General features: G+C 59.8%; 46 protein-coding genes and 1 pseudogene (2 of these 47 only partly in view). 21 read left to right on the top strand and 26 right to left on the bottom strand.

The annotated features are described in order from the left end of the window. Nucleotides 1–702: the 3' portion of a YebC/PmpR family DNA-binding transcriptional regulator gene (locus AC1RDQ_RS02440; protein WP_056854673.1), read on the top strand. It extends 3 nt beyond the left edge of the window; only the last 702 of its 705 coding nucleotides appear in the window; the start codon falls outside the window, past its left edge; its stop codon occupies nucleotides 700–702. A 132-nt stretch (nucleotides 703–834) separates the two neighbouring features. Here the strand turns inward: AC1RDQ_RS02440 and AC1RDQ_RS02435 are convergent, their stop codons facing one another. The 4 genes from AC1RDQ_RS02435 to AC1RDQ_RS02420 form a co-directional block, all read right to left on the bottom strand. After that, entirely contained in the window at nucleotides 835–2,148 is a 1,314-nt protein-coding gene (locus AC1RDQ_RS02435; RefSeq protein ID WP_492586166.1) for a leucine-rich repeat-containing protein kinase family protein, read from the bottom strand. 125 nt (nucleotides 2,149–2,273) lie between these two features. Next, nucleotides 2,274–3,398 carry a cell division protein ZapE gene (gene zapE, locus AC1RDQ_RS02430; RefSeq protein WP_492586164.1) on the bottom strand — a complete coding sequence of 375 codons (1,125 nt, stop codon included), beginning with the start codon at nucleotides 3,396–3,398 and terminating at the stop codon, nucleotides 2,274–2,276. 164 nt (nucleotides 3,399–3,562) lie between these two features. Further along, nucleotides 3,563–4,315 carry an anti-sigma factor family protein gene (locus AC1RDQ_RS02425; protein ID WP_492586162.1) on the bottom strand — a complete coding sequence of 251 codons (753 nt, stop codon included), beginning with the start codon at nucleotides 4,313–4,315 and terminating at the stop codon, nucleotides 3,563–3,565. Further along, entirely contained in the window at nucleotides 4,312–4,818 is a 507-nt protein-coding gene (locus AC1RDQ_RS02420) for a sigma-70 family RNA polymerase sigma factor (RefSeq protein WP_057714118.1), read from the bottom strand. Before AC1RDQ_RS02420 ends, AC1RDQ_RS02425 begins: the two co-directional genes overlap by 4 nt. A 158-nt stretch (nucleotides 4,819–4,976) precedes the next feature. On the opposite strand from AC1RDQ_RS02420, the gene AC1RDQ_RS02415 reads away from it, so the two are divergent. Then, nucleotides 4,977–6,062, top strand: a complete 1,086-nt coding sequence (locus AC1RDQ_RS02415) for a catalase family peroxidase (protein ID WP_492586160.1) — start codon at nucleotides 4,977–4,979, stop codon at nucleotides 6,060–6,062. Next, nucleotides 6,059–6,604, top strand: a complete 546-nt coding sequence (locus AC1RDQ_RS02410; RefSeq protein ID WP_492586158.1) for a cytochrome b — start codon at nucleotides 6,059–6,061, stop codon at nucleotides 6,602–6,604. Before AC1RDQ_RS02415 ends, AC1RDQ_RS02410 begins: the two co-directional genes overlap by 4 nt. A gap of 62 nt (nucleotides 6,605–6,666) precedes the next feature. Here AC1RDQ_RS02410 and AC1RDQ_RS02405 read toward each other — a convergent pair whose 3' ends face one another. Next, complete coding sequence (locus tag AC1RDQ_RS02405; protein WP_492586156.1) at nucleotides 6,667–7,818, bottom strand: M14 family metallopeptidase; 1,152 nt, start codon at nucleotides 7,816–7,818, stop codon at nucleotides 6,667–6,669. A gap of 486 nt (nucleotides 7,819–8,304) precedes the next feature. Beyond that, on the bottom strand, nucleotides 8,305–8,646 hold the full coding sequence (locus AC1RDQ_RS02400; protein WP_223504161.1) for a DUF6124 family protein: 342 nt from the start codon (nucleotides 8,644–8,646) through the stop codon (nucleotides 8,305–8,307). 129 nt (nucleotides 8,647–8,775) lie between these two features. On the opposite strand from AC1RDQ_RS02400, the gene AC1RDQ_RS02395 reads away from it, so the two are divergent. After that, complete coding sequence (locus AC1RDQ_RS02395) at nucleotides 8,776–9,423, top strand: LexA family protein (RefSeq protein ID WP_340314102.1); 648 nt, start codon at nucleotides 8,776–8,778, stop codon at nucleotides 9,421–9,423. A 38-nt stretch (nucleotides 9,424–9,461) separates the two neighbouring features. Here AC1RDQ_RS02395 and AC1RDQ_RS02390 read toward each other — a convergent pair whose 3' ends face one another. The 4 genes from AC1RDQ_RS02390 to AC1RDQ_RS02375 form a co-directional block, all read right to left on the bottom strand. Continuing rightward, on the bottom strand, nucleotides 9,462–11,417 hold the full coding sequence (locus AC1RDQ_RS02390; RefSeq protein WP_492586154.1) for an acetyl/propionyl/methylcrotonyl-CoA carboxylase subunit alpha: 1,956 nt from the start codon (nucleotides 11,415–11,417) through the stop codon (nucleotides 9,462–9,464). Continuing rightward, nucleotides 11,417–12,229 carry a gamma-carboxygeranoyl-CoA hydratase gene (locus tag AC1RDQ_RS02385; RefSeq protein WP_090456658.1) on the bottom strand — a complete coding sequence of 271 codons (813 nt, stop codon included), beginning with the start codon at nucleotides 12,227–12,229 and terminating at the stop codon, nucleotides 11,417–11,419. Before AC1RDQ_RS02385 ends, AC1RDQ_RS02390 begins: the two co-directional genes overlap by 1 nt. A gap of 130 nt (nucleotides 12,230–12,359) precedes the next feature. Next, the gene (locus AC1RDQ_RS02380; protein ID WP_090456656.1) at nucleotides 12,360–13,967 is read right to left on the bottom strand and encodes a carboxyl transferase domain-containing protein; all 1,608 of its coding nucleotides are present in this window, start codon (nucleotides 13,965–13,967) and stop codon (nucleotides 12,360–12,362) included. A 12-nt stretch (nucleotides 13,968–13,979) separates the two neighbouring features. After that, nucleotides 13,980–15,143 carry an isovaleryl-CoA dehydrogenase gene (locus AC1RDQ_RS02375; RefSeq protein WP_340314095.1) on the bottom strand — a complete coding sequence of 388 codons (1,164 nt, stop codon included), beginning with the start codon at nucleotides 15,141–15,143 and terminating at the stop codon, nucleotides 13,980–13,982. Between the two features lie 248 nt (nucleotides 15,144–15,391). Here AC1RDQ_RS02375 and AC1RDQ_RS02370 point away from each other — a divergent pair, with 248 nt between their 5' ends. Further along, nucleotides 15,392–17,089 carry an AMP-binding protein gene (locus AC1RDQ_RS02370; RefSeq protein ID WP_492586152.1) on the top strand — a complete coding sequence of 566 codons (1,698 nt, stop codon included), beginning with the start codon at nucleotides 15,392–15,394 and terminating at the stop codon, nucleotides 17,087–17,089. A 682-nt stretch (nucleotides 17,090–17,771) separates the two neighbouring features. On the opposite strand, the gene AC1RDQ_RS02365 is transcribed toward AC1RDQ_RS02370, so the two are convergent. From AC1RDQ_RS02365 to AC1RDQ_RS02355, 3 genes are all read right to left on the bottom strand, one after another. Continuing rightward, entirely contained in the window at nucleotides 17,772–18,671 is a 900-nt protein-coding gene (locus AC1RDQ_RS02365; RefSeq protein WP_492586150.1) for a hydroxymethylglutaryl-CoA lyase, read from the bottom strand. A 146-nt stretch (nucleotides 18,672–18,817) separates the two neighbouring features. Next, nucleotides 18,818–19,219, bottom strand: coding sequence for a MerR family transcriptional regulator (locus AC1RDQ_RS02360; RefSeq protein ID WP_057714129.1), 402 nt, complete (start codon nucleotides 19,217–19,219; stop codon nucleotides 18,818–18,820). A 205-nt stretch (nucleotides 19,220–19,424) separates the two neighbouring features. Further along, entirely contained in the window at nucleotides 19,425–20,354 is a 930-nt protein-coding gene (locus tag AC1RDQ_RS02355; protein ID WP_090456650.1) for a LysR family transcriptional regulator, read from the bottom strand. Between the two features lie 165 nt (nucleotides 20,355–20,519). On the opposite strand from AC1RDQ_RS02355, the gene AC1RDQ_RS02350 reads away from it, so the two are divergent. Continuing rightward, a complete protein-coding gene (locus AC1RDQ_RS02350; RefSeq protein WP_057714131.1) occupies nucleotides 20,520–21,749 on the top strand; it encodes an acyl-CoA dehydrogenase in 1,230 nt (409 codons plus the stop codon). Between the two features lie 195 nt (nucleotides 21,750–21,944). On the opposite strand, the gene AC1RDQ_RS02345 is transcribed toward AC1RDQ_RS02350, so the two are convergent. Both AC1RDQ_RS02345 and xthA read right to left on the bottom strand, forming a co-directional pair. Continuing rightward, a complete protein-coding gene (locus AC1RDQ_RS02345; RefSeq protein ID WP_492586148.1) occupies nucleotides 21,945–23,285 on the bottom strand; it encodes a phosphate ABC transporter substrate-binding/OmpA family protein in 1,341 nt (446 codons plus the stop codon). Nucleotides 23,286–23,483: 198 nt separating this feature from the next. Further along, entirely contained in the window at nucleotides 23,484–24,296 is an 813-nt protein-coding gene (gene xthA / locus AC1RDQ_RS02340) for an exodeoxyribonuclease III (RefSeq protein ID WP_057714133.1), read from the bottom strand. A gap of 257 nt (nucleotides 24,297–24,553) precedes the next feature. On the opposite strand from xthA, the gene AC1RDQ_RS02335 reads away from it, so the two are divergent. From AC1RDQ_RS02335 to AC1RDQ_RS02305, 7 genes are all read left to right on the top strand, one after another. Then, nucleotides 24,554–25,204 (top strand): GNAT family N-acetyltransferase, encoded by a 651-nt coding sequence (locus tag AC1RDQ_RS02335; protein WP_492586146.1) that lies wholly within the window; start codon nucleotides 24,554–24,556, stop codon nucleotides 25,202–25,204. A gap of 78 nt (nucleotides 25,205–25,282) precedes the next feature. Beyond that, nucleotides 25,283–27,010 carry an autotransporter assembly complex protein TamA gene (locus AC1RDQ_RS02330; RefSeq protein ID WP_492586144.1) on the top strand — a complete coding sequence of 576 codons (1,728 nt, stop codon included), beginning with the start codon at nucleotides 25,283–25,285 and terminating at the stop codon, nucleotides 27,008–27,010. Beyond that, nucleotides 27,007–30,678: a translocation/assembly module TamB domain-containing protein gene (locus tag AC1RDQ_RS02325; RefSeq protein WP_492586142.1), complete on the top strand. Its 3,672-nt coding sequence runs from the start codon at nucleotides 27,007–27,009 to the stop codon at nucleotides 30,676–30,678. Before AC1RDQ_RS02330 ends, AC1RDQ_RS02325 begins: the two co-directional genes overlap by 4 nt. Before the next feature lie 237 nt (nucleotides 30,679–30,915). Further along, on the top strand, nucleotides 30,916–31,389 hold the full coding sequence (locus AC1RDQ_RS02320; protein ID WP_090456640.1) for a MarR family winged helix-turn-helix transcriptional regulator: 474 nt from the start codon (nucleotides 30,916–30,918) through the stop codon (nucleotides 31,387–31,389). Then, the gene (locus AC1RDQ_RS02315; RefSeq protein ID WP_492586140.1) at nucleotides 31,386–32,855 is read left to right on the top strand and encodes an efflux transporter outer membrane subunit; all 1,470 of its coding nucleotides are present in this window, start codon (nucleotides 31,386–31,388) and stop codon (nucleotides 32,853–32,855) included. The genes AC1RDQ_RS02320 and AC1RDQ_RS02315 overlap by 4 nt, the downstream gene beginning before the upstream one ends. Nucleotides 32,856–32,870: 15 nt before the next feature. After that, complete coding sequence (locus AC1RDQ_RS02310; protein WP_492586138.1) at nucleotides 32,871–34,073, top strand: HlyD family secretion protein; 1,203 nt, start codon at nucleotides 32,871–32,873, stop codon at nucleotides 34,071–34,073. Between the two features lie 203 nt (nucleotides 34,074–34,276). Beyond that, on the top strand, nucleotides 34,277–35,809 hold the full coding sequence (locus AC1RDQ_RS02305) for a DHA2 family efflux MFS transporter permease subunit (RefSeq protein ID WP_492586136.1): 1,533 nt from the start codon (nucleotides 34,277–34,279) through the stop codon (nucleotides 35,807–35,809). Nucleotides 35,810–35,934: 125 nt separating this feature from the next. Here the strand turns inward: AC1RDQ_RS02305 and lpxH are convergent, their stop codons facing one another. Then, nucleotides 35,935–36,687, bottom strand: a complete 753-nt coding sequence (gene lpxH / locus AC1RDQ_RS02300; RefSeq protein WP_492586134.1) for a UDP-2,3-diacylglucosamine diphosphatase — start codon at nucleotides 36,685–36,687, stop codon at nucleotides 35,935–35,937. Continuing rightward, complete coding sequence (locus AC1RDQ_RS02295) at nucleotides 36,684–37,187, bottom strand: peptidylprolyl isomerase (protein WP_008053603.1); 504 nt, start codon at nucleotides 37,185–37,187, stop codon at nucleotides 36,684–36,686. The genes lpxH and AC1RDQ_RS02295 overlap by 4 nt, the downstream gene beginning before the upstream one ends. A gap of 250 nt (nucleotides 37,188–37,437) precedes the next feature. On the opposite strand from AC1RDQ_RS02295, the gene AC1RDQ_RS02290 reads away from it, so the two are divergent. Together AC1RDQ_RS02290 and cysS are read left to right on the top strand one after the other, a co-directional pair. Beyond that, nucleotides 37,438–39,135, top strand: coding sequence for a glutamine--tRNA ligase/YqeY domain fusion protein (locus AC1RDQ_RS02290; RefSeq protein WP_150812606.1), 1,698 nt, complete (start codon nucleotides 37,438–37,440; stop codon nucleotides 39,133–39,135). Between the two features lie 20 nt (nucleotides 39,136–39,155). Beyond that, nucleotides 39,156–40,538 carry a cysteine--tRNA ligase gene (cysS, locus tag AC1RDQ_RS02285; protein WP_492586132.1) on the top strand — a complete coding sequence of 461 codons (1,383 nt, stop codon included), beginning with the start codon at nucleotides 39,156–39,158 and terminating at the stop codon, nucleotides 40,536–40,538. 214 nt (nucleotides 40,539–40,752) lie between these two features. Here cysS and AC1RDQ_RS02280 read toward each other — a convergent pair whose 3' ends face one another. Next, nucleotides 40,753–42,591, bottom strand: coding sequence for a sigma-54-dependent Fis family transcriptional regulator (locus AC1RDQ_RS02280; protein WP_492586130.1), 1,839 nt, complete (start codon nucleotides 42,589–42,591; stop codon nucleotides 40,753–40,755). Nucleotides 42,592–42,967: 376 nt separating this feature from the next. Here AC1RDQ_RS02280 and AC1RDQ_RS02275 point away from each other — a divergent pair, with 376 nt between their 5' ends. Genes AC1RDQ_RS02275 through AC1RDQ_RS02250 form a run of 6 tightly spaced genes read left to right on the top strand, consistent with a single transcriptional unit; the run spans nucleotide 42,968 to nucleotide 48,921 of the window. Next, nucleotides 42,968–44,062: an ABC transporter ATP-binding protein gene (locus tag AC1RDQ_RS02275; RefSeq protein WP_218496194.1), complete on the top strand. Its 1,095-nt coding sequence runs from the start codon at nucleotides 42,968–42,970 to the stop codon at nucleotides 44,060–44,062. Then, nucleotides 44,062–45,177 carry an ABC transporter ATP-binding protein gene (locus tag AC1RDQ_RS02270; RefSeq protein ID WP_492586128.1) on the top strand — a complete coding sequence of 372 codons (1,116 nt, stop codon included), beginning with the start codon at nucleotides 44,062–44,064 and terminating at the stop codon, nucleotides 45,175–45,177. The genes AC1RDQ_RS02275 and AC1RDQ_RS02270 overlap by 1 nt, the downstream gene beginning before the upstream one ends. Then, nucleotides 45,174–46,040, top strand: a complete 867-nt coding sequence (locus AC1RDQ_RS02265; protein ID WP_008046507.1) for a carbohydrate ABC transporter permease — start codon at nucleotides 45,174–45,176, stop codon at nucleotides 46,038–46,040. Before AC1RDQ_RS02270 ends, AC1RDQ_RS02265 begins: the two co-directional genes overlap by 4 nt. Before the next feature lie 7 nt (nucleotides 46,041–46,047). Beyond that, entirely contained in the window at nucleotides 46,048–46,848 is an 801-nt protein-coding gene (locus tag AC1RDQ_RS02260; RefSeq protein ID WP_008046506.1) for a carbohydrate ABC transporter permease, read from the top strand. Nucleotides 46,849–46,858: 10 nt separating this feature from the next. Beyond that, nucleotides 46,859–47,131, top strand: a complete 273-nt coding sequence (locus tag AC1RDQ_RS02255; RefSeq protein ID WP_492586127.1) for a DUF2160 domain-containing protein — start codon at nucleotides 46,859–46,861, stop codon at nucleotides 47,129–47,131. Between the two features lie 47 nt (nucleotides 47,132–47,178). Further along, nucleotides 47,179–48,921 carry an ABC transporter substrate-binding protein gene (locus AC1RDQ_RS02250; RefSeq protein WP_492586125.1) on the top strand — a complete coding sequence of 581 codons (1,743 nt, stop codon included), beginning with the start codon at nucleotides 47,179–47,181 and terminating at the stop codon, nucleotides 48,919–48,921. A gap of 175 nt (nucleotides 48,922–49,096) precedes the next feature. On the opposite strand, the gene AC1RDQ_RS02245 is transcribed toward AC1RDQ_RS02250, so the two are convergent. The 8 genes and pseudogenes from AC1RDQ_RS02245 to nuoL form a co-directional block, all read right to left on the bottom strand. Further along, nucleotides 49,097–50,131, bottom strand: a complete 1,035-nt coding sequence (locus AC1RDQ_RS02245) for a 2Fe-2S iron-sulfur cluster-binding protein (RefSeq protein WP_492586123.1) — start codon at nucleotides 50,129–50,131, stop codon at nucleotides 49,097–49,099. Nucleotides 50,132–50,199: 68 nt separating this feature from the next. Then, a complete protein-coding gene (locus AC1RDQ_RS02240) occupies nucleotides 50,200–51,111 on the bottom strand; it encodes a diiron oxygenase (protein ID WP_057714149.1) in 912 nt (303 codons plus the stop codon). A 43-nt stretch (nucleotides 51,112–51,154) separates the two neighbouring features. Continuing rightward, entirely contained in the window at nucleotides 51,155–51,853 is a 699-nt protein-coding gene (locus tag AC1RDQ_RS02235) for a glutamine amidotransferase (RefSeq protein WP_492586121.1), read from the bottom strand. Nucleotides 51,854–52,299: 446 nt separating this feature from the next. Beyond that, nucleotides 52,300–52,416, bottom strand: a pseudogene (locus tag AC1RDQ_RS02230) (PIN domain nuclease); the annotation flags it as partial. Continuing rightward, nucleotides 52,413–52,583, bottom strand: a complete 171-nt coding sequence (locus AC1RDQ_RS02225) for a hypothetical protein (protein WP_492586119.1) — start codon at nucleotides 52,581–52,583, stop codon at nucleotides 52,413–52,415. The gene AC1RDQ_RS02225 and the pseudogene AC1RDQ_RS02230, both read right to left, overlap by 4 nt. A gap of 213 nt (nucleotides 52,584–52,796) precedes the next feature. Then, entirely contained in the window at nucleotides 52,797–54,260 is a 1,464-nt protein-coding gene (gene nuoN / locus AC1RDQ_RS02220; RefSeq protein WP_090456625.1) for an NADH-quinone oxidoreductase subunit NuoN, read from the bottom strand. A gap of 7 nt (nucleotides 54,261–54,267) precedes the next feature. Further along, nucleotides 54,268–55,800 (bottom strand): NADH-quinone oxidoreductase subunit M, encoded by a 1,533-nt coding sequence (nuoM, locus tag AC1RDQ_RS02215; RefSeq protein ID WP_492586117.1) that lies wholly within the window; start codon nucleotides 55,798–55,800, stop codon nucleotides 54,268–54,270. 39 nt (nucleotides 55,801–55,839) lie between these two features. Then, nucleotides 55,840–57,671, bottom strand: partial view of an NADH-quinone oxidoreductase subunit L gene (gene nuoL / locus AC1RDQ_RS02210; protein WP_057714154.1) — the 3' portion only. Its footprint extends 22 nt past the window's final position; the window shows 1,832 of its 1,854 coding nt (coding positions 23–1,854); its start codon lies off the right edge, out of view; it ends in the stop codon at nucleotides 55,840–55,842.

The following is a 57,671-nucleotide window of genomic DNA, read 5'->3' as shown; positions in this document are numbered from 1 at the left end:
GGCGCACAGTGGAAGGTTAAACACAAAGAAGCGGCAGCCAATGCCAAGGGCAAGATCTTCGGTAAACTGGTGAAAGAAATCACCATTGCCGCGCGCAACGGCGCTGATACTGCTACCAACGCGCACTTGCGCCTGGTGGTTGAACAGGCCAAGAAAGCTTCGATGCCCAAGGAAACACTGGATCGTGCCATCAAGAAGGGCGCGGGCCTGCTGGGCGAAACCGTGCAATACCATCGCGTGACCTATGAAGGGTTCGCCCCGCATCAGGTGCCGTTGATCGTTGAGTGCGTGACCGACAACATCAATCGCACCGTCGCCGAGATCCGCGTGGCGTTCCGCAAGGGTCAGCTGGGGGCTTCCGGTTCGGTGGCCTGGGACTTCAACCACGTCGGCATGATCGAAGCGTCGCCGGACACCCCGGACGCCGATCCGGAAATGGCCGCCATCGAAGCCGGTGCACAGGATTTCGAGCCGGGTGAAGAGGGTGCAACCCTGTTCCTGACCGAACCGACCGACCTCGACGCGGTGCAGAAAGCCCTGCCGGAACAAGGCTTCACTGTGCTGTCGGCCAAACTGGGCTACCAGCCGAAAAACCCGGTCAGCGGCCTGAGCGATGAGCAGATGGCGGAAGTCGAAGCGTTCCTCGAAGGCCTCGATAACCACGACGACGTGCAGGACATGTTTGTCGGGTTGGCGGGTTAAGTCTTTGTGTCAATGACGGTCATGTTGTTTGACAGACCGTCATCGTCGGATCGCCGCCCGGAGCAAGCTCGCTCCCACAGGTTTAGCGCTACCCTGTGGGAGCGAGCTTGCTCGCGATTGACCGCGCAGCGGTCACAGACTTTCCAATTGCCGCACGATTTCGCTGAACCCCGGCCGTACCAGCACTTGCGGCTGGCAGCAACGCTGTTGCAGATCTTCCAGTATCCCACGCTGTTCGGCGCTCAACCCCGAACTAACCCGCTCCAGCAGTTCGCCCAGCAACACCCCGAACGCCCGCACCTCGATCCGCTGCAAGGCGCGGCTTTCCAGGCTGTCGGAAATCCCGTGGAACGACGCCGCGCCAAAATCCCCCAGCAAGCAATCGCCCTGTTCATTCCACAGAATATTGTGCCCGTAGAGATCGCCATGGGTGATGCCGTGGTTGTGCAAGTGTTCGGCCACCGAGGCAATGCCCGAGGCAATGCGCAGCGCCACCGCCGCACTGAAACGCAAGCCTTCGGCATAAATGTCGCGGCTGCACGACGCCAGGCTCGGCAGGCTGGCGAGGTTGCGAAAACTCGGCGGGACCAACTGCATGACCAGCCCGGCGGTTTGTTGCGGGTGATCGACAATCCGCCCTTCGACGCGAATCAGATTCCGGTGCAGACCCGCGGTGATGCAGGCGTTCATCTCGTGCAGCGGCGAGCCATCGCTGGTCATTTCACCCTTGTAGAGCTTCACCGCAACTGGCATGGCCGGTTGGTCGGTTGGTTGCCAGACAGCTTGATGAATCACTCCGGACGCCCCTTCGCCGAGTTTTTTCTCCAGGTGCAATGCCGACCAGTCAATGCGCGGTGTGGCATCGAGGGCGGCGGCATCGGCTTCGGTTTCCAGCGGATTACCGGCGTAGGCCAGCCAGGTCAGGCTTGGCAGCGTCAGCAGCCATTGTGGCAAGTCAGTGAACTGGTTGGCGGCGATGCGGATCAGCTCCAGCCGATGACAATTGTGCATCGACTCCGGCAACGCCTGCAGGCGGTTACCGGCAAGCATCAGCTTTTGCAGGTATGGCCGCTCTCCCAACGCGCTCGGCAGCGTCTCGATGCAATTGTCGGTCAGGATCAGCCAGCGCAGCAGCGGTGGCAGTGCCGCTGCGGGCACGTGGGCGATACGGTTGGCCTTGAAGCCGATCATCGTCAGTGCAGCGCATTGGCCAACACAGGCCGGCAATTCGGTGAAACGGTTATCGGAGCAGAACAGCACGCGTAAACGGGTCAGGCGATGCAAGTCCTCTGGTAGCGCGCTCAGAGCATTGCCGCTGAGGTTGAGCACTTCCAGCGAATCCGCCAGATCGAAGATCTCCCGGGGAAACTCGGTCAGGCCTTCGGCCAGATCCAGCCGCGTGATGCCCGACAACTCGCCGGCGCGCAATTGAGCAAGGGTATGCATGAACAGATTCGCCATTAACCTAGAGGAGGGCGCGGGGCCCTGGAAATGGGCGACATGATAGCGGGAAAGATGTGGGGCCGGGCTTGCTCGCGAAGAGGCCCCTCAATACAACAAAAAGATATCGATCAGACTGGTTCGCTGACTTCGACCAGTTGTCCCAATCGGCTGCGCGTGCGCGCCAGATCAATGGCATCGCCACCCAGGCTTTCGCGCAATGAGTGCTGCCCGAGCAACGTCAACTGCTTGTCCTGGTCGTACAGCACGTCGATGAGATTGATAAAACGCTGCTGGGCGGCAATCGTGCAATCGCCCAGCAGTGGCAGTTCATCGATGATCCAGCGGTCGAACTGGCGGCACAGCTCCAGATAATCCATCACCGCCGTGGGCTGATCGCACAAATCGGTGAAGGTAAAACCGATGCCGCGCCCTTCGCAGAAACGTGCTCGCAAATGCCGGGTACCTACCGGCAACGAAACAGGCGGGGCATTGTGCCTGGGCAGGTTCAGCGATTGTCGTTGCGCCACGCTCGCCGGCCAGACGTAGTGACCTTGAGTGAACAACTGATGCGCATGGGTTCGGGCCTGGCTGCGGTAGTCGTGGGGCCCGCCGACCTCCATCACCTGCATGCGCGTATTGATCAAGTCGATCACCGGTTTGAAGCGGGCGTGGTAAAGCGGATTGGGTAACAGGCCTTCGGGCGGATAATTGGAGGTGACCAGCAACAGGATGCCGCGCTGGAACAGTGCCTTGAACAACCGGGTGATGAGCATCGCATCGCCGATGTCGTGCACATGGAACTCATCGAAACACAGCACACGGCAATCGCTGAGCAGTTCATCGAGGGTGATCGCCAGGGCGTCGGCCTGATCGCGGTGCTCGAACATGCCCTGGTGCAGTTGGGCGAAAAACTGATGGAAATGCAGACGTTGTTTTTGCGCGAGGGGAATGGCCCGGAAAAACCCGTCGAGCAGCCAGCTTTTGCCGCGCCCCACGGCACCATGCAGGTAAAGGCCGGGAAGGGGTTTCGCCGCAGTGCCCATCAGCATGCAGGCATGCCGGGCCATGCAGTCGATCACCCGCTGTTGGCTGTGACTGAGGGTGTAGCCCTGGGCATGGGCCTGATGGCGAAAGTAGTCGTGGATGACCTGGCCTGCCGTGGCGCTGCCGGCAGCCGGTGCCTTGCCGAGAAGGCGACGCAACGATTGCCAGCGCGATTTGATTCGCGAACGGCTGGGCGGTCGAACGGCCACTGGGATATCACCTCTGGTGTACGGGCAGGCTCTTTGTGCTGCGCCGCCATAGTGTAATCAGAGCAGGGAATCTGCTTCCAGCAGTGTCGGCATATTCCGGGCCACCGTCACTGGGTTCTAAAGGAACACCGCAAACTCCCACAAAAAAAGCAGCTGGATGGCGATCAGAATTGAGTGGTCTGTTTGAGCATTCGCGCCGCCGGTGTATCTGCCGGGCTGACCATCGCATAGTTGTAGCCACTTCCCGACCAGTACTCGGCCTGCAACTCGCCATCACTGCGACTGCCCCTGGGCAGCAGGAAGTTTTTCGGCCCTGGCGGGCGCACGTAGAAACTGATTTTCTGCCCGCTCTGGTTCTCGTAGACCACCATCGCCGCCGGGCCTTGCTCGGTGCTCAGCAGGCGCCCGCTGACCGGTTTGAAACCGGCATCCGAAAGGTCGGGCAGGCGATTGGCCTGTGTGAAGTAGCGGTCGAGCCAGCCTTGCATGTCACCGTCGTCGCCGACTTTGAAATCCGCCGGCAGGAGGCCTTGCTGGGCAATCAGGCGATACGCCTGCAGCGCATCGGTCATTGGAAGCTGGGGACTCGCCAGTGTCATCTCCCGCGCTTGCCAGCCGCTGAAACCGCCGACGCTGACGGCGATGAACAACATCGCGGCACTGGCCAGGTGTCGACGGGATTGGCGTTTAAGGCGCTGGCGTATAACCGCCGGATCCAGGTCCGGGTTCGAGGGTTGTTGCAAGGCACCACTCAGCGCTGCGCGCAGTGCCTGGGCATCCTGCTGCCAGGCGCGCACTTGCGCGGCCATCTGCGGGTTACCGGCCAGAAACGTCTCCACCTGGCGTCGGTTGGCGTCGCTCAGTTGGTGGTCGACGTAGGCATGCAGGTCACGTTCGCTGGGGGGCATGCTGATCATTTGAGTCTCCGCAGGGAAGGGCGGTTGATTTCGCCATCGCTGAGTTGGCGCAGGGCCTGGCGAGCTCGGGACAGGCGGGACATCACGGTGCCGGTGGGTATGTCGAGAATCTCGGCGACCTCTTTGTAACTCAAACCTTCCACCGACACCCAGAGCAGCAGCGCGCGCTGCTCGGTGGGCAGCCGGTCGAAGGCGTTGAGGGTCGATTGGGCAATCACGGTGCGCTCCACCGAGGGCTGGGCATCGTCACGCCCGGTGAAGAATTCGAGCATGCGCGCGTAGCGCCGGGAGCGACGGTGAGCATCGAGAAACTGCCGATAGAGAATCGAGAACAGCCAGGCGCGCAAGTCGCCCTCGGCGCGTTTGCCAGCCCAACTCGAGAGTGCCCGCTCCAGGCTCGCCTGCACCAGGTCGTCAGCGCTGCTGGTGTTGCGCGTCAACGACACGGCGAACCGTCGCAATCCTGGAATGATTTCCCTCAGTTGTTCGTCGATATCGTTCATGAAGTTCTGACTAGTCACTACGCTTGGGACTAGGAAGACGTCCGGTACCGGAGGTTATTCCACGTCAGAAAAAATAAATACCGCGCGTGGGAATAAACCTGCATGCGGTTCGTCTGCTTGATTCTTCTCACTTGTGGCCGATGGCCCTGGAGTCTTTCATGGTAGATCGATCATCACCGCCAACCCGGCCACCCTTGAGTGCGGCAAGCCTGACGTTGCGTCTGGCTGGCATTGCTGTGGTCGTTGCCGCCGTGGCTGGGGCGTTTGCCTACGTCAACGGCACCTTTGACCCACAGCGCCTGACTCCGAAGAAACTGATCAACGTGCTGGAAACCAACAACGGCGTGCATCCGGGTTTCCGTCGCAACCATTCCAAAGGCGTGTGCGTGATCGGGCATTTCGAGAGCAGCGGTGAGGCGCGCAGCTATTCCACCGCCCAGGTGTTCAACGAAGCTCGGACGCCGGTGGTCGGACGTTTCGCCTTGCCGGCCGGCAATCCTTATGCTCCGGACAGTGCCGTGCCGATCCGCAGCATGGCCTTGCGCTTCACCCAGGCCAACGGCCAGCAGTGGCGCACGGGGATGAACAGCATGCCGGTGTTCCCGGTGGGCACGCCCGAGGCGTTCTATCAATTGCAGCAGGCGCAGTCACCGGACCCGGCTACGGGTAAGCCGAACCCGACCGCGGTTCCGGCGTTTTTCGGTGCGCATCCGGAAGCTGCACCCTTTCTGGCCTGGATCAAGACCGCCAAACCGTCAGCCAGTTACGTCACCGAGACCTATAACAGCGTCAACGCGTTTTATCTGGTGAACGCTGCCGGACAACGCCAGGCTGTGCGCTGGAGCATGGTGCCGGTAGCGCAGGATGCGTCGGGTGCCATGGCGCCCGAGGGCAGCGACTTTCTGGAGAAAGACCTGGTTCAGCGTATAGCCGCAGGACCGTTGCGTTGGCAGTTGAATATCATCCTGGCCAATCCCGGCGATCCCGTGAACGACGCCAGCAAAGCCTGGCCTGAAGGGCGCAAAGTGTTGAACGCAGGCACGCTGGTGCTGGAAAAAAACCAGCCGCAACTCAATGGCGAATGCCGTGACATCAATTACGACCCGCTGGTTTTACCCGCCGGCATCGAAGGGTCCGACGACCCGTTGCTCGCCGCTCGTTCAGCCGGTTACGCCAATTCCTACCTGCGTCGCACCAGCGAAGTCAGCCAGTTGCCCGCCGCCAAACAGGAGGCCCAGCAATGAGCACCCGACCCAACCACTTCGCTCCATTGGCGCGACTGCTGCACTGGCTGATGGCACTGATGATCATCGCCATGCTGTTTATCGGTGCCGGCATGGTCGCCTCGGTGTCCGAACGGCATGAATGGCTGATCAATCTGCACAAACCTTTGGGTGTTGCGATTTTGCTGCTGGTGATCGTGCGGCTGGTGGTGCGGTTCTCCACCACGCAACCACCGCTGCCGGCGGATTTGCCGGGTTGGCAAGCGATGGCGGCCAAGGCCTCGCATGTATTGCTGTATGCCTTGATGCTGGTCTTGCCGCTGCTGGGCTGGACGATGATTTCGGCGTCGGGCGAACCGGTGATGCTCAGCAGTTCGTTGCAGTTGCCATCGATCGTGCCGGCGGACGCGCAGCTGTTTGCGTTTTTGCGCAAGGCTCATGGGTATTTGGCGTATCTGCTGTTTCTGACCGTGTTGCTGCATTTGGCGGCCGCGTTGTTTCACGGCTGGGTGCGGCGGGATGATGTGCTGGACAGCATGTTGCGGGGCAAGGATCGCGGCTAGTTGCAATGGAGAAAAAGATCGCAGCCTGCGGCAGGCGGCGATCTTTTGATCTTGAAGGGAGATCAGCGCAGGGTATCGACCATATCCGCAATGGTGGTGAGCACATCCTTGCCCAGCTGCTTCGAGCGCTTGCCCGACCAGCCCGTCAACGGGTTCGGATGATCATCGTGATCCTTGAACGGCATTTCCAGGGTCAGCGAAAGGCAGTCGTACTTCTGGCCCACGCTGTTGCAGGCCAGCGTCATGTTGGCTTGACCCGGCTCGTCGCGGGTGTAGCCGTGTTTGGTCTGGAAATCCTTTGTGGTGTGTTTCAGGTGGTTGCGGAAGTGTTCTTCGAGTTTTTCGATCCGTGGTGTGTAACCCGGATTGCCTTCGCAAGCAGCGGTGAACACATGAGGGATTTCCTCGTCACCATGGACGTCGAGGAACATATCGACGCCGTATTTTTCCATCTGCTGCTGTACGAACAGGACTTCTGGGCTGATTTCCTGGCTGGCGCTCTGCCAGGCGCGGTTCAGGTCCTGGCCCATGGCGTTGGTGCGCAGGTGTCCGTGGAAGGCGCCATCCGGGTTCATGTTCGGCACCAGGTACAGGTCGGCGCTGGCCAGCAGTTTGTTCAGCACCGGGTCGTCGTTCTTTTCCAGGCGCTCGATCACGCCTTCCATGAACCACTCGGCCATGTGCTCGCCCGGATGTTGCTGGGCGATGATCCACACTTTGCGCTGGCCTTCGACGCCTGTGCCTTTGCGCAATAGCTGGATGTCGCGACCTTCGACACTCTTGCCGGTGGCCAGCAGTTCGGTGCCGGCCTTGGTCAGCGCCTGCTCGATCAGCCAGTCGTGGCGGCCGCGGCTGTAGGGTTCGAAGTAGGCGAACCAGGCATGGGTCTGCTCGGCTTCGAGACTGAAGCGCAGGCAGTCGCCTTCGAAAATGGTCGGTACGCGGAACCAGTTGACGTGGTCGTAGGACGCCACCGCCTGATAGCCGGCCCAGGCCTTGTTGTAGGAGGATTGGCTGGCATTGTTCAGGCGAAACCAGTGCTCCTGGCCGACATGCAGGCCGCTTGCCTTGAAGTGGAACCATTGGAAATGGTTGCTTTTGGTATCGGGGCGGATCGCCAGCAGGGGCTTGAGCGGGTCGCTGACATCGATTACCTGGATATTGCCGCTGTCGAAGTTGGCACTGATGTCGAAAGAAGATTTAGCCACGGCCATAATCGGGTCCTTGAATATGATTTTTATGGTGGCTACTTTACACGCAAGAGTGGGGTGAAACCGAGGGGAATTGCGGGGTGCGAGGGTGGGGGCGTCCTCCTTGACGCCGCCGCAGCTTAGAGACTATGCGATTGATTCTCAAGTGCTATCTGTCGCTGGTTTTAGCCAATGATGCCGGGCTTCTCTTGCCAACTGGAATTCTTTTGATATCATCCGCGCCATCGAATTTGCGGCACCCAAAGACTTCATTAGCCTGAAGCCAAAGCCAGAAAAACTGGCAAAAAAAAGACCCGGCAAAAAGCCGGGTCAAAAACCGTGATTAGCCTGATGAGGAGATAGTCCAGGAGACCGACCTAAGGTCACCTGGTCCATCGACTGATCTCGCGACCAGTTGATGCAATAATAATCATTCTCGTTTGCAAGTCAAACGTTTTTACCTGCGCGACAGGAAAATTCTTTCCTGCCCTCTCGATTTGTCTTCTCACCTCAACCGTTTTCATACTTCTCCAGCGATCGATCGACCATCGCCTTGGCCATGTCGATCATGTGCACCGTCGAAAATGCCAGGTCGCGGCTTGCGCCTTGCAGATGATTGGCGGACTCGTACGCGGTGGCGGCAGCACAGCGCAACAGGTCCAGGGCATGGACCAGCGCCTCTTCGCCGCTGATATTGCGGTTTACATCAAAAAAACGCGGCTCGGCCACTCCCTCCGAAACAGCTGGTTTCAAGTAATAGTCCAGCGCGCGTTGTGCCGCCGCTGAGTCCAGGGGCGAGGTAAAGGTGGTGTCGATGTGCATGTCCGGCAGGTCATTGGTGGGTTGGTTCATGGCGATGGCAAGCTCCGTGTTAGATTCAGATCCGTGAACCGATCCTAATACGAACTGTATTTGTGACGACAATTTAAATACTACATTTTGTGTTTTGATGGCTGGAGTCGCCCACGTATCGTGCCGCATATGGATAAATGGATTGAATTGGTCAAGGCCAAGATGAGTGAACTCAAAATCACTCAAGAGATACTCGCCGAGCGCCTCGGGATGTCCCAGGGCGGCATTGGCCACTGGCTCAACAAACGTCGTGAACCCGGCATCGAAGACATGAACCGTGTGCTGCGGGCGCTGGGCCTTGAGTTTCTCGAAGTGGCGCTGGTGATCCGGGAGCCGCAGGCGTCAACGGACGACGAAATCCCCCTGACACAGAAGTACAACCCGTACTTTCGCTACCCGGTCAGTGACTGGCGCGAACCTGCCGTAGTGCGTGACGGCGAGGTTCCGGTATACGGAAAAGGACACTTTGAACTGTCCGATTACCACGCCCGGGGGCCGGCATTCTGGTTGAGAGTGGCAGGCGATGCGATGACCGCACCCAATGGCATCAGTATCCCGGAAGGCATGCTGATCCTGGTGGACCCTGCAGTGGACGTCGAACCTGGCAAACTGGTCATTGCCCAGTGGCCGGGCAGCAACGAAGCCACGTTCCGCAAGCTCATCGAAGAGGGCGGGCAGCGTTATCTGGTCCCGCTCAATCCGACGTATCCGAAAGCCTTGTACACCGAAGAGTGTCGAATCATCGGTGTAGTGGTTCAGGCAACAGCCAGGTTCTGATCAGATCGGTCCTAGCGATGCGTAGGACCGATCTCATTTCACGCTTCTTCCAGTTCGACCAGCGCACTGCCTTCGCTGACCATTTCGCCTTCCTGGCAATACAGCGCCTTGATCACCCCGGCGTGGGGCGCGCGGATGCTGTGCTCCATCTTCATCGCTTCCAGTACCACCAATTGCGCCCCGGCCTCGACCGATTGCCCGGCCTCTACCAGTACCCGGACGATGCTGCCGTTCATGGGAGCGGTCAGCCCGCCCTGATGGCTGTGGCTGGCCTCGACGGCGCTGATCGGGTCGTAAGACTCGATGCGGCGCAACTCGCCATCCCACTGCAAATACACATAGTCGCCACGGCGTATTGCGCGGTGCTGACGGCGCACGCCTTCGTGCTCGGTCAGCAGTTGCTCGCCCTTGAGCCGAGCGCTGTGGGCATTGATGTCGCCCAGCGTCAGCGCACGGTCCTGACCTTCACAACTCAGGTGAAGAGTGATTTCTCTCGGCAAGCCGGCACGCAGCCCGTTAGGTGCAGCCCACGGCGAACTCAGGTCATCGGCGCGGGTTGCATGGGGCTGGCTCTGGGCGAACGCCTGGGAGGCGGCTTGCCAGAAATCATCGCTGAGTTCCGCTGGGGTCGGTAGCAACTGTTCCTGATAACGGGGAATGAAGCCGGTATCCAGTTCGGCAGCGGCAAATGCCGGGTGGCTAATGATGCGCCGCAGGAAATTGATGTTGGTCTTCAGCCCGCCGATGGCGAATTCGTCGAGCATGCTCAGCAGGCGCAAGCGCGCCTGTTCACGGTCTTCACCCCAGGCAATCAACTTGCCGAGCATCGGGTCGTAGAAAGGCGAAATTTCATCGCCTTCTTCAACGCCGCTGTCCACTCGACGCCCCGGCCCTTGGGCGGATTCGCGATACAGCTCCAGGCGACCGGTCGCCGGCAGGAAATCATTGCCCGGGTCTTCGGCATATAGCCGCACTTCGATCGCGTGCCCCACCAGCGGCACCTGGTCTTGAGTCATCGGCAACGCTTCGCCGCGTGCCACGCGAATCTGCCAAGCCACCAGGTCGAGGCCCGTGATGGCTTCGGTGACCGGGTGTTCGACCTGCAGGCGGGTGTTCATTTCCATGAAGAAGAACTCGCCGCGCGCATCGAGCAAAAACTCCACGGTGCCGGCACCGACGTAACCGATGGCCTGCGCCGAGCGTACGGCGGCTTCACCCATGGCGCGCCGCAGCTCCGGACTCAGGCCCGGCGCCGGTGCTTCTTCGACGACTTTCTGATGACGACGTTGAATCGAGCAGTCGCGTTCGTTGAGGTACAGGCAGTTGCCGTGCTGGTCGGCGAAGACCTGGATTTCCACGTGACGTGGCTTGAGCAGGTATTTTTCCACCAGCATCCGCGAATCGCCGAACGACGATTGCGCCTCACGCTGGGCCGAGGCCAGGGCTTCGGCCAATTGGCTGACGTCCTCGACCACTTTCATGCCTTTGCCGCCGCCCCCGGCCGTGGCCTTGAGCAACACCGGGTAGCCGATGCGTTCGCAGGCGGCGCGGAAGGTTTCCAGGTCCTGGGCTTCGCCGTGATAACCGGGCACCAGTGGCACGCCAGCGGTTTCCATCAGGGCTTTGGCGGCGGACTTACTGCCCATGGCGTCGATGGCCGAGGCGGGCGGGCCAAGGAAAATCAGGCCGGCCGCTTCGATGGCGCGGGCGAACCCGGCGTTCTCCGACAGAAAGCCATATCCGGGATGAATCGCCTGGGCGCCGCTGGCCTTGGCGGCGGCGATCAGTTTGTCGCTCTGCAGATAGCTGTCGACGGCCTTGCTGCCACCGAGGTCAACCCGAATGTCGGCTTCGCGGCTGTGCCGGGCGTCACGGTCGGTGGCGCTGTGCACGGCCACGGTGGTCAGGCCCAGGGCCTTGGCGGTACGCATTACCCGGCAAGCGATTTCGCCACGGTTGGCCACCAGCAGGGTGGTGAGGACAGGTGCGCTCATCAACGGGGCTCCTTGGTGGTTTCGGCTTGCCAGCTCGGCGGACGTTTTTGCAGGAAGGCGCGCAGGCCTTCCTGGCCTTCGGGGCTGACGCGGATGCGGGCGATGGCGTTTTCGGTGTAGCGGCGCAATGCCGGGGTCAGTGAGCCGTCGCCGACTTCGCGCAACAGGTCCTTGCTGGCGCGCATCGCGGCCGGACTGTTGAGCAGCAGATTGTCGATCCATTGCTCGACTTTCTGTTCCAGCTCGGCACTTGCATAGCTCTCCGACAACAATCCGATTTCCCGTGCCCGTTGCCCGCCGAAGCGCTCAGCGGTCAAGGCATAGCGACGTGTAGCGCGCTCGCCAATGGCTTGCACCACGAACGGGCTGATTACCGCGGGTGCCAGGCCGATGCGCACTTCCGACAGGCAGAATTGCGCATCATCGGCACCGATGGCCATGTCGCAGCAACTGATCAAGCCCAACGCGCCGCCAAAGGCCGCGCCTTGCACGACGGCCAGGGTCGGAATCTTCAGTTTCGCCAGGTTGTACATCAATTCCGCCAGTTCCCGGGCGTCATCGAGGTTGGTGGCGTAATCGAGCTCGGCCGATTGCTGCATCCAGGCCAGGTCGGCGCCGGCGCTGAAATGCCTGCCGCGACCGCGCACGATCAGAAACCGCAGGCTGGCATCGCTGGCGACTTTGTCGAGGGCGAGTATCAGTTCGCGGATCATTTCGGCATTGAAGGCGTTGTTCTTTTCTTCACGGCTGAGCCACAGCGTGGCAAATCCACGGGGGTCGGTCAGCAGTTCGAGGGTGTTGAAGTCGCTCATATTGTCCGTCTCCACAACTCTATTCTGTAGGAGCGAGCTTGCTCGCGATGGTCTTGAGGGCGCCGCTGGGTGTCAGGCTTTCAGCGTTATCGTTGACGATCATCGCGAGCAAGCTCGCTCCTACAAAAAATCACATCCGGAACACGCCGAAGCGGCTCGGTTCGATTGGCGCGTTCAACGACGCGGACAAGGCCAGGGCCAGTACGTCGCGAGTCTGGGCCGGGTCGATGACACCGTCGTCCCACAGGCGCGCGCTGGAATAGTAGGGGTGACCCTGTTCTTCGTACTGGTCGAGGATCGGTTGCTTGATCTCGGCCTCCTGTTCGGCGCTGAAACCATGGCCACTGCGCTCGGCCTGTTCGCGCTTGACCTGCACCAGCACGCCGGCCGCCTGTTCGGCGCCCATCACGCCGATGCGCGCATTCGGCCACATCCACAAGAAGCGCGGATCGTAGGCGCGACCGCACATGCCGTAGTTACCAGCACCGAAACTGCCGCCGATGATCACGGTGAACTTCGGCACCTTGGCGCAGGCCACGGCGGTCACCAGTTTCGCGCCGTGCTTGGCGATGCCGCCAGCTTCGTACTTCTGCCCGACCATGAAACCGGTGATGTTCTGCAGGAACAGCAGCGGGATGCCGCGCTGGCACGCCAGTTCGATGAAGTGCGCGCCTTTCTGCGCCGCTTCAGCGAAGAGGATGCCGTTGTTGGCGAGGATCGCGATCGGGTAACCGTGCAGGTAAGCAAAACCGCAGACCAGCGTCGTCCCGAACAGCGCCTTGAACTCGTCGAACACCGATCCGTCCACCAGCCGCGCAATCACTTCGCGCACGTCAAACGGTTGCTTGGCGTCAGCCGGGACCACGCCGTACAACTCGTCACTGCTGTAGAGCGGGGCGATCGGCGTGCGTTGCTGAACCTCGCCTTGCTTGCGCCAGTTGAGGTTGGCGATGCTGCGGCGTGCCAGTGCCAGGGCGTGTTCATCGCTCTCGGCATAATGGTCGGCCACACCGGAAATCTTGCAGTGCACATCGGCCCCGCCGAGGTCCTCGGCACTGACCACTTCACCCGTCGCGGCTTTCACCAGTGGCGGACCGGCGAGGAAGATGGTCGCTTGTTCGCGGACCATGATTGCTTCGTCGGCCATCGCCGGTACATAGGCGCCGCCAGCGGTGCAGGAACCCATGACCACGGCAATCTGCGGGATGCCCATGGCGCTCATGTTGGCCTGATTGAAGAAGATTCGTCCGAAGTGCTCGCGGTCCGGGAACACTTCATCCTGACGTGGCAGGTTGGCGCCGCCGGAGTCCACCAGATAGATGCACGGCAGACGGTTCTGTTGGGCGATGGTCTGGGCGCGCAGGTGCTTTTTCACCGTCAGCGGGTAATACGAACCACCTTTGACCGTGGCGTCGTTGGCGACGATCATGCACTCGACGCCTTCCACACGGCCGATCCCGGCAATTACGCCAGCAGCGGGGACGTCTTCGCCATACACCTCGTACGCCGCCAGTTGGCTGATTTCCAGAAACGGTGAACCCGGATCCAGCAAGCGGTTGATGCGCTCGCGAGGCAGCAGTTTGCCCCGCGAGGTATGGCGTTCCTGAGCCTTCGGGCCGCCACCTTGCGCCACTTGGGCGAGCAGGGTGTGCAACGCGTCGACCTGTTTGAGCATCGCCGCGCTATTAGCCGCGAATTCCGCTGAACGGGGGTTGAGCTGGGTATGCAGGGTAGCCATGTGCAGCTCCGTTTAGCGGGTTTCGTTGAACAGTTCGCGACCGATCAGCATGCGACGGATCTCACTGGTGCCCGCGCCGATTTCGTACAGCTTGGCGTCACGCAACAGACGGCCAGCCGGGAATTCATTGATGTAGCCGTTGCCACCGAGAATCTGGATCGCGTCGAGGGCCATTTGCGTGGCGCGTTCGGCGCTGTAGAGGATCACGCCGGCGGCGTCCTTGCGCGTGGTCTCGCCGCGTTCGCAAGCCTGGGCCACGGCATACAGATAGGCGCGGCTGGCGTTGAGTTGGGTGTACATGTCGGCGACCTTGCCCTGGATCAGCTGGAATTCGCCGATGCTTTGGCCGAACTGCTTGCGGTCGTGGATGTACGGCACGATCAGGTCCATGCACGCCTGCATGATCCCGGTCGGGCCGCCGGAGAGCACGACACGCTCGTAGTCGAGGCCGCTCATCAGCACTTTCACGCCGCCATTGAGCACGCCGAGGATATTTTCTTCCGGCACCTCGACGTCATCGAAAAACAGCTCGCAGGTGTTCGAACCGCGCATGCCGAGCTTGTCGAACTTGTTGCTGCGACTGAAGCCTTTCCAGTCGCGCTCAACGATGAAGGCGGTGATGCCGTGAGGGCCTTTTTCCAGGTCGGTCTTGGCATAGATCACGTAGGTGTTGGCGTCCGGACCGTTGGTGATCCAGGTCTTGCTGCCGTTGAGCACGTACTTGTCGCCGCGTTTATCGGCACGCAGTTTCATCGACACCACGTCGGACCCGGCATTCGGTTCGCTCATGGCCAAAGCGCCGATGTGCTCGCCGCTGATCAGCTTCGGCAGGTATTTGGATTTCTGCTCGTGGTTGCCGTTACGGTTGATCTGGTTGACGCACAGGTTGGAGTGCGCGCCGTAGGACAACGCCACCGAAGCCGAGCCACGGCTGATTTCTTCCATGGCCACCACGTGGGCCAGGTAACCCAGGCCGGCACCGCCGTACTCTTCCGGCACGGTAATGCCCAGCAGGCCCATGTCACCGAATTTGCGCCACAGGTCGGCGGGGAACAGGTTGTCGATGTCGATCTGAGCGGCGCGCGGGGCGATCTCCTTGGCGACGAAGGACTGAACCTGATCGCGCAGCATGTCGATGGTTTCACCGAGGGCAAAGTTCAGGGATGGATAGTTCATGGGTCACCTTTTGGCTTTTTTGTCGGTTGGTGAGACTGTCAATGGGTTCTCACCTTTACGTTAACGTAAGCCTGTGACGAATGGCTGTCAATCACCCTTTACGTAAACGTCAACTTGGGTGATTCTGTAGGAGCGAGCTTGCTCGCGAAGGACGTCAACGATAACCCGTGTTGTCTGGATAAACGCGGTGCCTTGACGTTCTTCGCGAGCGAGCTCGCTCCTACAAAATAAAGACAATAGGGGTCGTCATGGATCAACCCAGTGCAAGCCCGCAACGCAGTTACACCCGTGGTTCCCAGGACAAAGCCTTGCTGGCGATGACCATCGGCCAGGCGTTCGACAACACGGTTGCGCAGTACCCGGACGGGGAGGCGCTGGTGGTGCGCCATCAACAGCTGCGTTACACCTGGCGGCAATTGGCCGAGGCCGCGGACCTGCACGCCAGGGCACTGCTGGCGCTGGGGCTGCAAGCCGGGGACCGCCTCGGCATCTGGGCGCCGAACTGTGCGCAGTGGTGCATCAGCCAAATTGCCACCGCGAAAATCGGCGTGATCCTGGTCAACATCAATCCGGCGTATCGCAGTTCCGAACTCGAATACGTGTTGAAGCAATCCGGCTGCCAATGGCTGGTGTGTGCCGGGGCCTTCAAGACCTCGAACTATCACGCCATGGTGCAGGGCCTGGTGCCGGAACTGGCAGAGCAGTCCATCGGCAAATTGCTCAGCGAGCGGTTGCCGGAGTTGCGCGGCGTGATCAGCCTGGATGTGCAGCCGCCCAGCGGTTTCCTGCCCTGGTCGCAACTGACGGATCTGGCTGGCAGCGTGTCTCCTGAACAATTGCGCGAGCGTCAGGAAAGCCTGCATTTCGATCAGGCGGTGAACATCCAGTACACCTCTGGCACCACCGGTTTTCCTAAGGGCGCGACCCTCAGTCACTACAACATTCTCAACAACGGTTACATGGTTGGCGAAAGCCTGGGCTTGACGGTGGCCGATCGCCTGGTGATCCCGGTGCCGCTGTATCACTGCTTCGGCATGGTCATGGGCAATCTTGGCTGCATCACCCATGGCAGTACGATGATTTACCCGAACGACGCGTTCGATCCGTTGCTGACCCTGGGCACCGTGGCCGAAGAAAAGGCCACCGCGCTGTACGGCGTACCGACCATGTTCATCGCCATGCTCGATCAACCTCAGCGTGCCGGGTTCGACCTGTCGAGCCTGCGCACCGGGATCATGGCGGGCGCAACCTGTCCTATCGAGGTGATGCGCCGGGTCATCAGCGAAATGCACATGAGCGAAGTGCAGATTGCCTACGGCATGACGGAAACCAGTCCGGTGTCGTTGCAGACCGGTCCTTCAGACGACCTGGAACTGCGCGTGACCACCGTCGGCCGCACCCAGCCGCAACTGGAAAGCAAGATCATCGACGAAGCGGGCAACCTGGTGCCGCGTGGCACCATCGGTGAGCTATGCACCCGCGGTTACAGCGTGATGCTCGGCTATTGGAACAACCCTGAAGGCACGGCGGACGCCATCGATCAGGCTGGGTGGATGCATACCGGTGACCTGGCGAGCATGAACGACGAGGGTTACGTGTGCATTGCCGGGCGCAACAAGGACATGATCATCCGTGGTGGTGAGAATATTTACCCGCGGGAGCTGGAAGAATTTTTCTTCACTCATCCGGCCGTTGCGGACGTGCAGGTGATCGGCATTCCCTGCTCGCGCTACGGCGAAGAGATCGTCGCCTGGATCAAGTTCCACCCCGGCCACAGCGCCACCGAGCAAGAGCTGCAAGCCTGGTGCAAGGAGCGCATTGCGCACTTCAAGACGCCGCGCTACTTCAAGTTCGTCGAGGAGTTTCCGATGACGGTGACTGGCAAGATCCAGAAATTCCGGATGCGCGAGATCAGTATCGAGGAGTTGCGCGAAAAGCAGGAGTGAAGAGGAAACCTGTGGGAGCGAACTTGCTCGCGATGAGGGTGTGACATTCAACATTTGTGCTGACTGATCCACCGCCATCGCGAGCAAGCTCGCTCCCACAGTGTCTTGAAGAATTTTCAGAATCGCAGACAGCACAAAGGGGAGCCGAAGCTCCCCTTTAATTTTTGTTGCGCGTGCTCTTTTTTTATTATTGAGGGTCGGTCTGTTTTTGTTTTTGGCAACCGTTGCCCTTTACCGCTGTTTTTGGCGATCCCCATTCGGGATCAAGAGCAAACGTATTTTTTTGAGCGCTGATCTACTTTCTCGCTAAGCGATCCAACCAGTTCGGGAGCTACCTGAAGGTAGTTTTATTATTCTCTGCCCGGTTGCGGGTAACTCCGAAAAGCACCCTGAAAAGCACATCTTCTCCAAAAAAATCTGTTAGCTGCGTCTCTGCCGTGTTGTTTTTGTTATGTCAGAGTCGTTACGTCTTGTTTTTATTAGGTTTTCCGCAATTTTTTTATTCTTGTTATGCGATAGATATAGCAGGAGGCGTGCCAACTTTATAAAAGCCTTTAAAATCAATGGTTTGAAAATTTGTAGGGTTTTGCGCCTCAGGCAAAACCCTACAATTTGTTTCCGTGTTACTCGCTTGTGCCCACGTTTCAGACACAGCGGTAACACCCGGACACACTCAGTGCACTCACTGTGCGCTGCGGGCCTTGGCCACGCGGGAGCCGGTAGGGCGACCCAATACCGTGCAAATCTGCTGGCCGGCGAGCATCAAGGCGTCGAGGTCGATTCCGGTGTCGATGCCCAGGCCGTTGAGCAGGTAAACCACGTCTTCGGTGGCGACGTTACCACTGGCGCCCTTGGCGTAGGGGCAGCCGCCGAGACCTGCGATGGAGCTGTCGAACACCGAGATGCCTTCCAGCAGGCTGGCGTAGATGTTGGCCACAGCCTGGCCGTAGGTGTCGTGGAAGTGCCCGGCGAGTTTCTCCCGGGGCACCTCCTTCGATACCACTTCAAACATCTTGCGGGTTGCGCCAGCGGTGCCGGTGCCGATGGTGTCCCCCAGCGAGACCTCATAGCAGCCCATGGCATACAGCTCGCGGGCGACCATGGCGACCTGCTCCGGGGCGACATGACCTTCATAGGGGCAGCCCAGCACGCAGGACACATACCCGCGCACAGTCACCTCATGTTGTCTGGCGGCGTCCATGATCGGCCCGAAACGCTCCAGGCTTTCGCTGATCGAGCAATTGATGTTGCGCCGGGAAAACGCTTCGGACGCCGCCGCAAACACGGCCACTTCCTTGACCCCGGCGGCGAGGGCATCTTCGAAACCGCGCAGGTTGGGGGCGAGCGCGCCGTAGACCACACCAGGTTTGCGCTGGATCTGCGCGAAGACCTCGGCGGAGCCGGCCATCTGCGGCACCCACTTGGGCGAAACGAAACTGCCGACTTCGATATAGCCGAGCCCGGCTGCGGTCAGTGCGTCGACCAGTTGCACCTTATCGGTAACACTGATGGGTTGGGCTTCATTTTGCAGGCCGTCGCGTGGGCCGACTTCGACAATGCGTACGTGGGTGGGGAGGGGCATGGGGTTCGACCTGTGCTGATTGTTCGGAGAACCCTGTAGGAGCGAGCCTGCTCGCGATGGGCTCCCAGGCACCGTGTTTATCCAGCAAACACGCGTTATCGTTAACGACCATCGCGAGCAGGCTCGCTCCTACAAGGGGTCGGGTTTTACTGAATGACTTCCTGGCTTTTGAGCGTCTGCTCCAGCGCCTGCACGCAGCGCTCTTCGGCGGTATCGAGTTCCAGTTTCATCTGTTCGATGTCCAGCATTTGCTGTTCAAGCTGTTCCCGGCGCTCGCTGATTTTCGCCAGCATGCTGTGCAACTGTTTGGTGTTACCGCTGGACGGATCGTAGAGCTCGATCAGCTCGCGGCATTCAGCCAGGGAGAAACCGATGCGCTTGCCCCGCAGGATCAGCTTCAGGCTGACCTTGTCGCGGGGCGAGTAAATGCGTTCCTGGCCACGGCGCTCGGGGCTGAGCAGGCCTTGCTCTTCATAAAAGCGAATGGCACGGGTGGTGATGTCGAGCTCGCGGGCGAGATCGGAAATGCTGTAGGTCTGGCTGCTCATGGACGCGCTCGCAAAAGGTCATGGCGCTAAGCTAATGGCAGGTTGACGTTTACGTCAAGTGGCAGGTTTTTCCGGTGTGGAGAAGGGCCTCATCGCGAGCAAGCTCGCTCCCACAGGGATCTGTGTCGGACACAAGTATTGTGTTCGCTGGATACCTACTGTGGGAGCGAGCTTGCTCGCGATGGGGGCACCTCGGTATCAAGCCCTACACCTTCTCGAGCTTTTTCTCCTGCGCCGTCACCTGCTGGCACAACTCGATCATCTGCTCGCGCATCCAGCGGTTCGCCGGGTCCTGGTCAGTGCTTTCGTGCCAGTAGAGGTGGGTTTCCACCGGCGGTACATCGTTGACCGGCAGATAAAAGGCGTGCAAATCGTTACGACGGGCGAAGCGTTCCGGTACGGTCATGACCATGTCGGTCTGCTGCAACACTTGCGAGGCCATCAGGTAATGCTGGGAGCGCAGGGCGATCTTGCGCTGGATGCCCATCTTGCCCAGCGCCAGGTCGACATAGCCGAGGCCGCTGCGACGACTGGAAATATGGATGTGGGTCAGGCTCAGGTAATCGTCCAGTGTGAGTTTTTCCTTGCCCGCCAGCGGATGCCCCTTGCGCATGGCGCACACGTAGCGGTCCTCCATCAACTTGACGTGACGCACCTGCGGGTCGGTGTTGAGCGGCGCATCCACCGCGAAGTCGAGGCGACCGGCGGCCAGTTCCTTGGTGGTTTCGCGACGTTTGGACAGGAAGCTTTCGATGATCACCGCCGGAGCCAGGCGGCGCAGGCGCTGGAACAGCGGCGGCAGGATCACCGCTTCGGTCAGGTCGGTCATGCTGATGCGATAGGTCTTGACCGCTTGCTGCGGGTTGAAAATGCGGCTTTCCTGCACCGACACGCGCAGCAGCGAGAGCGCGTTGCGTACCGGGCCGATGATGTTCTGCGCCATGGGCGTGGGCACCATGCCCTGGGCTGTGCGCACGAACAACGGGTCGTTGAAGGTCTCGCGCAACCGGGCCAGAGCGTTCGACACCGCTGGCTGGGTAATGCCCACAATCTGCCCGGCGCGGGTCAGGTTGGCTTCGGTGTAGATCGCGTCGAAGACGATGAAAAGGTTGAGATCGACCTTGCTCAGATTCATTACGCGGCTCTCTTATTGTGTGGGCGGGCTGACCGTGACGATCAGCCGATCATATATCGGTGATGAATGTTTATACACGCCGAGAATAGGCTAGGTAAATTATCAACGCTGTTCTAGCATCGATACATGACCTAAAACAACCTCCCCCAAGAAGGTATCTCGCTCATGGATTTCGCTTATTCGCCCAAGGTTCAGGAACTGCGTGAGCGCGTAACAGCGTTCATGGACACCTACGTCTATCCCGCCGAAGCCGTGTTCGAGCGCCAGGTCGCCGAGGGCGATCGCTGGCAGCCGACGGCGATCATGGAAGAACTGAAACTCAAGGCCAAGGCCGAAGGCCTGTGGAATTTGTTTCTGCCTGAGTCCGAACTGGGTGCCGGCCTGACCAACCTCGAATACGCGCCACTGGCGGAAATCATGGGCCGCTCGCTGCTGGGGCCAGAGCCGTTCAACTGCTCGGCACCGGACACCGGCAACATGGAAGTGCTGGTGCGTTACGCCAACGAAGAGCAGAAACAACGCTGGCTCGAACCGCTGCTGCGCGGCGAGATCCGCTCGGCGTTCGCCATGACCGAACCGGATGTCGCGTCCTCCGACGCCACCAACATGGCTGCTCGTGCCGTGCGCGATGGCGACGAGTGGGTGATCAACGGCAAGAAATGGTGGACCTCGGGTGCTTGCGACCCGCGCTGCAAAATCCTGATTTTCATGGGCCTGAGCAATCCGGATGCGCCACGTCACGCCCAGCACTCGATGATTCTGGTGCCGGTGGATGCGCCCGGTGTGAAGATCGTGCGTCCACTGCCGGTGTTCGGTTACGACGATGCACCTCATGGGCACGCCGAAGTGCATTTCGAAAACGTACGGGTGCCATACGAAAACGTCCTGCTGGGCGAAGGACGCGGCTTCGAAATTGCTCAAGGTCGCCTTGGCCCTGGCCGGATTCACCATTGCATGCGTTCGATCGGCATGGCCGAGCGCGCCCTGGAACTGATGTGCAAGCGCTCGGTGAACCGCACGGCGTTCGGCAAGCCTCTGGCACGCCTGGGCGGCAACATCGACAAGATCGCCGACTCGCGGATGGAAATCGACATGGCACGCCTGCTGACGTTGAAAGCGGCGTACATGATGGACACCGTCGGCAACAAAGTGGCGAAAAGCGAGATCGCGCAGATCAAGGTCGTCGCGCCAAACGTGGCATTGCGGGTGATCGACCGGGCGATCCAGATCCATGGCGGGGCAGGGGTTTCCAACGATTTCCCGCTGGCCTATATGTATGCAATGCAACGCACCCTGCGCCTGGCCGACGGCCCGGACGAAGTGCACCGTGCGGCAATCGGCAAGTTCGAAATCGGCAAATATGTGCCGAAAGAGATGATGCGTAGCGGGCAATAAGACCGCAAAGAATTTGTGGGCCGTGAGTATTTGTGGCGAGGGGGCTTGCCCCCGTTGGACCGCGAAGCGGGCTTGAATCCATTCACCGTGTTGGCTCTGATGCAACGCGGTGGATGATTCGCGACTGCTTCGCAGCCGAACGGGGCGGTGCGGCGTTCCGACAAGCCCCCTCGCCACATTTGTTCGCATTTCAGTTCAATACACCCAAACCTCAACCCGCCGATTCCTGATCCTTCCCTCATCGGCGCTATTGGCCGCCACCGGCATTTCGGCACCGAATCCGCGTATCTCGCGAAACACCACGCCGCTCTTCACCAACTCCCGCCGTACCGCCATGGCCCGCAGCTTCGACAACAGATCGGCGCGCGCCGGGTCGCTCTTGGCATCGCCAAACCCCACCAGCGTCACTTGCCCAGCCGTTTTGTCGTGCTGCTTTATATAGTCGAGCACCCGCCACAGGTCTTGTCGGGCCTTGTTGTCCAGGGTGGCGCTGCCTTCCTCGAAACGGAAGTTCACCGACAACCGTTGAGCATGTCTGCTTAGCGCCTGATAACCCTCTGGCATCAACGCATTGGGGGTAACGGCCATGGCCTGGACGGTTTGGGCAATAAAACCGTTGGCGGCCACAATGGCCTGACCCTTAGTGCTTTGGGCAAACGCCACCAGGGCATTGGCCCAGGGATTTTTCCCGTTGGGTGGCAGATAGAAGAACAGCCGACGGGACAGCGGATAATCTTCCGTGGCAATCAGGCTGTTGAGCGGCGGCATGGCTTGCGATTGACCGTCGATAATGGCCACGGCTTTAGCCTGGCGCACGTAGGGCAAACCGATGAAACCGATGCCTTGCGGGTCCGCGCTGACCGCATCGGACAGTTGTTCGCTGGACTCGAAGCGCTTCGCCGCACTGCCGAGGGTTTTCCCGTGGCCGCTGAGGACCAGTTCCTTGAAGGTGTCGTAGGTCCCGGACTGATCATCCCGTGCATACAGATGAATCGGCCCGCCGCGACCGCCAATGTCTTCCCAGCTCTTCACCTCGCCACTGAAAATGCGCGCCAGTTGCACGGTGTCGAGTTGGTTCAGCGGATTGTCCGGATGAAGGATGATCGCCAGGCCATCGATGGCAATGACCTGTTCGGCGCTCGGGCTTTTCAGGTCGCCGAGCGATTGCAGGCTGGCCAGTTCGCTGTCCTTGATCGGGCGCGACGAGGCGGCCAGATCGGCGCTGGCTGCTTTGAGTGCAGTGAAACCGGTGCTGGAACCATGGGCCGCTACCTCCACCACGACCCGACGGCCCTGAACGGTTTCGCCGACGATGCGCAGTTCGTTGGCGGTGTCCGGGGTTTCACGGCGGATCTTGCGCAGGCCCTGTTCACTCAACAGACCCTCTACCAGCGCCGGCCCCAATGCCGCACCGATGGTGTTGGAACCCTGAATCCGCAGCGCCGGGCCGTGTTCGGGTGTCGGCAAGTCGACGGCCGAGGCCGCCTGCGGCAAGCCCGTGCACAGCATCAACAGGAACAACACGCGCAGCATCATGCCGGCACCATATATAGCCAAAGGAGGTGTCGGGAGATTAAGTCAGTAAGGTTTCCGAAAAATGACAAATTGCAGTGGTGGTCCCCTGTGGGAGCGAGCTTGCTCGCGATGGGGCCTTTACATTCAATATCGATGTTGAATGTAAGACTGCTATCGCGAGCAAGCTCGCTCCCACAGGGGATTGTTGTTGGTCCTGAATCAGCTCAACTCAAGCCAGATCGGCGCATGGTCCGAAGGTTTTTCCATGCCTCGCAGTTCATAGTCCACACCGGCGGCCTTCACCCGTGGCAACAGGCCGTGGGAGGCGAGGATCAGGTCGATGCGCAGGCCACGCTTGGGCTCGTCTTCGAAGCCACGGCTGCGATAGTCGAACCAGCTGAAGGTGTCGGTCACGTCCGGGTTCAAGTGACGGAAACTGTCGACCAGGCCCCAGTTCTTCAGACGGGCCATCCACTCGCGCTCTTCCGGCAGGAAGCTGCACTTGCCGGTTTTCAGCCAGCGCTTCATGTTGTCCGGGCCGATGCCGATGTCGCAGTCTTCCGGGGAAATGTTCACATCGCCCATCACCACCAGCGGCTGGTCGTTCTTGAACTGGCTTTCCAGCAATTGCTGCAAATCGCCGTAGAAACGCTGCTTGGCCGGGAACTTGGTCGGGTGGTCGCGGCTTTCGCCCTGTGGGAAATAACCGTTCATGATGGTCACCGGCACGCCATTGGCGTCGGCGAAGGTGCCCCAGATGAAGCGTCGTTGGGCGTCTTCTTCGTCGGTGGCGAAACCTTTATGCAGGGCCAGCGGCTCCTGGCGCGAGAGCAGGGCGACGCCGTAATGGCCTTTTTGCCCGTGGAAGTACACGTGATAACCCAGGGCCTGCACCTCGGCCAGCGGGAACTGTTCGTCGTGGACCTTGGTTTCCTGCAAGCCGATCACATCGGGCTGGTGCTTTTCGATCAGCGCCGCCAGCTGATGGGGGCGGGCGCGCAGCCCGTTGATGTTGAAGGAGACGATCTTCATGGTCGGCAGTCCTGGCAAAAGGGCGATGCTAGCTGACATGTGGGAATCGGGCCAGTGTGGGGTGAGGGGATTCAGTTTTGCCTGTCAGCTTTGCGTCGATAGTGATGGCCTCATCGCGAGCAAGCTCGCTCCCACAAAAGCAAAGGCGGTTTCATTGCCTACACTGATTGCGGATCTGTAAGGAACTGTGTCAGCGCCAACAGGCTCGTAACAACAAGAGCGCAGCCACCCGAGCTGTGCCGGGGAGATCAACCGTCATGCCCGAAACCTCGACCGCCATCGCCGATGTTCACATGCTCGACAGCGGCTACGGCCGCGAAGCGCGTTCGTTGCTGTACCAGGCTTATCGACACGAGCCGACCTTCGGCTATCTGTTCGAAGCCGAGCGCCCCGGCTACGAACAGCGGGTTCGCGCCACCGTGCGCGAGTTGGTGACCCAGCATTTTTTTCAGGACCTGCCGGCCATCGGCCTGCTGGTCAACGACCGCTTGATTGGCATCGCCCTGATCGCACCGCCGCAACGTCGCCTCGGCGTCACCGAAAGTTGGGCCTGGCGCCTGCGCATGGTGCTCAGTACGGGATTTCGCTGCACCCGTCGCTACCTCGAATATCACGCGGCCGTGGAGGCCTGTGTGCCGAATGAATCGGTGCACGTCCTGCCGTTGCTGGGGGTTCATCCGCAGTTCCAGGGCAAACATTTCGGTGAACAACTATTGCAAGCCGTGCACAACTGGTGCGCAGTGGATGAAAATTCACAGGGCGTGATCCTCGATACCGGGAACCCTCGCTACCTGGAGTTCTATAAGCGCCAGGGCTATCAGGAAATCGGTGAAGTTGCCGTAGGACCGATTCGCGAGCACGTGTTTTTTCACCCCAATCCCCAGGTGTTACATACTGCAACCGCTTGAACGGCGAACTTTCTTTGCATGTCAGGCTCTATCACGCTTCCATGTTCATGATCCATGCTCGTGATAGCATCCGCGCCTATGAAGTTTCCAGGAAGAATTACCAGCGGTGTGCTGATGCTGATGACCAGCTGCGCAGCGCTGGCACAAAGCGAATTGGATGTACGGATCAAACCGTCCAATGACGAGCTGAAAGCCAATATCGAAGGCTATATCGGCAGCCTCGGCGATCGCGATGAAGAAGCGTTGCTGCGCTTCAGCCGTGGCGCCGAAGAACAGGCGCGCAAGGCCGCCCAGGCCTTGGGCTATTATCAGCCGCACATCGACAGTGAAGTGAAGGGCGGCGAAAAGCCGCGCCTGGTGTTGACGGTCGACCCCGGCGAGCCGGTGCACTTGCGCAACGTCACGGTACGTGTCGACGGTCCGGCAGCCTCCCTCAAGTCCTTTCGAATTCCCAAAAGCGACGCGCTCAAGCCCGGCGCCGTGCTCAACCATGGGCATTACGAGGACGCCAAGCGCCTGATCCAGAATCAGGCTTCGCGTTATGGCTTTTTCAGCGGCCGTTTCACCCGTTCAAAACTGTCGGTCGACCCCCGTGCCGGCGTCGCCGATATCGAACTGATCTATGAAAGCGGTCCGCGCTATACCTTGGGCAAGGTCAGTTTCGAGGGCGATACGCCGTTCGATGACGAGTTGCTGCAACGCATGGTGCCGTTCAAGACCGGCACGCCGTATGACTCGGAACTGATCGCCGAACTCAACCAGAACCTGCAATCGAGCGGCTACTTCGAAGGCGTGCGCGTGGACGCGGCACCCACGGCGTCCAGGGACGAGGCGATCCCGGTGGACGTCAAGCTCGAAACCCGCAAGCCGCGGACCATGGGCCTGGGCCTGGGGGTCTCCACCGACGTCGGCCCGCGGGCCAAGGCCAACTGGACCCGGCACTGGGTCAACGCGCAAGGGCACAGTTATGGCTGGGAAACCGAAGTCTCGGCACCTCGGCAAAACGTCGGGCTGTTCTACGACATTCCGCTGGACCCGCCACTGACCGACAAACTGCGTTTTGCCGGTGGCTACCAGAATGAAGAAATCGCCGATAAGGACAGCCACAGCAAGCTGCTGACCCTCGGCCCCGAGTGGCACAGCAAACTGCCCAGCGGCTGGCAACGGGTGGTGTCGCTGAAGTGGCAGCGCGAGGATTACCAACTGGGCGATGACTCGGGACTCAGTACCTTGCTGATGCCCGGTGTGAGCTATTCGTACCTCAAAAGCGACAACCGCATCGACCCGCACAACGGCTATCGCCTGCAATTCGAATCCAAAGTGGCCAAGGAAGGTCTGGGTTCCGACAGCAACGTGCTCTACGGCACGGCATTGGTCAAAGGCCTGACCACGGTGTTCGATAAACACCGCCTCCTCGGGCGGGTGCAGGTCGGCGGCAGTGCCACCAACGGCTTCAAATCGGTGCCGCCATCGCTGCGCTTCTTCGCTGGTGGCGATCAGAGCGTGCGTGGCTACGACTATCAGAGCCTGTCCCCGGAAAACTCCGACGGCGACCGCATTGGTGGCCGCTACATGCTCGCCGCCAGCGCGGAGTATCAGTATTCCATCGCCGAAAAATGGCGGATCGCGACCTTTGTCGATCAGGGCAACTCCTTCAACACGCTCGAACTGCCGAACCTCAAGACCGGCGTCGGTATCGGCGTGCGCTGGGTATCGCCGGTGGGGCCGATCCGCCTCGACCTGGCCCACGCGCTGGACGACGATGGCGGTATTCGACTGCACTTTTCCATGGGGCCTGAGCTTTGAAGCGTGGTTTGAAAGCAACACTGCTGACGATGGCGGCGCTGCTGGCAGTGGTTGTCCTGACGCTGGCCACGGTGCTGGGCACGGCGACAGGCAGCCGCTGGGCATTGGGTTTCGTGCCGGGCTTGACCCTGGAAAACTTCCAGGGCCGGCTGGGCGGGCAGTGGAGTGCCGACCGGGTGCTGTGGCAGCAGGACAGCAACCGGGTTGAACTAAGCAAGGTGATTTTCGCCTGGTCGCCGTTGTGCCTGACCCGCATGACCCTGTGCATCGAGCAATTGCAGGCCGATCAGGTCAGCCTGACGTTCCCTCCGGGTGCCGAAGAGCCAGGCAGCGGCCCGATCACGCTTCCGGAGCTGAAGTTACCGTTGGCCCTCGAACTGGGAGAGATCAAGGTCGGCAGCCTGTTGTTCAACGGCAGCGAAGAGCTCAAGGGCCTGCAACTGGCGGCGCACTGGACGACGGCCGGTTTGAAGATCGACGCAGTGTCGTTGCAGCGCGATGACCTGAGCTTGAACCTGTCCGGCCTGTTGCAGCCCTCCGGCAACTGGCCCCTCAGCGCCTCCGGCAAGCTGACCCTGTTGTCGACACCTGCCCCCCTGGCGCTGGCGCTGAAAGTCGACGGCGACCTGCTCAAGACCCTGAACCTGAACGCCGACAGCAGCGGTTACCTCAACGGGCAACTGACCGGCGAACTGCAACCGCTGGTGGAAAACCTGCCGGCCAAGGTGCGGATCACCGCCGATGGCTTCAAGCCCAGCGCCGATCTGCCGGACACCCTGCAACTCAATCAGCTTGAACTCACGGGGGCAGGCGACTTGAAGAACGGCTACGCGCTGCTCGGCAAAGCCACACTGCCCGCCGAGCAAGGGCCCGTCACCCTGGCGCTGCAAGGCAAGGTCGACGCCAAGGGCGCGCAGATCGCCGCGCTGGACCTGACCGCCAACGACAAGCAAAGCCTCAAGCTCACCGGACAGCTGGATTGGAGCAAGGGCTTGAGCGCCGAGGCGAAGATCGACTGGCTGGATTTCCCGTGGCACAGGCTCTATCCGCTCATCGACGAGCCGCAGGTAGCGCTTCGCACGTTCACCGGCGAAGTCTCTTACACCGACGGCAAGTACCTCGGGCATTTCGCCGCGGCGGCGGATGGTCCGGCCGGCGCCTTCACCCTGGCCAGCCCTTTCGCGGGCGATCTGACGAAAATCTACCTGCAACAGATTCAACTCCAGGCTGGGCAGGGCAAGGCTGAAGGGCACCTGAACCTGCAATTTGCCGACGGCATTGCCTGGGACACCGCGCTGGACCTGTCGGCGATCAACCCGGCGTACTGGGTCGCGGAGCTGCCGGGCACACTGGCCGGGCCGTTGCGCAGCACGGGTGAGATGAAGAACGAGGTGCTCAGCCTCAATGCCGACCTGGACCTCAAGGGCAAACTGCGCGGTCAGCCAGCAGTGATCCAGGCCAAGGCCGATGGCCGTGGCGAGCAATGGAACCTCAATACCCTGCAAGTTCGCCTCGGCGACAACAGCATCAGCGGCAAAGGCAGCCTGCAACAGAAACTCGCCGGCCAGATCGATCTCAAGTTGCCGCGCCTGGCCCAGCTCTGGCCGCAACTGCGGGGCCAGCTCAATGGCCGCGTGGATGTCGCCGGCACACTCAAGGCGCCCCAAGGCAAGCTTGACCTGCAAGGTTCGCAACTGGCTTTCCAGGACAATCGCCTGCAAAGCCTGAACCTGGACGCCACGCTGGACAGTGCGCAACGGGCGAAAGTCGACCTCAAGGGCAGCGGCATCCGGGCCGGTGACACTTCACTGGGAACCCTGACCGCCAGCGGCCAGGGCGATATCAAGAACCAGAAGCTGAACCTCGATCTGCAAGGGCCGAAGCTGAAACTGGCGCTGGGTCTGGACGGTGCGCTGGACAAAGGCAATTGGCGCGGACGCCTGGCCAGCGGTGATATCCAGGCCGGTGGCCAGGACTGGAAGCTGCAAGGGCCGGCGAAACTCGAACGCCTGGCGGACGGCAAAATCACCTTTGGCGCCCATTGCTGGGCCTCCGGCCAGGCCAGCCTCTGCGGTGAAGACGCGCGCCTGATGCCCGAGCCGAAGCTGCGTTATCACCTCAAGCAATTCCCGATCGACAGCCTCGCGCAGTGGTTGCCGAAGGATTTCGCCTGGCAGGGCCGGCTCAACGCCGACCTGCAACTGGACCTGCCGGCCAGTGGCCCGAACGGCCAGGTCAGCGTCGATGCCGGCGGCGGCACGTTGCGCATCAAGGACAAGGATCAGTGGCTGGACTTCCCGTACCAGACCCTGAAACTCACCAGCAAACTCACGCCCAAGCGCATCGACACCGAGCTCAACTTCGTCGGTGGCAAACTCGGCGAGCTGATGGTGCAGGCGCAGCTCAATCCGTTGCCGAAGAACAAACCGTTGAGCGGCTCGTTCCGCTTGAGCGGGCTGGACCTGTCGGTGGCGCGACCGTTCGTGCCGATGGTCGAGAAACTGACCGGGCGCTTGAATGGCAGCGGCACGATTTCCGGTGGGCTGCTGGCACCGCAGGTCAATGGCAGCCTGCAACTCAGCGACGGTCAGATCTCCGGTCCTGAATTACCAATGGAGCTGAAAAATCTGCACCTCCAGGCGCTCATCGCCGGTGAAAGCGTGCAACTGAACGGTGGCTGGGACAGCGGCAAGGCCGGGCATGGCAGCCTGAACGGCAACGTCGCGTGGGGCCAGGCGCTGGTGGTGGATCTGGCGCTCAAGGGTTCGCAGTTGCCAGTCACCGTCGAGCCTTACGCCAAGCTGGAAGTCGCGCCTGACCTGAAAATCTCGATGAAGGGCGATGAGTTGGCCATCGCCGGCAAAGTGCTGGTGCCCAGGGGCGACATCACCATTCGTGAATTGCCGCCATCGACGGTCAAGGTCTCCGATGACACGGTGATCGTCGGTCAGCAGACCGAGGAGGGCAAGCCGCCGCTGGCAATGAAAATGGACATCGAAGTGCTGGTCGGTGAGGACAAGCTGAGCTTTGCAGGATTTGGCCTGACCGCGAATGTGCAGGGGCATGTGCACATCGGCGACAACATGGACACCCGTGGCGAGCTGTGGCTCAACGATGGACGATATCGCGCCTACGGCCAGCGGCTATCGGTGCGCCGGGCACGCTTGCTGTTCGCAGGTCCCATCGATCAGCCGTACCTGGACATCGAGGCCATTCGCAAGACCGACGACATCATCGCCGGCATTCGTTTGAGTGGCAGCGCCGAGCAGCCGACCACGCAGATCTTTTCCGAACCGGCCATGAGCCAGGAGCAGGCCCTGTCCTATCTGGTGCTCGGGCGTCCGCTGAGCAGCAATGGCGAAGACAACAACATGCTCGCCCAGGCGGCCCTCGGGTTGGGCTTGATGGGTAGCTCCGGGGTGACCAGCGGCATCGCCAAGAACCTGGGCATCCAGGACTTCCAGCTGGACACCCAGGGCAGTGGAGATGCCACCAGTGTGGTGGCCAGCGGCAATATTTCCGAGAAGCTCAGCCTGCGCTATGGCGTCGGCGTGTTCGAACCGGCCAATACCATTGCCCTGCGCTACAAACTGAGCAAGAGGGTCTACCTCGAAGCCGCCGGCGGCGTGGCCAGTTCGCTGGACATCTTCTACAAGCGGGATTTCTAGGCCTGCGTTTTCGTTAAAACCGAGTTGCCCCCATCGCGAGCAAGCTCGCTCCCACAAGGTCCAGTGCGATCCCTGTGGGAGCGAGCTTGCTCGCGATGGCGTCAGTGTGGCCGCAACAAATCCCGACGCCATTGATCAACTATTTACCAAGCATGCTAACTATTACGTTGACATTCGCTGCCTAGGCAGTAACATCTTGACATACATTCACTGCCTAGGCAGCTAATTGGTGGTCAGATGAAACATTTCTCCCCGGAAGATTTCCAGAATTGCCATCTCGGCCTGTTGCTCGGGCGTGCCGCGCTGCTCAAGGACCGGATCATCGACACCCACATGGAACCCCACGGCATCACCGCCGCGCAGTTCAAGGTGTTGATCATCATCGCCCAGTACGGCGTCGATTCGCCGGGCGAGTTATGCCGTCACCTGTCCCTGGACAGCGGCTCGATGACGCGCATGCTCGATCGTCTGGAACAGAAAGGTTTCCTTGCCCGCCAACGCTCCGAGGCAGATCGCCGCCAGGTGCAGCTTGTGCTCACGGAAGAAGGGCAGAAGCTCGCCGGGCGGTTGCCGCACATCGGCGCCGAAGCCATGAATGAACTGGCCGGTGCCATCACTCCGGAAGAACTGAAAACCCTGGAGTTGATCCTGAAGAAAATTTTGGTGGCAGCCGGTGACGCGATCACGCTGCTGCGGGTAGGTGACAAATGAGCAGTAACCCCTTGCGTACCGGCTTGAGCCTGGTGCTGTTGGCCATGAGCGTCGCCGGTTGCGCCAGTTACAGCGGCCTGAAAACCGAAGGCGTCAGCCTCGACGCGAAGACCCTCAAGGCCGGGCAATCCCTCAGTGGTGTGACGTTGTCCCCCGCGGCCTGGCCAAAAAGCGACTGGTGGAAAAGCCTCGGCGACCCGCAACTCGATGACCTGATCCGCGAGGCCCTGCGCGACAGCCCGGACATGCAGATCGCCGATGCCCGTGCCCATCAGGCCAGCGCCGCAGCCTACGCCGCTGACGCTGCGCGGATGCCGACCCTGGATGCCAGCGCTGGTGTCAGCCGTTCGCGCTTGGCCCGGGACCAGGACCCGCTCGGGCAGGGTGACGCTTACGCCACCGTTCGCAACATCAGCACCGGTTTCAACTACGACTTCGACCTGTGGGGCGGTCAACGCGATGCCTGGGAAGCGGCCCTCGGCCAGGCTCGCGCCGCCGAAGTCGACCAGCAGGCTGCGCAACTGACGCTGGCCGCCGATGTCGCCCGGGCCTATAGCGATCTCGGTCAGGCGCACATCGTCTACGACCTGTCCAACGAAGACCTCAAACGCACCCGGCAAATGCTCGACCTCAGCCAGCGGCGCCTGACTGCCGGGATCGACAGCCAGTACCAGTTCCAGCAGACCGAAAGCCTGGAAGCCACTTCCCGGGCCAACCTGATCGACGCCGAAAAACGCTTGAACAGCGCGAAAATTGCCCTGGCCGTTCTGCTCGGCAAAGGCCCGGGCCGCGGTAATGAAATTGCCCGCCCGAACATTCTTCAGTCGAGTGCGGTAGCGCTACCTTCGGTGCTGCCGGCCGAGTTGCTCGGGCGTCGCCCGGACCTGGTGGCCGCGCGCTGGCGGGTCGAAGCGGCGAGCAAAAGCATCGACGCCGGCAAGACCCGGTTCTATCCCAACCTGAACCTCAGCGCCGCCGCCGGTGCCGAATCCTTGCTGGGCGATGCGATGTTTGGTTCGGCCAGCCGCTTCTTCAACATTGCACCGACGATCTCTGTGCCGATCTTCGACGGTGGCCGCTTGCGCGCCGACCTCGATTCCCGCGACGCCGATTACGACCTCGCCGTGGCGCAGTACAACAAAAGCCTGGTCAAGGCGCTGGGGGATGTCAGCGACAGCGTCAACCAGTTGCGTGACATCGGCCGACAGATCGCTGCCCAGCAGCACGCCACCGACATCGCCCAGGATTCCTACAACACCGTGGTCCAGCGTTACGGTTCCGGCATCGGCAACTACCTGGACGTGCTCAGCATCGAGCAGCAATTGCTCCAGGCCCAGCGCCAGCTGGCCAACCTGAATGCCGAGCAGATTGACCTGTCGATCCAACTGATGCAGGCGCTGGGCGGCGGTTACCAGCCTGAGGCCATTGCCTCGGCCAACGCCACGCCAGCCACGCTGACCCACTAATTCAAGGTACTTGTCATGGCCACTGCCGATACAACTCAACCTCCTGAAAACACCCAGGGCAACCCCAATTCGGGCAAGCGCAAGTTCATGCTGCTGGTCCTGGCTGCCGTCGTCGTGCTCGGTTGCGCGGGTGTCTGGGCCTACTACGAATTCTACGGGCGCTGGAGCGAAAGCACCGACGACGCCTATGTGAACGGCAACGTGGTGGAAATCACGCCGCTGGTCACCGGCACCGTGGTCAGCATCGGCGCCGATGATGGCGATCTGGTGCATGAAGGCCAGGTGCTGGTGAACTTCGACCCGAACGACGCCGAAATCGGTCTGCAAAATGCCCAGGCCAATCTGGCGCGTACCGTGCGTCAGGTGCGTGGCTTGTACAGCGATGTAGACGGCATGAAGGCCCAGGTCAACGCCCAGAAAGCCGAAGTGCAAAAGGCCCAGGACAACTTCAGCCGCCGCAAGAACCTCGCCGCCGGCGGGGCGATTTCCCAGGAGGAGCTGTCTCACGCCCGCGACGACCTGACCTCGGCGCAAAACGCCCTGGCCAATGCCGAACAAAGGCTCAAGACCACCAGCGCGCTGGTCGATGACACCGTGGTTTCATCGCACCCGGATGTGATGGCCGCCGCCGCGCAACTGCGTCAGGCCTACCTGAACAACGCCCGCAGCACCTTGATTGCGCCGGTGACCGGTTACGTGGCCAAGCGTTCTGTACAACTTGGCCAGCGCGTGCAACCGGGTACCGCGCTGATGGCGGTGATTCCCCTGGATCAGCTGTGGATCGACGCCAACTTCAAGGAAACCCAGTTGCGTGACATGCGCATCGGCCAACCGGTGGAGATCGAGACGGACCTGTACGGCAGCAGTGTCAAATACAGCGGCACCATCGACAGCCTCGGCGCCGGGACCGGCAGTGCGTTTGCCTTGCTGCCAGCGCAAAACGCCACCGGCAACTGGATCAAGATCGTGCAGCGCGTGCCGGTGCGAGTCCACGTCAACGCCGAGGAGCTGGCCAAACATCCGCTGCGGGTCGGCCTGTCGACCATGGTCGATGTGGACCTGCACGACCAGAGCGGGCCGGTGCTGGCGCAACAGCCGCAGCAGAAGGCTTCGTTCAGCACCAGCGTCTACGACCGTCAGCTGACCGAGGCCGATGCGATGATCACCCAGTTGATCCACGACAACAGCGCCGCGGTCAGCAAGACCGCACAACGCTGATTCGCCAGTCCGTCATCAACCGGAAATTGTGGGAGCGAGCTGTGGCGAGGGGGCTTGCCCCCGTTGGGCTGCGAAGCAGTCCCAAAATTTCCGATGTATCGAAGATCTTGTGAGTGCTGCGCACTCAAACGGGGGGCAAGCCCCCTCGCCACAGCTCGCTCCCACAGGGTTAGCGGCGCTAGCCGAGTTTCAAAGGATTTGCGATGAGCAATAACGCGTCTTTCACACCGCCCAGCCTGTTGCTCAGCACCATCGGCCTGTCGCTGGCGACCTTCATGCAAGTGCTCGACACCACCATCGCCAACGTGGCGCTGCCGACGATCTCCGGCAACCTGGGCGTGAGTTCGGAGCAGGGCACCTGGGTCATCACCTCGTTCGCCGTGAGCAACGCCATCGCCTTGCCGCTGACCGGTTGGCTCAGTCGGCGTTTCGGCGAGGTGAAGCTGTTTGTCTGGGCGACGCTGCTGTTCGTGCTGGCTTCGTTCCTGTGCGGGATTTCCACCTCGATGCCGGAGCTAGTGGGCTTCAGGGTGCTGCAAGGGGTAGTGGCCGGGCCACTGTACCCGATGACCCAGACCCTGCTGATTGCGGTTTACCCCCCGGCGAAACGGGGGCTGGCGCTAGCGCTGCTGGCGATGGTCACGGTGGTCGCGCCGATTGCCGGGCCGATCCTCGGCGGATGGATCACCGACAGCTACAGCTGGCCGTGGATTTTCTTCATCAACGTGCCGATCGGCCTGTTCGCGGCATGGGTGGTCACCCGGCAGATGAAAAAGCGCCCGGTGGTCACCAGCCGCCAACCGATGGATTACGTCGGTCTGATCGCGCTGATCATTGGCGTCGGGGCTCTGCAGATTGTGCTCGACAAGGGCAATGATGCCGACTGGTTCGAATCCAGCTTCATCGTGATCGGCTCGGTGATTTCGGTGGTGGCCCTGGCGTTCTTCGTGATCTGGGAAATGACCGACGAACACCCGGTGGTCAACCTGCGCCTGTTCGCCCATCGTAACTTCCGCTACGGCACCATCGTGCTGATCCTGGGCTATGCCGGGTTCTTCGGGATCAACCTGATTTTGCCGCAGTGGCTGCAAACGCGGCTGGGCTATACCGCGACCTGGGCCGGTTTTGCCGTGGCCCCGCTGGGGATCCTGCCGGTGCTGCTGGCGCCGTTTGTCGGCAAGTACGCACCGAAATTCGACATGCGCCTGCTGGCGGGCGGGGCGTTCCTGGCCATCGGCCTGAGCTGTTTCATGCGCGCAGGCTTCACCAATGAAGTGGACTTCCAGCACATCGCCATGGTGCAGCTGTTCATGGGGATCGGCGTAGCGCTGTTCTTCATGCCGACCCTGACCATCCTGCTTTCGGACCTGCCACCGAACCAGATTGCCGACGGTTCGGGGCTGGCGACGTTCTTGCGGACCTTGGGCGGCAGTTTCGCGGCGTCGTTGACCACCTGGATCTGGATTCGTCGGGCGGACCAGCACCACGCCTACCTGACCGAAAGCATCACCCCCTTCGATCCGGCGACCCGCGAAGCGCTGACCCACCTGGGCGGGGCAGGGGCCAAGGCCTACACGCAGCTGGAGCAGACGGTGATCAGCCAGGCGTACATCATGTCCACGGTGGACTACTTCACCTTGCTGGGCTGGATGTTCCTGGGGCTGATCCTGATTGTCTGGCTGGCCAAGCCGCCGTTTACGGCGAAGGCCGGGCCAGAGGCTTCCGCGGGGCACTGACAAACGCAGTGGAACCCATGTGGGAGCGAGCTTGCTCGCGATAGCGATGGATCAGTCAAAAAAGATGTTGGATGTTAATCCGCTATCGCGAGCAAGCTCGCTCCCACAGGGATCTCCTACAGCCTTCAGTTCGCGGGTGCTGCCAGTGGCGGTGGCGGAGTGAAATCAAACGGCGCCAGCGAAAACCCTTGCTCATCCACCTGCAATGCCCACCCTTGACGATCCCAATCCCCCAGCACAATGCGCCGGGCCGCTTGCTCGCCAAGCTGCAACTTGTGAATCGCGGGGCGGTGGGTGTGCCCGTGGATCAAGGTCTTCACGCCGAATTCCTGCATGATCCGCGGAATCTCTTCGGGCGTGACATCGACGATGTCATTGGCCTTCATCCGCGTTTGCGCACGGCTTTCACTGCGCAGTTTGCGCGCCAGCTTGTGCCGGGTGCGCAGCGGCAGATGCCGCAGGATGAACAGGGTGATCGGGTTGCGCAGGTAGCGACGCAGCTTCATATAGGCTTCGTCGCGGGTACAGAGGCTGTCGCCGTGCATCAGCAGCACCGGCTCGCCGTTGAACTGCACGACACTCGGATCCTTCAACAAGGTGCAGCCGGCTGCTTTGCAGAAGGCCTTGCCCAACATGAAGTCGCGATTGCCGTGCATCAGGAAAATGGCCGTGCCGCTGTCGCTCAATTCGCGCAGGGCCTGGCAGATGGAACGCTGGAAGGGTGTCATGGCGTCGTCGCCAATCCACACCTCGAAGAAGTCGCCCAGAATGTACAACGCACTCGCCGAGCGGGCGCGTCCGGCGAGCAAATCCAGAAACGCCCGGGTAATGTCCGGGCGCTCCTCTTCCAGATGTAAATCTGAAATCAGCAATATCACTCAATGATCTCGGCTTTCTCGATGATCACGTCGTCTGCCGGTACGTCCTGGTGGCCGGACTTGGAAGTGGTGGCCACGCCTTTGATCTTGTCGACAACGTCGGTGCCGGCGGTCACTTTACCGAATACCGCGTAGCCCCAGCCCTGAACGTTCTTGCCGCTGTGGTTCAGGAAGCTGTTGTCCGCCACGTTGATGAAGAACTGTGCGGAAGCCGAATGCGGCTCCATGGTGCGGGCCATGGCGACGGTGTATTTGTCGTTGGAAAGACCGTTGTCGGCTTCGTTCTGGATGCTTGGGCGCTTGTCTTTCTTTTCTTTCATGCCTGGCTCGAAACCGCCGCCCTGGATCATGAAGTTACCGATGACACGGTGGAAAACGGTGTTTTCGTAGTGACCGGCTTTAACGTACTCAACGAAGTTGGCCACGGTGATCGGGGCTTTGTCGGCGTTCAGTTCGAGGACGATGTCACCGAAGTTGGTAGTCAGTTTGACTTGGGTCATGATCGTTACTCACTAGAGGAATTCGTGGTGTTGGAACATCGCGTCCCGCCACCGGTTCAGCCTTTTTGGCCAAGGTGCGCAGTTTAGCGTGCCAGACGCGAATTTCGAGGCTGTTTTTTCATTTACGGCCTATTAAATGCGACGGTTTACAGAGTGCGCTCTGTCAGGTACTTGACGGCATCGGCTATGATAGCGGCTTTGTTTTGTCCGGCCTTCATTACGGCCACGCACTTGTACGTTCAAGGATCCTATGAGCAAGCCCACTGTCGACCCTACCTCGAATGCCAAGACCGGCCCTGCCGTGCCGGTCAACTTCCTGCGGCCGATCATCCAGGCAGACCTGGACTCGGGCAAGCACACGCAGATCGTCACCCGTTTTCCGCCTGAACCCAACGGCTACCTGCACATCGGCCACGCCAAGTCGATCTGTGTGAACTTCGGCCTGGCCCAGGAGTTCGGCGGCGTCACGCACCTGCGTTTCGACGACACCAACCCGGCCAAGGAAGACCAGGAATACATCGACGCGATCGAAAGCGACGTCAAATGGCTGGGCTTCGAATGGTCCGGCGAAGTGCGCTACGCCTCGCAGTATTTCGACCAGTTGCATGACTGGGCGGTGGAGTTGATCAAGTCCGGCAATGCCTACGTCGACGACCTGACCCCGGAACAAGCCAAGGAATACCGTGGCAGCCTGACCGAGCCGGGCAAGAACAGCCCGTTCCGCGACCGCAGCGTCGAAGAGAACCTGGACCTGTTCGCCCGCATGAAAGCCGGCGAGTTCAAGGACGGCGCACGGGTGCTGCGGGCCAAGATCGACATGGCCTCACCGAACATGAACCTGCGTGACCCGATCATGTATCGCATCCGTCACGCGCACCACCACCAGACCGGTGACAAGTGGTGCATCTACCCCAACTACGACTTCACCCACGGTCAGTCGGACGCCATCGAAGGCATCACCCATTCGATCTGCACCCTGGAGTTCGAAAGCCACCGTCCGCTGTACGAGTGGTTCCTCGAGCACTTGCCGGTACCGGCCAACCCGCGCCAGTACGAGTTCAGCCGCCTGAACCTGAACTACACCATCACCAGCAAGCGCAAGCTCAAGCAGCTGGTCGATGAAAAGCACGTCAATGGCTGGGACGACCCGCGCATGTCCACGCTGTCGGGTTTCCGCCGCCGTGGCTACACGCCTAAATCGATCCGCAACTTTTGCGAAATGATCGGCACCAACCGTTCCGACGGCGTGGTCGACTTCGGCATGCTCGAATTCAGCATCCGCGACGACCTCGACCACAGCGCCCCGCGCGCCATGTGCGTGTTGCGTCCGCTGAAAGTCGTGATCACCAACTACCCGGAAGGCCAGGTCGAAAACCTCGAACTGCCGTGCCACCCGAAAGAAGACATGGGCGTGCGCGCGTTGCCGTTCGCCCGTGAAATCTACATCGACCGTGACGACTTCATGGAAGAGCCGCCGAAGGGCTACAAGCGCCTGGAGCCGGCCGGTGAAGTGCGTCTGCGTGGCAGCTACGTGATCCGCGCCGACGAAGCGATCAAGGACGCCGATGGCAACATCGTCGAACTGCGCTGCTCCTACGATCCGGACACCCTGGGCAAGAACCCGGAAGGTCGCAAGGTCAAAGGCGTGATCCACTGGGTGCCGGCCGCTGCCAGCGTCGAGTGCGAAGTGCGTCTGTACGATCGTCTGTTCCGTTCTCCAAACCCGGAGAAGGCCGAAGACAGCGCCAGTTTCCTGGACAACATCAACCCTGATTCGCTGCAGGTACTCACCGGTTGTCGTGCCGAGCCTTCGCTGGGCAATGCACAGCCGGAAGACCGTTTCCAGTTCGAGCGCGAAGGTTACTTCGTCGCCGATCTCAAGGACTCGAAACCAGGTCAGCCGGTATTCAACCGTACCGTGACCCTGCGTGATTCGTGGGGCCAGTGATTTAGCGTCAAGGAATAAACGTGCTTACGATCTACAACACGCTCACCAAGAGCAAAGAAGTCTTCAAGCCGCTCGATGGCAACAAGGTGCGCATGTACGTGTGCGGCATGACCGTGTACGACTATTGCCACCTGGGCCACGGCCGCAGCATGGTCGCGTTCGACCTGGTGACGCGCTGGTTGCGCTTCAGCGGCTATGACCTGACCTACGTGCGCAACATCACCGACATCGACGACAAGATCATCAATCGGGCCAACGAGAACGGCGAGTCGTTCGAAGCCTTGACCGAGCGCATGATCGCGGCGATGCACGAAGATGAAGCGCGCCTGAACATCAAGAAGCCGGACATGGAGCCGCGTGCCACGGATCACATCCTTGGCATGCACGCGATGATCCAGACCCTGATCGACAAGGGCTACGCCTACGCCCCGGGCAATGGCGACGTGTACTACCGCGTCGGCAAGTTCATGGGCTACGGCAAGCTGTCGCGCAAGAAGATCGAAGACTTGCGCATCGGCGCACGCATCGAAGTCGACGAGTCCAAGCAGGACCCGCTGGACTTCGTTTTGTGGAAAGCCGCCAAACCGGGCGAACCGAGCTGGGAATCGCCGTGGGGCGCCGGGCGTCCGGGCTGGCACATCGAGTGCTCGGTGATGTCCACCTGCTGCCTGGGCGAGACCTTCGACATTCATGGCGGCGGCAGCGACCTTGAGTTCCCGCACCACGAAAACGAAATTGCCCAGAGCGAAGCGGCCACCGGCAAGACCTACGCCAACGCCTGGATGCATTGCGGCATGATCCGTATCAATGGCGAGAAGATGTCCAAGTCCTTGAACAACTTCTTCACCATTCGCGACGTGCTCGACAAGTACCACCCGGAAGTCGTGCGTTACCTGCTGGTGTCGAGCCACTACCGCAGCGCCATCAACTACTCGGAAGACAACCTCAAGGACGCCAAAGGCGCTCTGGAGCGTTTCTACCACGCGTTGAAAGGCCTGCCGAACGTGGCGCCAGCGGGCGGCGAAGCCTTCGTCGAGCGCTTCACCCAGGTGATGAACGACGACTTCGGCACACCGGAAGCCTGCGCGGTGCTGTTTGAGATGGTCCGCGAGATCAACCGCCTGCGTGAGAGTGATCTGAACGCTGCGGCCGGTCTGGCCGCCCGTTTGAAAGAACTGGCCAGCGTGTTGGGTGTGTTGCAACTCGAAGCCGATGACTTCCTGCAGGCCGGCGCCGAAGGGCGCGTGGATGCCGCTGAAGTCGAGGCGCTGATTGCCGCGCGTCTGGCGGCACGCGCCGGCAAGGACTGGGCCGAATCCGACCGCATCCGCGACCAGCTCACCGCCATGGGCGTGGTGCTGGAAGACGGCAAGGGCGGCACGACCTGGCGTCTGGCTGACTGACAGCTGTAGTGCTTGAAAACAAAACCCGCCTTGTGCGGGTTTTTGTTTATGGGGTTGGACTCCAGGCTTGTGTTGACAGGGCTGACGCCACCGCGAGCAAGCTCGCTCCCACAGGTTCTGTGGTATGCGCAGATTTTGTGTTCGACACGGACACTGTGGGAGCGAGCTTGCTCGCGATGGTCTCAAGCCGAATATTACCGCTGCGATTCACTCGTCATTCAGTCTGGCGCAACCGCTTGTAAAGGGTATTGCGACTAACCCCCAACCGCCGCGCCAGATGGGAAATATTCCCCCCAACCGCCTGCAGCTGCCGATTCAACTCCTCGGCATCATCAAGATCAACCGCCAACGGCTCCTGCGACTCCACCGGCTCCATCTCCAGATCAACAAAAAAATCATCCGGCAAATGCTCCGGCCTTATCGGTTGTTCCTCGGCCATGGCCAACGCCACCTGCATCACGCTGCTGACCTGACGCAGGTTTCCCGGCCACGGATGGCGCTCGAACAGCGCCAATACCTCGCGGCTCAGTCCGGCCCATTGGCTTGGTTCGCGATGCTGTTCCCACAGGCGTTTGAACAACGCCTCTTTATCGCTGCGCTCTCTTAACGGTGGCAGTTCCAGGGTCAGGCCGCCGATGCGGTAATACAGATCTTCACGAAACCGCCCCAGTTGTACCTGTTCGCGCAACGAGCGATTGGTCGCTGAAATGATGCGCAAGTCCACAGGAAACAACTCGCTGCTGCCCACGGGCTGCACGCAACGCTCCTGCAACACCCGCAACAGTCGTGCCTGGGTTGGCAGTGGCATATCGCCGATTTCATCGAGGAACAGCGTGCCTTTGTCAGCCTTGCGGATCAGGCCGATGCTGCCTTTCTGGTTGGCGCCGGTGAACGCGCCTTTCTCGTAGCCGAACAGCTCTGACTCGACCAGTTCGGCGGGGATCGCTGCACAGTTCACCGCAATAAACGCCTGTTTGCTGCGAGAGCTGGCCTGATGCAGGGCTTTGACGAAAACTTCCTTACCGACGCCAGTCTCGCCGTGGATTAACAGCGGAATGTCTTTTTCCAGCAACCGCTCGGCCTGGCGCACAGCTTTTTCCACGCGGCTGTCGCCGAAGTGCAGGGTGTTGAGGCTGATCGCGGCCGGTGTTGGCGCAGTCACGGCAGGTTCGGCGAACACTCGCGGCTGAATCGGAACCTGCTTGGGTCTTTTCAGCAGACACTGGAAGCGGTTGCGCCCGGAAGCCTGCAGCGAGAAGGGCAAGCCTTCGGGTTGATTCAGCAACTCCAGCAGCGAGACCTTGAACAGGCTTTCGATACTGACCCGCGACAGGCTGATACCCAGCAGGTTGTCGGCCCGGCGGTTGGCCGACAGCACCTGGCCGGTTTCATCGAATATCAGCAATCCGGCCCACTGACTGTCGAGGTTATTCAGCCCGGTGTTGAACGTCAGTTGGAAATGCTGGCCATGGAACAGGTTGAGGATCAACCGGTTTTCCACGGTCTGGCTCATCATCTTGACCATGCCCAGGGTGTGGGAGGGCGGCAGGTAGCTGTCGCTGGACACGTCCAGCACCGCGATCACCTTGCGCTCGGTATCGAATATCGGCGCGGCGGAACCGGTCATGAAGCGGTTGGCCTTGAGGAAATGTTCGTCGTGCTCGATGTGCACCGCTTGCTCGCAGGCCAGGGCGGTGCCAATGGCGTTGGTGCCGGTGCAGCGTTCCATCCAGCTGGCGCCGGCGCTGAAACCCCGGGCCAGTTTCGGTTCGATAAAGCGCTGGGTACCCCACGACGTGAGCACCTGGCCCTGATGGTCGGCGAGCATGATCAGGCAATTGGAGTTGCTCAGGATGTTCTCGTAGTAGGGCAGCACTTCCTGATGGGTGGTTTGCACCAGTGAATGCTGGCTCTCCAGCAGTTGCGCGATGCCTGCGGCCGGCAATTGGTCGAATGCCGGCGTGCTCTGATGACTGAGGCCGAACGCGCGGCAACGGGACCAGGAGTCCTGGATGATGGCGTCGTGGGACAGCGGCGAGGCGGGTGCGGCCATGGCAGTCGATCTCTGAGCAAGCTTTTATTGTTGTTATTCAATTACACATGGCGCCCTGTAGGAACGAGCTTGCTCGCGATGGACGTGAGGTCGCCTCGTTCCTTCAGGCAGCCCTCGTCACGTTGACCTCCATCGCGAGCAAGCTCACTCCTACAAGGGCCGGAATACGGTCTGTAGAGTGTTGTTCACTAATGTTCATTGTCAACCGTTGAAGTGTTCAGTTGTTCAGTCGCGGTTGTTCATTTGTGTTCAGCAATGAACGTGACTCTGTAGTCATTTTCAGGAATTTCAAACTGAATCAATCGTTTGCAATTTCTGGCACAAATGTCGCTACACAGCTCCGGTCGCTTGACTCCAATAAGAAAAAGGCCGAGCCATGTCACTCACCCTGGAACACGTCAGCCGCACCGTCGAGGGCCAGACCTGGATCGACGATGCCAACCTGAGTTTTGAACCCGGTTCCTTCAACGTTTTGCTGGGTCGCACCTTGTCCGGCAAAACCAGCCTGATGCGCCTGATGGCCGGTCTGGACAAGCCCGACAGCGGCCGCATCCTGATGAACGGCGTCGACGTCACCCAACGGCCCGTGCGCTTGCGCAATGTGTCGATGGTCTATCAGCAGTTCATCAACTACCCGACCATGACGGTGTTCGACAACATCGCCTCGCCGCTGCGTCAGGCCGGTGTTTCCAGCGAGCAAATTCAGAGCAAGGTGCTGGAAACCGCGAAGATGCTGCGCATCGAGAGGTTTCTCAAACGCTATCCGCTGGAGCTTTCCGGTGGCCAGCAACAACGCACGGCCATGGCCCGGGCGCTGGTCAAGGATGCCGAGCTGATCCTGTTCGACGAGCCGCTGGTTAACCTCGACTACAAGTTGCGCGAAGAACTGCGCCAGGAAATGCGCGAGCTGTTCAAGGCGCGCCACACCATCGCGATCTACGCCACCACCGAGCCCAACGAGGCCCTGGCCCTGGGCGGCACCACCACCATTCTTCACGAAGGCCGGGTGATCCAGAGCGGCCAGTCTTCGTCGGTCTATCATCAGCCGCAAACGGTGCTGGCGGCGGAGCTGTTCTCCGAGCCGCCGATCAACCTGATGCCGGGGCGCATTGCCGGCAACGAAGTGAGTTTCGCCAATTTCGTGCACTTCCCGCTGAATGTCGATCTGCGCCCGGTAGGCGAGGGCGAGTTCCGTTTCGGCGTGCGACCCAGCCATATCTCGCTGGTGCCGAGCAACGACGATGACCTCGAATTGGCGGTGACTGTCGAAGTCGCGGAAATCAGTGGCTCGGAAACCTTTCTGCACGTGCGCAACGAGCATTTCCTGCTGGTGCTGCACTTGCCCGGCGTTCACGAATACGACGTCGATGCGCCGATCCGCATCTACATCCCGACCCATAAACTGTTTGTGTTCGATACGCAGGGGCGGCTGGTCCAGGCGCCGGGCCGGCGTGTCACGAGGGTTGCCTGATGGCCGAAATCCGTTTGCAGAACCTCGCCCACAGCTACACCAAAACCCCGACGGGGCCGGAGGACTACGCGATCCGCGAGATGGACCACATCTGGGAGCAGGGTGGCGCCTACGCGTTGCTTGGCCCATCGGGCTGTGGCAAATCGACCTTGCTCAACATCATTTCCGGGCTGCTCAGCCCGTCCCAGGGCCATGTGCTGTTCGACGGCAAAGCGGTCAACAACCTGACCCCGGAGAAGCGCAACATCGCCCAGGTTTTCCAGTTCCCGGTGGTCTACGACACCATGACGGTGTTCGACAACCTGGCCTTCCCGCTGCGCAATCAGGGCATGGCCGAGGTCCGGGTGCATAGCAAGGTGCAGGAAATCGCCGAAGTTCTCGACCTGCAGAACCTGTTGAGCAAAAAGGCCCGCAACCTCACCGCCGACGAAAAACAGAAAGTCTCCATGGGGCGTGGGCTGGTGCGCGACGACGTGTCGGCGATCCTGTTCGATGAGCCGCTGACGGTGATCGACCCGCACCTCAAGTGGAAACTGCGGCGCAAGCTCAAGCAGATCCACGAACAGTTCAATATCACCATGGTCTACGTCACCCACGATCAGCTGGAGGCCTCGACCTTCGCCGACAAGATTGCGGTGATGTACGGCGGGCAGATCGTGCAATTCGGCACGCCAAGGGAGTTGTTCGAGCGCCCGAGCCACACCTTTGTCGGCTACTTCATTGGCAGCCCCGGGATGAACCTGATCGAGGTGCAGCCGCAACCGGGTGGCGTCGGTTTCGCCTCGACTCACCTGCCGCTGTCCGAGGCGATGCAGCAGCGTATTGCTGAATCGGAGTGGAAAACCCTGAAGGTCGGTATTCGTCCGGAGTTCGTCCATGTGTGGGACGAAGCCTTTGATGACGCGCTGCGGGCACAGGTCGTACACGTCGAAGACCTGGGCACCTACAAGATCATGACCCTCAACCTCGATGGTGTCCCCCTGAAAGTGCGCCTGGCCGAAGACAAGCCGGTGCCGCAAGGCACGGCCTACATCAGTTTTCCGGCGCAGTGGCTGATGGTCTACGCCGATGAATTCCTGCTCGAAGCCAATGCCAACCAAGAGGCGCAGCCATGAACAAGGTGCAGAACAACAAGGCCTGGTGGCTGGTGCTGCCGGTGTTCCTGCTGGTGGCGTTCAGTGCGGTGATCCCGATGATGACCGTGGTCAACTATTCGGTGCAGGACATCTTCGACCAGTCCAGCCGCTACTTCGTCGGCGCCGACTGGTACAAGCAGGTGCTGCTCGATCCGCGCCTGCACGACTCGTTGCTGCGCCAGTTCATCTACTCGGCCTGCGTGCTGTTGATCGAAATCCCGCTGGGGATTGCGATTGCCCTGACCATGCCGACCAAAGGGCGCTGGTCGTCGGTGGTGCTGATCATCCTGGCGATTCCGTTGCTGATCCCGTGGAACGTGGTCGGCACCATCTGGCAGATCTTCGGCCGGGCCGACATCGGTCTGCTGGGGGCGAGCCTCAAGGCCATGGGCATCAGCTACAACTATGCGGCGAACACCATGGACGCCTGGGTCACCGTACTGGTGATGGACGTCTGGCACTGGACCTCGCTGGTGGCGCTGTTGTGCTTCTCCGGCCTGCGGGCGATTCCGGATGTGTATTACCAGGCGGCGCGGATCGACCGTGCCTCGGCCTGGGCGGTGTTCCGGCATATCCAGTTACCCAAGCTCAAGAGTGTGTTGCTGATCGCGGTGATGCTGCGCTTCATGGACAGTTTCATGATCTACACCGAGCCCTTCGTGCTTACGGGTGGCGGTCCGGGCAATTCCACGACCTTCTTGAGCCAGACCCTGACGCAAATGGCGATCGGGCAGTTCGACCTGGGGCCGGCCGCCGCATTCTCGCTGGTGTACTTCCTGATCATCCTGTTGGTGTCCTGGCTGTTCTACACCGCCATGACTCACTCCGACGCCAACCGCTGAGGCCATCATGAGCAAGAGAAAGCTGATTCCACTGCTGATCTACATCCTGTTCCTGCTGGTGCCGATCTACTGGCTGCTGAACATGTCCTTCAAGAGCAACAGCGAAATCCTCGGTGGCCTGACCTTGTTTCCGCAGGATTTCACCCTGGCGAACTACAAAGTGATCTTCACCGATCCGAGCTGGTACACCGGCTACATCAACTCGGCGTACTACGTGAGCCTGAACACGATCATTTCCCTGACCGTGGCCTTGCCGGCGGCCTATGCGTTCTCGCGCTACCGCTTCCTCGGTGACAAGCACCTGTTCTTCTGGCTGCTGACCAACCGCATGGCGCCACCGGCGGTGTTCCTGTTGCCGTTCTTCCAGCTGTATTCCTCGATCGGGCTGTTCGATACCCACATCGCCGTGGCCCTGGCCCATTGCCTGTTCAACGTGCCGCTGGCGGTGTGGATTCTCGAAGGCTTCATGTCCGGCGTGCCCAAGGAGATCGACGAAACCGCCTACATCGATGGTTACAGCTTTCCCAAGTTCTTCGTGAAGATTTTCATCCCGCTGATCGGCTCCGGCATCGGCGTCACGGCGTTCTTCTGCTTCATGTTTTCCTGGGTCGAACTGCTGCTGGCGCGAACCCTCACGTCGGTGAACGCCAAACCGATCGCAGCGGTGATGACTCGCACGGTCTCGGCATCCGGTATCGACTGGGGCGTGCTGGCGGCGGCGGGGGTGTTGACCATCCTGCCGGGCATGTTGGTGATCTGGTTTGTTCGCAACCACGTGGCCAAGGGCTTTGCCCTGGGCCGGGTATGAGGAACTGATGATGGAATGGATGAGTTGGACCGTCCCCACGGCGGCGTTCTTCGGCGTCATTGCCTTGATCCTGGTGGGCATGACCACCTGGGAATTGCGTTCGCCGAGCGTTTTCAGGCGAGGTTTTCTACCGATTGCCACCACCCGTGGCGATCGGCTGTTCATCGGTCTTCTCGGCAGCGCCTACCTGCATCTGCTGGTAATCGGCGTCACCGACTGGAGCATCTGGGTCGCCTTCGCGATGTCCCTGGTGTGGCTGTTGGCTGTGATGCGTTGGGGCTAGTCGAATCGCTCGGCAATGTTGCTCCGAAACCCTATAAGGAGGTCTCTATGTTGGATAAAAACAATAAGCTGCGACATAGCATTTCATTGGCAGCCATGCTGGCACTCAGCGGTTTGAGCGCATCTGCCTGGGCTGATGCCTATGAAGACGCGGCGAAGAAATGGATCGGCAGTGAATTCAAGCCGTCCACCCTGACGGCTGATCAACAACTGGAAGAACTGAAGTGGTTCATCAAGGCGGCGGAGCCGTTTCGCGGGATGAGCATCAAGGTGGTGTCGGAAACCATCGCCACCCACGAGTATGAGTCCAAGGTACTGGCCAAGGCCTTCACCGAGATCACCGGGATCAAGCTGACCCACGACCTGCTGCAGGAAGGCGACGTGGTGGAAAAGCTGCAGACCCAGATGCAGTCGGACAAGAACATCTATGACGGCTGGGTCAACGACTCGGACCTGATCGGTACACACTTCCGTTACGGCAAGACCGAATCGATCACCGACCTGATGGCCAACGAGGGCAAGAACTTCACCTCGCCGACCCTCGACATCAAGGACTTCATCGGCATCTCCTTCACCACCGCGCCGGACGGCAAGATCTATCAATTGCCCGACCAGCAGTTCGCCAACCTGTACTGGTTCCGCGCCGACTGGTTCGAACGCGCGGACCTGAAAGCCAAGTTCAAGGAAAAGTACGGCTACGAGTTGGGCGTACCGGTGAACTGGTCGGCCTATGAAGACATCGCCAAATTCTTCAGCGAAGACGTCAAGGAAATCGACGGCAAGCGCGTTTACGGGCACATGGATTACGGCAAGAAAGACCCGTCGCTGGGTTGGCGTTTCACCGATGCCTGGTTCTCCATGGCAGGCGCTGGCGATAAAGGCATACCTAACGGCTTGCCGGTGGACGAGTGGGGGATCCGCGTCGAGGATTGTCATCCGGTCGGCTCCAGCGTGACCCGCGGTGGCGACACCAACGGCCCGGCAGCAGTGTATGCGACCACCAAGTACGTTGACTGGATGAAGAAGTACGCGCCACCGGAAGCGGCGGGCATGACTTTCTCCGAATCAGGTCCCGTGCCATCCCAGGGCAACATTGCCCAGCAGATCTTCTGGTACACCGCATTTACCGCCGACATGACCAAGCCTGGCCTTCCGGTGATGAACGCCGACGGCACGCCGAAATGGCGCATGGCGCCTTCGCCGAAAGGTCCATATTGGGAAGAGGGCATGAAGCTCGGTTATCAGGACGCCGGTTCCTGGACATTCATGAAGTCCACGCCTGAGAAACAAAAACTGGCGGCCTGGCTGTACGCGCAGTTCGTGACCTCGAAAACCGTGTCGCTGAAGAAAACCATCGTCGGCCTGACCCCGATCCGCGAATCGGACATCAACTCCCAGGCCATGACCGACCTGGCGCCGAAACTCGGTGGCCTGGTGGAGTTCTACCGCAGCCCGGCCCGCGTGCAATGGACCCCGACCGGAACCAACGTGCCTGATTATCCTCGCCTGGCGCAGTTGTGGTGGAGCCACATCGCCGAAGCCGCCAGCGGCGAGAAAACCCCGCAAGAGGCGCTGGATGGCCTGGCCAAGGATCAGGACGCAATCATGACCCGTCTGGAACGCTCGAAGGCACAAGCCACCTGCGCCCCGAAAATGAATCCAGAGCGCGATGCGCAATACTGGTTCGACCAACCGGGCGCACCGAAGCCGAAACTGGCGAACGAAAAGCCTAAGGGTGAAACCGTGAGCTACACCGAACTGCTGAAATCGTGGGAGGCGGCGCGCAAGTAAAGCACTGGAGTTGTGAAAGGCGAACGGCACCGGAAGGTGCCGTTTTTTATAGTTGCTTGTGTCACCGCATTCGCCGGCAAGTTGGCTTGTTGGGTCGCCGCATCGCAGCGAAAACGTCGTTGAAACGATGTCGATAGTTCAGATCACCGCGCCACCCTCGGTTCGTGCAAGCCGGTCAGATCTCAATTGAGAGCTCGCCACCCTCGGCATATGTGCAACAAGCCAATGCGTAGCCCGCCTCCAGTTCCGTAGTGCTGAGCGAGAAGTCAGGCGCTCTTTTGCATGCCCCGGAAATAACCTTGATCCTGCAACTGCCACAGATGCCTGAGCGACACTGACTGCGGATGGGTACCTGGTTGGCTTCCAACGCATCAAGCAGCGTTTGTCCACTACTGACCTGGAAATGGTGGTCCTGCTGATTTGATCGAGCACAGACAGTGGTCAGCGGGCTGTGTTCGGCTGCTGGTTCTGACTGTTCCACGCTGCTGAACGCTTCAATGAAACAGGGGATGTTGTGATTCAGCTCCTTGACCAATACCTGCTGGGCGACGGAAAAGCCATGGCTGCCGCAAATGACTGCCGCGTCGACGGGAACTGAATCCGGTAAGGAAAGTTTAACCAGCCGTCCTCCGGTAAAGTGGTGAGAGTGTGTATCGATTGATTCTCGAGTAATAAAAAAGCGAACGTTGAACCAGTTCGATCGAAACGCTAAGGCGAGGAGTTCCGCGAGGAAAGGTATGCTCGCAATCGTAGGTGAACTAACCAGCAGCGTTACTCTGGGAATGGGTTTATCTTTGCTTTCAAGCTCGACAAGGCTACGGATCAGCGCGATCGGCAATGTGATGCCGATACCGCCTGCCAGCATCAAGACATGCCGGTAGGCGATAATACTGTCCGAAGTGATGTTGCCACCAACGTTGGAAAAACAAAGGAGTGATCCGCAGCCGACGTTCGAATACAAAGTGTCCGATACTCCATTGTTGCCGGTGCGCTTGACCGTGATTTCAATTTGATTGATATCTCGCACCGCCGTGATCGAGTAATTACGTTGTTGTGCCGTGCCAGAGCGGTCTGGATGATTGATCGCAATATATCGTCCCGGCTTTAATTCATTGGGTTCAATACATTGGGGCAATCGCAGCAGGTAAGTCTTCGTGTTGGTTGCTGCATCTGAGATTTTCTCGCAACTCAAGAACGTAAGCCGCTCCATGGTCGTCCCCTTCATGGTAAAGAGATAAGTACGTTTTTAATGAGTTGTTCAAGAAGTGCCAACTGATATCAGTGGGTTTCTTCGAGACCTATTCTGCTCAGCAATTTGTCGACCGACTCGGTGTAAACGTTGACTTCGCCAAGTGTTGCCGTGTCGTGGATGATGTCCGCATAGCGAGGCAGGCGAGCATGAGAAAATGCCATTTCCCACGCCCCCATTTCATTGTTTGCAAACATTGATACGGTTTTTTTAATAATGGCCTTTAAGTGCGTTTTTTCATGTTGAGATAGCGTCGATATCAGATCTGCCGCTACATAACTGAATACACTGGAATGACTCCATTCATCCATCGCATGGGTCTTGGTGACTTGATGGCAAATGCTTTGAACGGAACTGTCTTCGGCCAGCGTTTTAAGATAGTCCGTAATCAGCGTTTCACTGGCGCAGGCGATACCGAAGCGAGTGAGTCTGCGCTCCCATTCGGCAGAACAGGACGATAGCACCCAATTCTTCCATTTGATCAGGTTGAAGTCGGTGAAATTCAGGTGTGCAAGATCTCTGTGGTGATAAATGTAGTTGCATGCGGTGACCGACATCTTGGTGTGCAGTGCTTCGTCAAGCAGTGCTTCGGAGATGGACTCCTGAAGCAATGCTCGATTCCTTGTTGCGCTGGGTGGCGTTTTGATGATGTCCTCGCAAGCTGGCGTGACGATGTCGCATTCGATGTAAATGGTTTTCAGGTTATAGATGATCCATGCATAGGAAAGGCATGTTGATTTCATTTCGGGAGAGGCTTCGATCCAGGCAGGGTGATTTCTGAAGGGAAGCAAGCTCTCGCAAAAGTCGTTTTTGCCGGGATCGAAGGCTAGCTCGGAATAAGTAGGTTGTTTGTTATTGACTGCGGCTCGGGTGCTCCAAAGCACCGAAAGTTTTTCGAGCATCTGTGCAACCGAGTAAGTTTGAATGTCGTGAGTGTTCATGATAGTTACCTTTTGTTCTAAATAGTCGGCCAGATGAGCTTTGTTAGAGTGGCAGGTCGAGCCAGTTTGAAATGATTTTCGGGGCAACGGTTTTCAATGACTTACCGTGTAAAGCTATCTGTCGACGCAAGTCGCGAGGGTCAATTGAGGCCATGTTCAATTCGGCTGCGTGACCGATCAGCCATTGTTCAAAGCGGTCAGGATCAATTTCCAGGTGGAACTGTAGACCCAGTATGTTTTTGCCGACACTAAACGCCTGATTGGCACAGAGTTTACTGCTCGCTAAGTGATGAGCCCCCTTGGGGATGTCGAATTGATCTCCGTGCCAATGCAATACGGCGACATCGTCGTTCAATAGATCAAGGCAGGAAGGGTGTGCGTCATTACTCAACTGTAAAGGGCTGAAGCCAATCTCCAAGTGCCCCATTGGATAAACGGAGGCTCCCAACACCCTCGCTATCAGCTGGGCACCAAGACAGATTCCCAACGTTTTCTTGTTGCTTTGCAAACGTGCGTTGATAAGTGCAATTTCATTTTCTATGAATGGGTATTTTTTTTCATCATAAGCACCGATCGGCCCTCCCAATATCACCATCAGATCAGGCGTTATGGGATCAACTGCCTGCAGCTCTTCCGAAGTGGCATCAATAATATGAATATTATAATTGCGTTGAATCAACGGCTGTTCAAGTGTGCCAAGATCTTCAAAGTTTAAGTGTCGAATCACGAGTGCGTTTTTCATTGTGGCCCGTTTCTTGTAGTTGATCTGGGCGATAAATTAAACTCGGTACTCAGGTGTTGTCGAACGGCAAAATGTAAGAATTATGCAATAACATTTTTATTTGTTTGGGTTTTTATCCGTCGCCGGCCTCAATTCACTATGAATGCGAGGACTTTCTGACTCAGTCTTTAGGGGGGCGTGATGCAAGCGCCGAATAAAGATTGAATATATGTGACAAGAACTGACGTTCACATGGGAAGCATCCCTTCGGAAACCTGAATCAATAGCTGCTTGCAATGCTTGGTTCTTGCTGTCGGCGATTTCTGATGGGACATACAGATATTCTCCGGCAATAAGGTGGGCATCGATCTTAAAAAAACCAAACGCAAAAACGCCACTCGGAGGTGCCGTCTTGTTTGGCCAGTGCCCCCGGATCGCCCCCGGAGCAGGCTCGCGAACAGGCCATCCGCTGCGCTGACATAAATGTCGGCAGCGTTCTCAATGAGCTTTCTGGCTTTACCCGAAAGCTGCGGATCATCACTGAGTGTCCAGAGTAAATTACGCGTGTCGAGTAGAAGCCTCATTCGTGAGTGCCTTCAAAAACATCAAGCATTTCAACTGGTAGTGGCGCGTCAAAATCTTCTGGAAGCACCAATTTGCCTTTCATCGTTCCGATTCGCTGCCCGACATTACCTTTGCTTTCGGCAGCAAAGGCATCGAAACCCTCTACGATTTCGGAAAAAAATCTCACGTTTTATTGTTAGTTCTCGCATTGGTTTATCAATCTAGAAGTCATTCAAGATAGAACCAAGTGCTCAATGCTGGATGTAGGACGAGGCGGGTAATCCCGCGTGAGCTTTCGGGGATTGTCGGAGGAGGGGGGCGCGCCGGTAACATATCCTACAAACGCAAAAACGGCACCCGAAGGTGCCGTTTCTGTTTACTACTGAATGGCTCTAAGCGATCAACCCGCCAGGCCCGACTGTTGAACCAGGTTCAGCAGCGGTTGTGGGTACAGGCCGAGGAAGAAAGCCAGTACCGCGATGGCCAGCAGCATCACGCCGCCTGCCTTCTGTTCCCAGTGCAATTGAGCGTCGACGCGGCGCAGGTTTGGCTCGATCAGGTACAGGGTGACCATCACTCGCAGGTAGTAGAACACGCCGATGGCACTGCCCAGTACCAGGGAGCCGACCAGCCACCACTGATGGGACTCGACGCCGGTGGCGATGATGTAGAACTTGCCGATGAAGCCTGCGGTCAGCGGGATACCGGCCAGGGACAGCATCATCACAGTCAGCACGGCGGTCAGGTACGGACGGCGCCAGAACAGGCCGCGGTATTCGTACAGGGCGTCTGCGTCACGGCCTTTGTACGGCGAGGACATCAGGGTGATCACACCGAAAGCGCCGAGGCTGGTGATCACGTAGGTGACCAGGTACACGCCGATGGCTTCCACGGCCAGGCCCTTGCTCGCCACCAAGGCGATCAGCAGGTAGCCGAAGTGGGCGATGGACGAGTAACCCAGCAGACGCTTGAGGTTGCTCTGGGTCAGGGCCAGCAGGTTACCGAACAGGATCGACGCGATGGCGATGATGGTCAGCACGTTGCTCAGGACGCCGCTGCTTGCAGCAGGGGAGATCTGGAACAGGCGCACCATGACCGCGAACACCGCCACTTTGGCAGCGGTCGCCAGGAACGCGGCAACCGGCGCCGGGGCCCCTTCGTAAACGTCCGGAGTCCAGAGGTGGAAGGGTACCAGCGACAGCTTGAACGCCAGGCCGATCAGCATCATGCCCAGGCCCAGTTGTGCCAGCGAGCTTGGCAGACCGGTAGCCGCCAGCGCCTGACCGATGCCGACGAAGCTCAGGGAACCCGAGTCTGCGTACAGCAGTGCCATGCCGAACAACAGGAACGCGGAGCCGGCAGCCGACAGCACCATGTACTTGATACCGGCTTCCAGCGAACGCTTGTTGAAGAAGGCATAGGCCACCAGACCATAAACCGGCACCGACAGCAGTTCCAGACCGACGAACAACCCGGCCAGGTGCTGTGCGCTGACCAGCACCAGGCCACCGGCGGCGGACATCAGGATCAGCAGGTACAGTTCTTCACGGTTGCCCGGGTAACCCGTGCCGCCATCGCCGAGGTAGGCGTGGGCGAGGGTGACACAAGCGAGGGTGGCGACCAGGATCAGCGCCATGTACAAGCAAGCGAAGCTATCGATTTGCAGCAGTGGGGTCACAGCCAGTGGCGCGACCTTCAAGGCTGGCAGGATCGACAGCAACGCCAGGTTCAGACCCGCCACCGACAGCAGGAAGGTCTGGGAGTGGTTGCGGCGCCAGGCAATTGCCAGCATCACCACGATGATCGTGGCGCTGGTAATCAACAGCGGCGCTAGCGCGATAAAGTGTTGAGTCGTGAATTCCATAGCGCTCTTACCGGGCCGAAGCGAGTTGAGTGAAGGCGGTGCCGAGCCATTGCTGCACGCCATGCATCGTAGCGGCAGAGGTATCGAGGAACGGTTGTGGGTACACGCCGATGTAGATCAGTAGTGCAGCCAGACCGACCACCATGATCATTTCGCGACCATCCATGCCATGCAGTACCGCGTCCGATTTGGCCGGGCCGAAGTAGGCACGATGGATCATGATCAGCGAGTAGACCGAACCGAACACCAGGCCGGACGTCGCGATAATGGTGACCCATGGAGCGATCGGGAAGGTGCCGATCAGGATCAGGAACTCACCGACGAAGTTGCCGGTACCCGGCAAGCCCAGCGACGCAGCGGCGAAGAACAGGCTGAGGGCCGGCAGGTAAGCGATCTTCGACCACAGGCCACCCATTTCACGCATGTCGCGGGTGTGGGTGCGTTCGTACAACTGGCCACTCAGGATAAAGAGTGCCGCTGCCGACAGACCGTGCGCCAGCATCTGCATCACCGCGCCCTGCAGCGCCAGTTGGCTGCCGGAGTAGATGCCGATCAGAACGAAGCCCATGTGGGAAACGGACGAGAAGGCAATCAGACGCTTGATGTCGGTTTGCGCGAACGCCAGGAACGCACCGTAGAAAATCCCGATCAGACCCAGGGTCATGGCGAACGGCGCGAACTCGGCCGACGCATTCGGGAACAGCGGCAGGGCGAAACGCAGCAGGCCGTAGGCAGCGGTTTTCAGCAAGATACCGGCGAGGTCGACGGAACCTGCAGTCGGCGCCTGGGCGTGAGCGTCAGGCAACCAGGAGTGGAACGGCACGACTGGCAGCTTCACCGCGAAGGCGATGAAGAAGCCGAGCATCAGGATGTACTCGGTGGTCGTCGACATCTTGGTTTTCAACAGGTCGGCGTAGTTGAAGGTAATCACGCCGGTGTCGTTGAAGTTGACCAGTACCAGACCCAGGATCGCCACCAGCATGATCAGGCCGGAAGCCTGAGTGAAGATGAAGAACTTGGTCGCCGCGTAGATCCGGGTTTTCTTGCCGTCCGAAGAACTGTGACCCCAGAGCGCGATGAGGAAGTACATCGGCACCAGCATCATTTCCCAGAAGAAGAAGAACATGAACAGGTCGAGGGCGAGGAACACACCGACGACACCGCCCAGGATCCACATCAGGTTCAGGTGGAAGAAGCCCACGTGACGCTGGATCTCTTTCCACGAGCAGAGTACCGAGAGGACACCCAGCAGACCGGTCAGCATGATCATCAACAGCGACAGGCCGTCGAGGGCCAGGTGCACGTTGATGCCGAAGCGCTGGATCCAGACGTGCTTGAACTCAAGCGCCCAGGTCGGGACGGCGCCAGGCGCCGGGGCAAATGAATAATCACCGTTGGCCCACAGCCAGAGGCCGAGGGAGAGCAACAGGGACATGGTGATCAGCGCAATCCAGCGGGGGAGGGTGGCGCCGAAGCGCTCACCCATCCAGCACAGCAGGCCGCCGATGAAGGGGATCAGGATTAGCCAAGGCAGAATCATGACGGGCTCAATTCCTTTCGCAAGTTCGCAAGGTTCATATCAGACCGCTACCAGCACGACGGCGCCGATAACCAGCACGGCACCAGCAGCCATCGAGGCGGCATACCAACGCAGTTGACCGGTCTCGGTACGGCTCAGGGCGGTGTGACCGCCTTTGGCCATGCGCGGGATCAGACCGATGGTCTGGTCCAGCGGGTCTTTGCGCAGGATGTGGATGATCGCCAGGTACGGCTTGACGAACAGTTTGTCGTAGATCCAGTCGAAGCCCCAGGCAGCGAACCACCAGGCCGAGAGGAAACGGCCGATGCCGCTGTTGGCGATGGCGGTGACGAAGCGACGCTTGCCGAGGAACAGCAATGCGGCCAGCAGGATACCGGCCAGGGCGATGGCGCCCGAGGCGATTTCCAGGCTGTGCTTGGCTTCGCCGCCGGCATGGCCGACGCTTTGCGGCAGTACGCCGTGCAGCGGTGGAACGATCATCGCGCCGACGAAGGTCGACAGTACGATCAGCACCGACAGTGGCAACCAGTGAGCGATGCCGTGACCGGCGTGGGCTTCGGTCTTCGCTTCACCGTGGAACGCGATGAAGATCAGGCGGAAGGTGTACAACGAAGTCATGAATGCGCCGACCAGACCTGCGTAGAGCAGACCGTTGTTGCCGCTGGCGAACGCTTCCCAGAGGATTTCGTCCTTGGAGTAGAAGCCTGCGGTTACCAGTGGCAGGGCCGCCAGGGCCGCGCCGCCGACGATGAAACTGGCGTAGGCCAGTGGCAGCTTTTTCCACAGACCGCCCATCTTGAAGATGTTCTGCTCGTGGTGGCAGGCAACGATCACCGCACCGGAGGCAAGGAACAACAGGGCCTTGAAGAAGGCGTGGGTCATCAGGTGGAAGATCGCGCCATCCCAGGCACCGACGCCCAGGGCCAGGAACATGTAGCCGATCTGGCTCATGGTCGAGTAGGCGAGGATACGCTTGATGTCGGTCTGAACCAGGGCTGCGAAGCCAGCCAGGACCAGGGTCACGCCACCGACGATGCCGACCAGGTGCAGGATTTCCGGCGCCAGGGTGAACAGGCCATGGGTACGGGCGATCAGGTAGACACCAGCGGTCACCATGGTTGCGGCGTGGATCAGTGCCGAAACCGGGGTAGGACCGGCCATCGCGTCCGCCAGCCAGGTTTGCAGCGGCAGTTGCGCGGATTTACCGACAGCACCACCGAGCAGCATCAGGGTGGCCATGACCATCCAGAAGTCGCCGGACTGGAATTTCTGTGGTGCCAGTACCAGCAGTTCCTGAACGTTCAGCGTGCCCAGTTGGGCAAACAGAATGAACAGGCCGATGGCCATGAACACGTCACCGATACGGGTCACGATAAAGGCTTTGAGTGCGGCGTTACCGTTGTTGCGGTTGCTGTAGTAGAAACCGATCAACAGGTAGGAGCACAGGCCCACGCCTTCCCAGCCGAAGTACAGGAACAACAGGTTATCGCCCAGCACCAGGAACAGCATGCTGGCGATAAACAGGTTGGTGTAGGCGAAGAAGCGCGAGTAACCGGCTTCACCGCGCATGTACCAGGACGCGAACAGGTGGATCAGGAAGCCGACGCCAACCACCACACCGAGCATGGTCAGCGACAGGCCGTCCAGGTACAGGGCGAAGTTCGGCGTGAAGCCTTCCACCGCCATCCACTGCCACAACACCTGGGTGTAGTGGCCGCCTTCAGGTGGTGCGACATTGAATTGCCAGATCACGTAAGCCGCGACGATGGCAGACAAGCCGACGGAACCGACGCCGATCAGCGCCGAAAGGTTTTCCGAGAGACGGCCGCGAGAAAACGCCAGCAGCAGGAAACCGATGAGAGGGAACAGGA

This window comes from Pseudomonas sp. GW823-FHT02E01 (assembly GCF_058797535.1).
This window is presented reverse-complemented; position numbering and strand designations above follow the sequence as displayed.

Excerpts from the sequence above, each read along its gene's own strand:
- AC1RDQ_RS02435 (WP_492586166.1), bottom strand. The coding sequence starts at position 2,148 with ATGCATACCCTTGCTCAATTGCGCGCCGGCGAGTTGTCGGGCATCACG.
- AC1RDQ_RS02425 (WP_492586162.1), bottom strand. The coding sequence starts at position 4,315 with ATGATCAGCATGCCCCCCAGCGAACGTGACCTGCATGCCTACGTCGAC.
- AC1RDQ_RS02420 (WP_057714118.1), bottom strand. The coding sequence starts at position 4,818 with ATGAACGATATCGACGAACAACTGAGGGAAATCATTCCAGGATTGCGA.
- AC1RDQ_RS02415 (WP_492586160.1), top strand. The coding sequence starts at position 4,977 with ATGGTAGATCGATCATCACCGCCAACCCGGCCACCCTTGAGTGCGGCA.
- AC1RDQ_RS02410 (WP_492586158.1), top strand. The coding sequence starts at position 6,059 with ATGAGCACCCGACCCAACCACTTCGCTCCATTGGCGCGACTGCTGCAC.
- AC1RDQ_RS02405 (WP_492586156.1), bottom strand. The coding sequence starts at position 7,818 with ATGGCCGTGGCTAAATCTTCTTTCGACATCAGTGCCAACTTCGACAGC.
- AC1RDQ_RS02400 (WP_223504161.1), bottom strand. The coding sequence starts at position 8,646 with ATGAACCAACCCACCAATGACCTGCCGGACATGCACATCGACACCACC.
- AC1RDQ_RS02395 (WP_340314102.1), top strand. The coding sequence starts at position 8,776 with ATGGATAAATGGATTGAATTGGTCAAGGCCAAGATGAGTGAACTCAAA.
- AC1RDQ_RS02390 (WP_492586154.1), bottom strand. The coding sequence starts at position 11,417 with ATGAGCGCACCTGTCCTCACCACCCTGCTGGTGGCCAACCGTGGCGAA.
- AC1RDQ_RS02385 (WP_090456658.1), bottom strand. The coding sequence starts at position 12,229 with ATGAGCGACTTCAACACCCTCGAACTGCTGACCGACCCCCGTGGATTT.
- AC1RDQ_RS02380 (WP_090456656.1), bottom strand. The coding sequence starts at position 13,967 with ATGGCTACCCTGCATACCCAGCTCAACCCCCGTTCAGCGGAATTCGCG.
- AC1RDQ_RS02375 (WP_340314095.1), bottom strand. The coding sequence starts at position 15,143 with ATGAACTATCCATCCCTGAACTTTGCCCTCGGTGAAACCATCGACATG.
- AC1RDQ_RS02370 (WP_492586152.1), top strand. The coding sequence starts at position 15,392 with ATGGATCAACCCAGTGCAAGCCCGCAACGCAGTTACACCCGTGGTTCC.
- AC1RDQ_RS02365 (WP_492586150.1), bottom strand. The coding sequence starts at position 18,671 with ATGCCCCTCCCCACCCACGTACGCATTGTCGAAGTCGGCCCACGCGAC.
- AC1RDQ_RS02360 (WP_057714129.1), bottom strand. The coding sequence starts at position 19,219 with ATGAGCAGCCAGACCTACAGCATTTCCGATCTCGCCCGCGAGCTCGAC.
- AC1RDQ_RS02355 (WP_090456650.1), bottom strand. The coding sequence starts at position 20,354 with ATGAATCTGAGCAAGGTCGATCTCAACCTTTTCATCGTCTTCGACGCG.
- AC1RDQ_RS02350 (WP_057714131.1), top strand. The coding sequence starts at position 20,520 with ATGGATTTCGCTTATTCGCCCAAGGTTCAGGAACTGCGTGAGCGCGTA.
- AC1RDQ_RS02345 (WP_492586148.1), bottom strand. The coding sequence starts at position 23,285 with ATGATGCTGCGCGTGTTGTTCCTGTTGATGCTGTGCACGGGCTTGCCG.
- xthA (WP_057714133.1), bottom strand. The coding sequence starts at position 24,296 with ATGAAGATCGTCTCCTTCAACATCAACGGGCTGCGCGCCCGCCCCCAT.
- AC1RDQ_RS02335 (WP_492586146.1), top strand. The coding sequence starts at position 24,554 with ATGCCCGAAACCTCGACCGCCATCGCCGATGTTCACATGCTCGACAGC.
- AC1RDQ_RS02330 (WP_492586144.1), top strand. The coding sequence starts at position 25,283 with ATGAAGTTTCCAGGAAGAATTACCAGCGGTGTGCTGATGCTGATGACC.
- AC1RDQ_RS02320 (WP_090456640.1), top strand. The coding sequence starts at position 30,916 with ATGAAACATTTCTCCCCGGAAGATTTCCAGAATTGCCATCTCGGCCTG.
- AC1RDQ_RS02315 (WP_492586140.1), top strand. The coding sequence starts at position 31,386 with ATGAGCAGTAACCCCTTGCGTACCGGCTTGAGCCTGGTGCTGTTGGCC.
- AC1RDQ_RS02310 (WP_492586138.1), top strand. The coding sequence starts at position 32,871 with ATGGCCACTGCCGATACAACTCAACCTCCTGAAAACACCCAGGGCAAC.
- AC1RDQ_RS02305 (WP_492586136.1), top strand. The coding sequence starts at position 34,277 with ATGAGCAATAACGCGTCTTTCACACCGCCCAGCCTGTTGCTCAGCACC.
- AC1RDQ_RS02295 (WP_008053603.1), bottom strand. The coding sequence starts at position 37,187 with ATGACCCAAGTCAAACTGACTACCAACTTCGGTGACATCGTCCTCGAA.
- AC1RDQ_RS02290 (WP_150812606.1), top strand. The coding sequence starts at position 37,438 with ATGAGCAAGCCCACTGTCGACCCTACCTCGAATGCCAAGACCGGCCCT.
- AC1RDQ_RS02280 (WP_492586130.1), bottom strand. The coding sequence starts at position 42,591 with ATGGCCGCACCCGCCTCGCCGCTGTCCCACGACGCCATCATCCAGGAC.
- AC1RDQ_RS02275 (WP_218496194.1), top strand. The coding sequence starts at position 42,968 with ATGTCACTCACCCTGGAACACGTCAGCCGCACCGTCGAGGGCCAGACC.
- AC1RDQ_RS02270 (WP_492586128.1), top strand. The coding sequence starts at position 44,062 with ATGGCCGAAATCCGTTTGCAGAACCTCGCCCACAGCTACACCAAAACC.
- AC1RDQ_RS02265 (WP_008046507.1), top strand. The coding sequence starts at position 45,174 with ATGAACAAGGTGCAGAACAACAAGGCCTGGTGGCTGGTGCTGCCGGTG.
- AC1RDQ_RS02260 (WP_008046506.1), top strand. The coding sequence starts at position 46,048 with ATGAGCAAGAGAAAGCTGATTCCACTGCTGATCTACATCCTGTTCCTG.
- AC1RDQ_RS02255 (WP_492586127.1), top strand. The coding sequence starts at position 46,859 with ATGGAATGGATGAGTTGGACCGTCCCCACGGCGGCGTTCTTCGGCGTC.
- AC1RDQ_RS02250 (WP_492586125.1), top strand. The coding sequence starts at position 47,179 with ATGTTGGATAAAAACAATAAGCTGCGACATAGCATTTCATTGGCAGCC.
- AC1RDQ_RS02245 (WP_492586123.1), bottom strand. The coding sequence starts at position 50,131 with ATGGAGCGGCTTACGTTCTTGAGTTGCGAGAAAATCTCAGATGCAGCA.
- AC1RDQ_RS02240 (WP_057714149.1), bottom strand. The coding sequence starts at position 51,111 with ATGAACACTCACGACATTCAAACTTACTCGGTTGCACAGATGCTCGAA.
- AC1RDQ_RS02235 (WP_492586121.1), bottom strand. The coding sequence starts at position 51,853 with ATGAAAAACGCACTCGTGATTCGACACTTAAACTTTGAAGATCTTGGC.
- nuoN (WP_090456625.1), bottom strand. The coding sequence starts at position 54,260 with ATGGAATTCACGACTCAACACTTTATCGCGCTAGCGCCGCTGTTGATT.
- nuoM (WP_492586117.1), bottom strand. The coding sequence starts at position 55,800 with ATGATTCTGCCTTGGCTAATCCTGATCCCCTTCATCGGCGGCCTGCTG.